The following is a 53,950-nucleotide window of genomic DNA, read 5'->3' as shown; positions in this document are numbered from 1 at the left end:
CACGGCAAGCCGGGTACCCGCGATGATTACCCAGGCAACGAGAGTGCCCATGCCTTGCCCGAACTGGCGGGAGGTGTGGGCGGAGTAGCGTTGCTCGTTGCGGCCGTCCTCGTAGCCTTGCTGGTAGTTAGGCATGGCAGTTAGGGGTACAAAGCGGGGGGTATCGCACTACTTTTAACACACTTACCCCTGCATAATGTCTACTCATTTACGTAGCTGAGAAGGGGAAAGTTGAGCTTGTCAATGCTATTTCAGCCCTCTCTCAAGGAGTCTGATTACAGTTAATATGCCCCTCACCCCTAATCGGCTCCCAACGCTTTAAGGCGCTTCTCCACTTTGCGTTCAAAGTCCTGCAACCCGTCAGCTGATTCACGGAACATGGTGGATTCCTCCCTAATGGTCGCGTGCCAGCGCTTAACTGTGTCGAGGAGAATGGCGTCGCGGACCAAGAAGAATTCAGTAACCGCGCACGCTAGCGTATGCTGGCAATCTAGCGCTAAACCCCCTGTTGGCAACTTGCCTTTGTTGAGAGTACGTTCCATCTCGTTGAAAACAGTCGAAGAATACAGCTTCGGTACATCCAAAAAGGAAGAAAAACGTGCCCCGAGAGCCTTGAGTACGGCATATCTATCGTTCCTGGTACTCTGGCCAGACGCGTAGGCGGCGGTTATTTCTTGCGGAAGAGGCTTCGGTTTAAAGTCGGGGTTTGAAGATTCCAAGGGGTGCACGGTTGCCCATTCCCGAACAACCTGTTCACAGCCAGCAAAACACACCTCCAAATCCTCCCAATAGAGGAAAACCTGATGAATGCACGAGCGAAGCTCGTCTTGGGCATAGCCCTCAATAAATTTGGCTTTATTGTCCTTTAGAAACTTGATGGCCTGTTTATCAACCGTAAAGGTTTCCGCCAACAGGCTTTCCTTAAGTTCGGCTAATTCGTCAAGGCTTTTGCTGTCGTATGCGGCAAAAGCGTCTTGGGACTGTACCGTTACCTGTTGTAATCCTGCCAGTCGTTTTTTTAGTTCAGCAAGCGGATTTCTAAAAATTTCTCCTTGAATGAGTTGGGTGATGATTTTAGGGGCGATGGCGCCCACAAGGCCTTTTGAGCAGTCGTAGTCTTTCAAAGCCGCTAACTGGCCCAACAACGCGACGTAAGTCCGCGCCGATTGCCGTTGCAGCCGATTAAAACGCGATTCATTAATCGTGCCTGGCCAATTGCCATTGATATGGCGGAGTAAATTTTGGACAATGACAAATTCATAGGTCGGCAACATGCGGTGCCCAGCGATAAGCGTATTGAGCGCCCGGGCCAAGTTGTTCCGGTGGTCCAAGTCCTTGGTAAGAAGAGCAATTTCAAGACAGTTGGTGGGACTGGCGTAAACTTCTATGTGACCTTTTTGAGTCTGGTCCAGTAAATACGCCCCCCACTTAGTGGTAGTCCAGTCTTGCTTAGCTGGCGCTATGTCGTTGAGAATGTTGTGGTCGAGGTAAACGCTAATTGGCTCCAAGAAAGTGAGACGGGACGCGATGAGAAAAATGATTACAAAGACCCGCCCCCAGTTTCTATTTGCGAATAGCAACCGTAGCGGTACACTCCTACCCTAGAGGGCCACCATCAGTACTGCCACGTCGAGCACCAGCGCCAGGGCAATCAGGCCCATTGTCAGATACCAGAAAGAGCGCAGCCAGCCTGCATTAAACAGGCGCGACGTGGCCAGCAGCGAAAGCAGCATGACGAGATGCGTAACAAGGCCTGGCACGCGATTACCCCCAAACACCACCGTCGCCCCAGCCACTAGAACCAGCATCGCCACCAAGGCATAATTCGGGCTAGGGTTCTCAAAAAGCGAAGCCAGCAGGGCGGCTAATCGGGGCGATTGAGTGCTTTTCATGGCGCGAGGAAGTGAAATGGTCAAACCGGGGTTATTGGAACGTGCGGGCTGTGAGCAGGTCCGAATTAGACAGGCTGAGCTTCACGTTACGCCCGCCCCCTTTTCGTAGACTTCGATAATGAGCTGCTTTTGCTCCGGGATGGTAAACTTCTTAAACACATATACTTGTTCCAGCTTCCCTTTTACGTCAATCTTCTTTTGGGAGCCATTGTAGACATAGATGGGCGCAATCTCAATGGCTTGCTCGGCCGTCCGCTTGGCAACCTTCTTATCCTGGATGTAGAATTTCACAAAGTCCACGTCGTAAGTCACGTTGGACTTGTTGGCCACGTGCAGGGGAAAAAACAGCGTTTCTTGCTTGTAGCCGACACTGCCGGCTTTTACGCTGAGCTGGTTGGCGCTCTCGCTGGCCGACGAGCCGCCCCGCGCCAGGGCCTGCTTGGAATACGCATCCAGGTTGCCTTGGGGAATGGGCGAGTTCGACAGAATGGCTTCCCCGGATTCACTGGAGGTAACCGACGAGTTGGCCGCGCCCATGTCCAGGCTGAGGACCTTGGGGTCGTGCTGATAGTTCACCGTGAACATATACAGCTTGCCGTTTGAGGTAAGCACCGTAATGTTCGTTTCCGGGAAGGTGGTGCCGGCTGCTTTCACCCGCACGATGTTTTCTGCGCTGGTCGCTTTGGCCGCGATGATACCCGAGTTGCCCAAATCGACATAGGTAACCGGATAAGGGAAAACCAGGTGGGTGGTTTTCTGGTCACTCACATACAGCGGCGTCGTGGGCAGCTTGCCCGTATTGGCCGAGCCACTGGCCATGCCCAGGTCGATACCCACCAGGCGCGGACTACGCTGGTAATTCACCACGAACGAGTAGAGCTTGCCCCCGGATAAGACGGTCATGTTCGTTTCCCCGAAGCCTGCCGCCGCGGCCTTCACGCGCACAATGTTTTCCGAGCCGGTGGCTTTGGCCGCAATCAGGCCCGTACTACCCAAATCGACATACGTAACCGGACTTGGGAAGACCAGGTGCGTGGTTTTCTGGTCACTCACATACAGCGGCAGGCTTGTTAACTTATTGGCTTGCGTCGTGTTGGGTAGCTTTTGCGCCAGTACGGTATTTTGGGCCACGAGGCGCTGCGGCCGGGCCGTAAGCATTACCAGGGCCAGAGCCAGACAGGAGGTAGATTTCATGGGAGGGAGTCGTTAGTCTTTATCTACTTTGAGCATGATATTATAGCCAGCCTTGAGGCGGACCTTCACCAGACGAATCTTGTTTTTGCCGAGGTTCTTGGCGGCCGTTACCGCTACCCCCGCCGCCGCCATTGCCGGGTCGGCGCTCATCGTCATCATATCGGTTGCGTCCATGCTGCTGGCGCCGGCCTGTTTGGCCGCATCCCGCGTGATAGCTCCCGGAATGTGCAGCCCTTCCAGTCCATCCACGTCGTACACTTCCAGCGAGGCGGGAAAGACGTTGTTGCCGGATTTAAGCGTTTCGATGGCAATGCTGAGTCGTTCGCCTTGCAGGCTACACTTGCCATAGATAAAGGTGTTGGCTGGTAACTGGTGCCCATTAATGAGAGCCGGTTCCGTCAGCCGCATTTTCACCAGGGAGCCGCTCACTACTTCCTGCGATTCGTGAATGACGGCCGGCAGCGTGTTGGAATCCCCACCCGATGAGCTGCCATTATCCAGCCCCTGAAAGGAGGCCGTGCGCTTTTTGCCCGTCCCGTTTGACCCCAGGCGGGATACGACCGCGTCCTCGTCAATGGCCCGCACTTTCGTGACCGGCTTTTTCTTCACCGGAGCTGCGGCGACCGTACGAGGGCTGCGGCGCCACTTCCGGCGGCATTCGACTGCGCCATGAGCGCGGCCATCTGCGCTTGCGCCCGTGCTTCGGCCAGGTCGCGCTCATGTTCCGTCCGCATCAGCTCCATTTTCTCTTCCGGGGTGAGGGAGCCAGGTTGCGTCGTGGTCTTTCCTGCCGTCCCTCCATTGAGTGGGCTTGCTGCGCGGCAATTAGTTGCGCTTGGGCAACTGCGACCGACTTATCCACCGAGCCATTCGGGCCGGCCTTCCCGTCGGCTTGAATGCCGTAGGACAGCCCGCTGCCCGAACTGGTATCAATCTTGGCATCGACCAGGCCCCGGTTGCGCATGGAATCCACGGGGTTGGCGTAGGCTTCCAGCTTGCTGGTGGTAATGGTGGCCTTCTCCGCTTTGGGAAGCTCCGTGTTAAACCCGGATTCAACGTCCTGCGCGGCTACGGGGGTGCCCTCCCCTCCCCACCCAGGTAGAACATCACCGCCAGAAAGGGCACTCCTACCACCGGCAGGAACGTAGCCATTTTACGGGTCCGGATGAATTGTGCGTCGTGCGGTTTAGTGGGCGGTGTCATGGGAGTAGAGAATTAGCGAGGAAGGGTATTGAGGTCTTTGTTTTGCACCACCCGCCAGTTCTCCATCAGGAAGCCGTGGGGATTGTTTTCCGAGCGCGTTACGTCGCGTAAGGAGCACTCCGAAATGAAGTTGCGGTTGGTAATCGACGTGGCCCGAATCACGCGCTGATGCCCGTAGCAGCGGGCCGTGAGCGGCCGTGAATTGCCGATGACAACGCTGTCCACGCTCATTTCCAGGCTGATGTTAGCGGCTATCAAGTCGTTGTAAAAGCCCTTTTCTTTGAAGTTCTCGTACTGCTTTTTGGCCGAGTTGTCGGCCAGGTACAAGGCCTTGTTCACGTTTAAGTCGATGGCCTTTTGGTCGGGGTCCAGGGTGAAAAACAACTCATGAAACCGGGTGACGTGGCTACGGGCCTCAACCGGCCGGTTCGCCCGCGCATCCTGCGCGCCGGCCGTGAGCAGTTGGCCCCCTCCAACACGTAAATGCGGTTCGCCGCCGCATTGGTCGTTTGAAAAGCGAAGTAGGCAATGGTGCCGGCCAGCAGCAGCACCGCGATGATGAAAATCAGGGCCAGCGTTTTGACTTGCTGAAAAGCAGAGTCGATGGTTTTGAGGGAAGCAAACATGAAGGATAGAATCTGAGGTTGAGGATAGAGCCGCCCTGGTTAGCCCTTGCGGTTGAGGCGGTCCCGCAGAAAGGAGCCAGCCCGATGACCGAAGGCTTCGCCTCGCGTCATATTTTCCCCGGCACCCGCCCGGCCAAAAGCACCCTGAGCCGCCCCCACTCCGGCCCCGAGCGTATCCGCGCCGGTCCGCAGCCCGGCCCCACCCGTTGCCCCGGCAACGGCCGCCGTAGTGGCCGTGGTATTGGTGATGAACGAAGTAGCCGCGCGCCCTACGCCCGAGCCGTCAATCAACATATCAGCCGCTTTCGGCACCATGATATACCCCACGATAGCCAGCACGAGCATACACAGGTAGGCAATGTCGGCCGATTCTGCCATGCCCCCGCGTTGCAGCTGCTCAATGCTTTTGGCAAGCATAGTAACCTGCACATGGGCCAATACTGCTGCGTAAATGTTGGCTACAGGCACCCACAGGGAAATGGTGATGAAGTACCCGAACCACTTCATTAGTCCGCCACCAAAGCCGGGAATGATGGCAATGCCGAAGGCCAGCGGCCCGGCGACGCTGAGCAATACCAGCAGGAAGGTGGAGATAAGGCTGATGGCCAGCTTCGCGGCCAGGGCGCCCAACTCTAGAATGGATTTCACCCACTCGCGAAACTGCTGACCAACGGAGTATTGCATCTGGTTCATTGCCAGGCTGGCCCTGCGGTCCAAATCCAAAGCGCCAAGGTTAGCTAATTCCGCCTCGTACTCTTTGTTTATTTCTAAGTCCGACTTCTTTTTAGCTGCCAAAGCCAGTTCGTCTCGTTGGGCCGTGAGTCGATTAACTTCCGCTAGCTGGCTCGTTCGGATGGAATCGGTGCCGTGGGCTACGGCCATGGTAATGCCCCGTAGTGCCCCGCATAGCGGCACGAATAGTAGAATAGCCAGTCCGATAGCAAAGGGACGCAGTAAGGGGAATAGGTCGATGGGCTCCGCCCGGGCGATGTTGCCCCACACGCGAGAGCTTATAAACAGCAGCGCACCAATGCCGCCAATTGCGCGACCCAAGTTGATGAACTGAGCGGTAAACGTCAACATTTCCGTGTAAATGGCTTCGAGCTTTTGCTCGTACATAGCCATGTTGAGGTCGATTGAAGTTGGGTCCATTGGAAAGGGAAAATGGATATGCGGGTGATGGTAAAAGCAGCCGGGTAGGGCTTATTTAGGCGCGTAGTGCTCATTATGTATCGTTGTCAAACGCCTTTCGCCACGCGCAAAAACGGCGGCTTGCTTTTCGGCCAGTTCACCTATCAGTGCGACTTGTGCAGGGTCTTTTGAGTTGGCGGGGTCCAATTGGTCCAAGGCCGTAAGGTTGGCTTGGCTCTGCTGGATTATTTCGGCAAATCGTTTGGTAGAGTGCTCAATATGTGCTGGGCTAAGCTTTTCCGCGCCTGTCAGGGTGGGGAGTTGCGCGACGTACTCCTTTTGCTTGGCAATCAACTGCTCGTGCTGTTGGCGAATGATAGCCGCCCGAGGGTCCAGATTAGCATCAGGCTGATGCCTTAGCAGCAGTCGTACCCGTGGTAGCGTCCGTGCCGGTTGCAGTGTCCGAACCGCAACCGGCAAGCAGCAGTCCGAGCGCTAGGATGGAAGTGTTTTTCATGGTTTAGGGGCAGAAGGTGAAAGGATAGCAGGAATAGTAGAGAGGCACTTAGCGGCCACCCATGAGGGCGGTCATAGATTCCCGGTCTTGCACTTGTTGGGCCTGCATCTGCGCGATAGCGCGGCATTTGTTGGTGAAGTAGTTCATCAAGTTGTGCTGCTTCACAATGCGGTCAGCTATGTTGTCGATGAATTCAACCCGTTCCGGGTCCGTCATCTTTGACCGGCCAGTGCTCATCACGCCGGCTAGCTCCCCCAGCAGCGCGATGTTTTCCGTTAGGATGCCTTGATAGATAGTAGATGCCTCGCTGAGTTGCGCGGGCGAGAGCTGTTGGGTCCGCAATTCTGGGATAGCCGCTGAGAACTGGCTAATCATTTCGCTTTGGTGCGTATAAATTTCCTGTACGCGGCGATAGTTGCGGACCCCGGCACTTATTTGCAGCAGGCTGCTATACCATTGGTCGTGCAGGGCTTGCGTCTTGTCGATAACGCCCTTAATCTGGCCGCTTACCTTCGTCATATCGGACGCCAGCACCTTGCCTTGCCCCAGTAGAGTAGCAGAGACGCCTTGATGAACGATTTGCTTGCGAGAGCTTTTCTCCGCAATTGGAGCCGAGATAACGGCCGGCATTTGGGCATGAGCCGGGCCAGCTAGTAAGGCTAGGCCCAGAGCAAGAAATTTGGTGCTTGCGTTCATGGCTGAGGGAGCTGAAAGTGAGAAAAAGACTAGCGGGCACCCATCAGCGCGTTAAGCGCCTGCGCGTCGTTCGCCTTTTGCTCCGCTAGGTTCATTTGCACGATGTTGCGTTGGGTGAAGTAGTTGATTAAGCCCAACTGACCAGAGATTTTCACGTCCAGCTTATCAATGAAGCGCATCCTTTCCGCATCCGTCATTTTGAGCATCGCCGGGCTCACGATGGTTTGCAGGTCCGAAAGCGTGTTTGCGCTTTCCGTCAGCATTTTGGTATAGATGGTCGTCATGTCGGACAGCTGTTCCGGTTTCACGAATGGCGACTGCCGCAGCGTTTCGATAGCCGTTGAGTAAGTCTGGATGATTCTCCCCTGCTTCTCAAAAACCGACTGCACGCGCCGGTACGAGCGCACGGCCGAGCTGACTTGCAGCAGGCCATCGTACCAGTTCTTGGCCAGCATCATATTCTTTTCCGAAAATACTTTGGTCAGTTCCTGTTCTTTTACCCCAGCTTTTACCAGCACGTTTGCCGCTTTGGAAAGGCCCTTCATGGTGTTTTGCAGTCCCGTTTGAACGCCTGACTGCACTTCGAGCACCGGTGCCGTAACCACGAGCCTGCGCGGAGGCTTTGCCGGCGCTGAGGGCGAGGATAGCCAGGCCCAGGATGGTGACTTTCGTTTCCATGATTTTTCCCCTTTTGTTGAAAATTAAGCCCGGCCTTCGCGCAGGTCGGCCGCAAACAGCTTGATGGCCGTGGGCATATCCCCGGTCTGCTTGAACTTCTCAAATAGCCGCACTTTCTCGGTTTCCTCGGTGGTGTAGGTCACGTATTCTTCCTTCGACACCTCGATGGCGTACACCTTGGACACGACCCCGCCCAGGCTGATGAATACCTCCGTGTAGCGGCCCCGGGTGGCTTTGTTGTCGCGGTTGATGCTCAGCACCAGGTCCTTTTCCTTGGGCGTGAGCGAAAGCAGCGCCTGAATCTCCTCGAAGCGGTTGATGAACTTGCGCTGGTCGAGCAGAATCTTGCAGTCCGAGTTGTTGATGATGGCGTCCTTGACAATCTCATTGCCGATGATGTCGTCGATTTCCTGCGTCACCACGATGGCCTCGCCGAAGAACTTGCGTACCGTCTTAAAGAGATACTTGATGTAGGCGGCCATGCCGGGCGTAGTCAGCGCCTTCCAGGCCTCCTCAATCAGAATCATCTTCCGTACGCCCTTGAGCTTGCGCATCTTGGAGATGAAGGTTTCCATGATGATGAGTGTGACCACCGGAAACAGGATGGGGTGGTCCTTGATGTTGTCGAGCTCGAACACGATGAAGGGGGCCTGCACGAGGTCCAGCTCTTTCTCGGAGTTCAGCAGGTAGTCGTACTCGCCGCCCCGGTAGTAGGGCTTGAGCACGTAGATGAAGTTATCAATATCGAAATCCTTCTCCCGGACCTTTTCCTCCTCCAGAATCTTGCGGTACGGCCCTTTAACAAATTCGTAGAACGTGTTGAAGCTCGGCTTGATAAGCGCGTTGGCTTCCAGCATCACGTAATACAAGCTGACGGCCGTGGAGAGCGACACGTACTCCGACTGGCTCACCGTTTCGTCGTCCTTTTTCCACAGCGCCTGCAGCAGCGTTTTGATGGATTCCTTCTTTTCGACGTCCAGCTTGCCCGAAATCAGGAAGGGGTTAAAGGCAATCGGGTCGTCTTCCTCGTAGGTGAAATAGACCCCGCCCACCAGTTCGCAGAGCCCTTTGTAGGAATTGCCGGTGTCCACCAGCAGCACGTGCGCGCCCTGCTCGTAGTACTGGCGCACCATGTGGTTGGTGAAAAACGACTTGCCCGAGCCCGAGGGCCCCAGCACGAACTTGTTGCGGTTGAAGATGATTTGCTTCTTCATCGGCTCATCCGAAATGTCCACCAGCACGGGCTTGCCGGTGAGCCGGTCGGACAGCTTGATGCCCTTGGTGGCCCCGGTGCTGCGGTAGTTGGTTTCGCAGGCCCAGAAGCAGACGGCCTGCTCGATGAAGGTGTAGAAGGTCTCCTCGGCGGGGAAGTCGCCGGCGTTTCCCGGGATGCCGCCCCAGTAGAGCGCGGCGATATCCACGGTGTTTTGCCGCGGCTTGCAGTTCATGGTGTTGAAGGCCGCGTTCACCAGTTTGCGCACCTCGGTCAGCTCCTCCTCGTGCCGGCCCCAGGTGAGCACGTTGCAGTGCACCCGCACCGGCCGGCGCTTGTGGGCAGTAAGCTCGTTGAGAAAGGCGTTGTAGTATTCGAAGTTGATGGCGTTCTGCCGGGAGTAGAGCGAGAGCGAGTTCAGCCGGTCCTTCTTCTGCTCGAAGGTCTTAACCGTCTTGGTGGTGCTATCCAGGAACACGTACTGGTTCAGGATGTGGTTGGCGCCCAGCAGCAAGCCCAGCGGCGCGGCGAAGCTGATGGGGAAGTCCGAGTATTCGGTGCTGTATTGCTCGTAGCGAATATCCGTTTCAACCGAAGTGGGCAAGTCGTCGAGGTTGGCCACCGAGAACATCTGGCAGAACTCCGCCCCCACTTTCAGCCCCTGGGTCAGGTCCAGGTCCACCTGCAGGGCCTGGTCGGACAGGTCCAGCGCCAGGTACTTTTCCAGCAGCCCGGCCTTTTCGGCCGTGCCGGCCAGCTCATCCGAGGTGAGGCGGTGCGAGCGGATGTAGGGCGCGTTGGTAGGCCCCACCCCTTCCAGGGTGCGCACGAACTGGCCCACGTTGTCGAAAAAGCTTTCCAGCACCTTGGTGTCGAGCATGTCCTTGGGCACGATGTTGCGCCGGGCCAGCAGCCCCGAGGTGCTGCCCCAGTTGGGCCGCTCCGACGAGGTTTTGGTGATGTAGAGGTAGCAGAAGTGATTCAGGAAGGGCCGCTCGTTGAAGTGGCGCTCGTAGGCCGACGAGAGCAGGGTGCGCTCGGCCTCGAAGCCGGGGGCGTACTTGTCCTCCACGTACCAGTCCTGCTTGTGCACCACGCAGTGGTCGGGCAGCAGGCGCACGGCTTTCACGAAAGCGGCCTGCAGCTGGGCGTAGTCTTCCCGCGAGAGAGTGAAGATTTCGGGCAAATCCAGCCGAAAGGCCACGGTCACGTCCGCATTCTTCGAGATGAGGCAGTCTTTTTCCACCTTGTAGATGGGCTGCTTGGATTCCAGGGAAACGGAGGGCAGAACCTTATTGCTCATAGGCAGTGAAAGCACCCAAAACCAGCCGCTAGGCGCGGCTGGTCGGGTCCTCGTTGAGGCGTTGGAATAAGCGGCTGTGCCGGTTGGTGATGTACTTGGGCGACGAGCGCCGGGCGGCGGCCTTCATCAGCCCGTGCTCGCCGTAGCGGCGGTTCAGGGCAAACACCCCGGCCCACATGCCGCCCCCGGCCAGAAAGGTGCCCAGCACCGTGAGCAGCAGGGGCACGCCGAGCAGGTAGCAGGTCACGAACAATGCGAACACCAGCCCGATGCCGGCCACTAGGAAGTAAATGTTGCTGCCCACCAGGCCCTTGAATTCGACGGGCTTGTTGATGCCGCGATTGAGGTCGTAGATGGGCACGGCGACGGCTTAGAGGAAGAAGGAGCGTACCACCGTGGCCACGATGACCAGGAAAATCATGGAGCCGAACCACGACACCGCCGTTTTCTGGGTGTCCTGGTCGCCCGAGTTCCACTTGCCGTACACCTTGATGGCCCCGACCAGGCCCAGCACCGCGCCGATGGCGTACATGAGCTTGGTGAGCGGGTCAAAGTAGCTGGTCACCTGCGTGGTGGCATCCTGAATGCCGGCCGTGCCGTTGCCGGCGCCTTGGGCGTACAGAAGCTGGGAGGTGAGTAGCAGGGCACACAGGGTCAGGGAAGTAAAAAGTGCTTCTTGTTCATCACAACAGGGAAAGAATTAGAGGAAAGGGAATGGGTGAAAGGGACAGGGCCTGGATTAGGCCTCGTCCATCTCTAAGAGAGCGTTGAGCTCCGCGTTGAAGTGGTCCAGGTGCTGGGCCATCTGCTCGGCCAGGCAGGAGCCCTGCAGGGCCGCGGGCAGGGGCGGATTCTGGCCCGCCTGCAGCCGGGCGATGTATTCGCTGACCGAATCGGCGGCCACCAACTGCGAGGCCGGCTCGGCGGTGATAATGTCCAGCAGCGACGCCACCGGCTCGTCGAACGTGGCCAGGGGCTCGTAGCCATCCACTGAAGGTTCGGCTGAAATGGTGTCCGGTTCCAGGGCCGCGACAGTGGGCTGCAATTCTTCCTCCTCGGTTTGCGAAGGCACCTGCTGCCGAACCAGGGCCGCCAGCCGCTCATCGGCTTGGTCGGCCTCTTCGGTCCGGGCTTCGTCCTGCACCTGAGCTTCAGGCTGAGTTGATTGCGTAGCGTCCAGGGGAGTCTCCTCGCTACGGCTCTCGTCCTGGCCGGTAGCGGCGGCGGTTGAGTCGGGCAGCTCCCCTCCTACCACACTCTCGGCCGCCGTGGGAAGGTTTTCCGCTGCGCCGCCGGCTGGGCTTTCAGTTTCAGCGTCGGCATCGACAGGTGCGGATTCCGCCGCTGCTGCCGGGGCAAAGGCCGAGGTGGGGCGCACCAGGGCCGGGGAGCCATCGCGCCCGCCCTGGCGAGCTGAGCGCTGGCGGGCTTGTTGCCGGGCCTGAGCAGGGCGGTGAGTTCAGCCCGGTAGTACAGCAGGGCAACCACGAGGTAGTAGCAGAGGACTAGAGCCAGGGTAAACAAACCAAACTGACTCCAGGAATAGGCGCTGAGCATCGAAAGGAATTAGCGTGGCACCCCGGGTCAACCAGGCCGGGCGTGGAACTGCCAAACCGGGGTTTGACGCTGCAAACCTATCGGCCCCCAAAACCCGATTAGTAGAAAGTTGACGAACGGTTGGAATTGGGTGGTGAGGTGCACCCTCTCCACACGAATGGCGTACCTTGTTTTTGCCAAAAGGCCCGCAGCAGGTCCGGCGGCAGCATCCTTTGCTATCCATGAAGCGCTATCAGACCACATGCCATGAGCGGTAGGTACCAACCTAACCGCTCCCATGAAACAACCCAAAAACGCTGGGCCTGGTCGGCCCGGCAGCGCGGCCGCTGCCATCACCGCCGCGACCACCGTATCACGTCCCCCGCGCCGTGGTTTCTGCGTGAGAAGTGGCACCAGCACCGGTCCATAACCCGGCAGGCGCTGCACCAGCTACTTGCTGGCCACGACGAGGGGCACGTCAGCTTTACCTATCAGCCCCGCCACGGCGGCCGCTACGATTGGGCGTAAACACCAGGGGCCCGCTGCTGCAGCGGGCCCCTGGTGTTTACCGTATTTAAAGCGAAAAAAGGCGGCCTAGCCCCGGACCAGAAAATCGGTGAGATTGTCCGGTAGCGGATGTTCTTCCAGGCGCTCGGCAATCTGCTCAACCGGCAGGCCGGAGAGTAGCAGGCTGGTAGGCTCGTAGGATGGATACGTCCGGCGCGTCGGCTGGGGAGATGCCAAACTGCTGGGTGGCATCTAGGTGCGGGTTAAGGTAGCTGAGCACGGCCATCCAGTCAGTGGTTTTCGGGGTGTTGAGCCCGCCCGGGAAAGTGGCTCCCCGCTCCAGCCATTTGCGGCAGGCCAGCTCAGCGTGCCACGCGAAGCTGGACATGCGCAGGAAGGTATCCAGTTCGCGGTAGCTCGCAAAAGGAGCGCGGTCTGATTTCCAGAAAGGCGGCTTTTCGAAGGGTTGTTCCATCCTACAAGATACGCATAAAAAGGCTGTTAATGACACTTTTAAGCCCTTTTTAGGTGAGTTGAGGGAGGCTTTGAAATGTCCGGAAGCGGTTGGTTTTGACCCTAACCCACCAAGTGAATGCGGCTCTTGAGGCTCGTCTTTGCAGGAACGGCTGACAGCAATGTAGTCCTTGCCCAGCAGCACGCTGCTTTCCTCGTAGGCCTGCACGTGGTCGAGGTTGACGATGTAGGAGCGGTGGGTTTTAAAGAATTGGTCGGGCAGCTTCTGCTCCAGCTCCCTGAGCGTGGAGTCAAATACGAAGTTCTCCTTGACCGTGTGCAGGCGCACGTAGTTCTGCAGGGCCTCAAAGTAGAGGATGTCGCGCAGCAGCACCTTGACGTGGCCCGAGCCTTTGCGCACGAACAGGTATTCCTTGAACTTGGGACAGCGCTCGGCGGCGCCAAGAACCTCGTCCCCGGCGGCTCCGGCCAGGTCCGTCACGGGGCCAATAGGCCCGGCCTGGTAAGCATTGTAGAGGGCCAGCTCAATCTGAGCCCGTAGCGAATCATCCGTGAAGGGCTTAACCAGGTAGCCGTAGGGCTGGGCCAGCTTGGCGCGGTTGAGCGTGGCTGAGTCGGAGCGGGCGGTGAGAAACACCACGGGCACGGCAAACTGCCGACGCACGAGCAGGGCCGCGGCAATGCCGTCGCAGTCGCCGGCGATGTTAATGTCCATGAGCACCAGCTCCACGGGTTGCTGCGCCAGCACCTGCAGGGCTTCGTCACTGCTGTCGACGGGTTCGAGCGGGTTATGACCCAGGCGGACCAGGGCCCGCTGGATTTCATCCGCAATCAGTAATTCGTCTTCAACAATGAGAATGGTTGCCATAGGGTAGAGTAGCAATATGGCACCGCCAGGCCCCGGCTTAGTTGCGGGTGACCTCCATGCGGGTGCCGGTGGGTTCGGATGGAGAGGCCGTCACAGTTGCTTTTAACTGCTTAGCGAGCCGGTGCACGAGCTGCAACCCGAGCGAGCGGGACGCGGCCTCCCCTCCTCCCCCACTGGGCAAGCCGACGCCGTTGTCGATGACGCACAGCTGAAAGCCCGTGGGACGAGGAGAAAGGGAAACGTGCAGGTGGCCCGGCCCGGGGCCCCGAAAAGCGTGCTTGTGCGCATTGCTGACTAATTCGTTTACCAACAGACCGAAGGACGTCGCCTCGCGAGCCTCCAAAACCAGCGGGTGGAGGTCAGTGCTGAGCTGCACGGGGCGCTCGTCCGAGTTGTGTGAAAGATGAAGAAAATCAAGCAGTTCGGCCAGATAGGCGTCCAGGCGAACCTGCGCCAGGTCGTCGGCCCGGTACAGGAATTCGTGCACCAGGGCCATGCTTTGAATGCGGGCCTGACTGGCGGCCAGCGCGGCCGTCAGCGCCGGCTCGGGCAGCACGCTGCTCTGCCAGGCCAGCAGGCTGCTGACCAGCTGCAGGTTGTTTTTACCCGGTGGTGTATTTCCTGCAGGAGCACCTCTTTCTCGGCCGCCGATTGGCGATTAACCTCGTTGGCCACGGCCAGCAAGGCTTTCTGCCGCCGCAGTCGCCAATGCAGCCACGCGCCCACGCCCAGGGTGGCCGTCAACCCGCCCAGCAGCAACAGAAGAGATTGCAGCCGGGCCCGCTGGGTGCGCTGCTCGTACTCGGCCGCGCGTTTCTGCTGCGTGAGCAGCTGTACATTGTAGCCCACCTGCAGCTGGGCCAACGCCTGGGCTTTGTCGCGGCTGAAGAGCGAATCCTGCAAGCCTTGGGCCTGTTTATCCAGCTCTATAGAGCGCGCTACGTGGCCCAGGTCGGCCTGCGCCCAGGCCAGAGCCGCTAGGGCCTCGGCCTCGTACTCGGGCATCGGCGTCTCCCGAGCCATACGCAAGGCCAATTCCGCCGCCTGCTGCGACGCTGCCGGGCGGCCAATCTGTCGGTAGGTGCGGGCTAATGCCAGGGCACAGGCCGTCGCGTGGGAAGGGAAGTGGTGCTGTTGCAAGAGCTTCAAGGCCCGCCGTATGTTGGTCACCGCAGAATCCAGCCGGGCCGGGGTATGCGGGCGCAGCAGGGCGTACACCTCCCCTTGGAACTGGTACACCATCCCCTGCCCCCGGGCGTCACCGGCTTGCTGCATTGGGGGCAATGCCCGTTTCGCGTAGTGCAGTACTGAGTCGTACTGCTCCAAAACCATGAAGCTGGTGGCCAGATTTAGCAGCAGGCCGCCCCGCTCCTTGGGGGTTACCCGGGCGGCCCCGGCCTGCTGCCGGTAGGCCAGCCGCATCCACCGCAGCCCCTGGGCCGCGTCCTTGGTGTCCACGGCCAGCATCCCCAGGCACTGCGTAAAGCGCCACAGCTGCGGCAGTGCATGGGCCCGGGCCAACTCCACCCCTGCTGGCTGTATTTAGTGGCGCCCACGTAGTCGCTGCTCCGCTCGCAGAACACCACCAGCTGGAAAAGCGCCTCGGCTGCGCCCTGCCAGTCGCGTCGGCGGGTGGCCAGTGCGACGGCCTGCTCGCCGACTGGCCGGGCATCCGGGTCCGCCTGCGTAAACAGCTCGTCGCGCAGGGCTCCCAGGAGCCGAAAACGTGTTGAGTCGGATAAGTCCCGCTGCTGCAGCAGACCCCGCAAGGAATCGCTGGTCGCTAGGCTACGGGCCGATGGGTTTGGTAGGAGTGGCGTTTCCGCCTTCGCCACGGCACCGGCCAATACCATGGCTAAGGCAACAGCCAACTTGTTACAATTTAGAAGCATATCGGGTAGCGATAAAGCTCCTCCCCTCCCCTACTCGTTCAGCGGAGCAAGGATACCAAGACGGGGAAGACGGGAATAGAAAGGCCCGCGCCGAGGCAGCGGGCCTTAGGATAGATTCGAGTAGCGGCAACGCTACTTTTTGGGGCTCATCATCTGCCGCAGCTGCCGTTGCAGCGCTTTCTGGATTTGCTGCTCGTGCTGCTCCACGAACTGATTCAGGATGTTGTGGATGACGTCCGCCGAGGAGGCGCCCCCGCCCAGCAGCAACCCCATTTGCTGGAAAAGCTGCTGATGCGTCGCCGTAATGCGCACCTGGAAGGTTTTCTTTTCCTCCGAGGGAGCATAAAGGCCCTCAAATGAGAACTGCAGGGTGTTGCCCGTAGCCGATGCCGGCGTGGGTTCCACCCCTGGTCTTCATCCAGGGCGTTTTCTGGCTCCTCTCCTGCCACTGTAACCGGTTGTGCCACTTGGGTCGGGGCTACCCGCTCCTTGGGCTCTTTTTCACCCTTTGGTTCTGCCTTAGGCTCCGGTGCTGTGGGCGTCATCACTGGCGTTGGTGCCTCCACTACGGGTACAGCGGTAGGTACGGCAGCTATTGGCTCAACCGGTGCGGGGGCTACGGGCGGTGCTGCTTGGGTAGTTGCTGCTGCGGTAGCTGGGGCCGGGACTGCAGCCGGTTCGGGAGCTGGAATTGCGAAGGGCTGGCTGGGCCCCATGTGGCTGATGGAAGCGACGGAGCCCGTCAGGCGGGCTAGTTCGGCCATCTGTTCTTCCGGGGTAAGCTTGGGCTTTTTGGTGGTGGCTTTTGCCATGATGGACAAGCGTTAAGGCGTGGGAATGAAATGCGGGAAAACCGGAAGCGCTTACTCGGCCTCCACGGCCGCGGGCGTGGGCTCTACCGGCGGCGGGGTGTAGGCAATGGCTTTCCCCGAGGGTGTAACTTGCCCCTCCCCTACTACCAGGGTGAGGATTTCCATGATGAGCTGGCCCAGGCCCAGGCGATTGAGGTCGCGCTCGGGCAAGGGGAACATGGTCGAGCGGTTTTCCTTGTAGGTCATCAGCAGCTCCACCCGGCTCGTGAGCAGCGGCATTTCCTTCTCCTTGAAAAGGGCCTCGGTCTTCTCGTAAATGGCTTTCTTCTCGGCTTTTACAAACTTGTTCCAGAAGGCGTAATAGCCCTGCAGGTTGGAGTCTGCATCGCGTGACTGCACGAACTGACCCAGAATGGCCATGTAGGACATGGTGGAAGCAATGGAGCCCTTGTCCGGCTCGATGGGCAGAAAGATGTAATCGACCAGTCGCAGCAGCTCCGGCAAGCCCATCACGTTCACGGTGCCGGGGGTATCCACCAAAATGAAGTCGTAGTCCTGCTCCAACAGCCCTTCAATGGAGGCCACCGCCTTTTCGACGCTGGAGATGATAACCGGGTAAGGCGGCACCCCCTGCTTGATTAGCCGGGCCTGAAAAGCCGACTCGGACTGCAGGCGGTGCTGCTCTTCCAGCCGGTAGGCATGCAGGGAGTTCTGCGGGTAGTCACAGTCTACCATGGCGACCTTGTAGCCATAGTAGTAGCACAGGGCGGATGCCATGTGGGTGCCAATCGTGGACTTTCCCGCCCCTCCCTTCTGGGTAGCAAACGCGATAACGTGAGGTTGTGTCATAAGGCAATTCAGGAGTGGTAAAAGGGCTGTGTGGGGCAGAGTTGCTTTGTTGCAACTAGCTCTTGTTGCAAAGTTGCAAAAGATAATTGTTGCAATGCCACAACGTTAGGTTGTTGCAAAGTAAGGATGTGCAAATGAACATTGTTGCAAAGTTGCAAATAAACAAAGTTGCTCTAGTTGTTTGTCACAATGTGGCGAAGGTACATCGTGGCATTGTTGCAAAGCAACTCTGTTGCGATAAATTATTGCAGGTGTTATGAACCGTGTTGCATAGGTGCAAAGTTGTGAAGTGGCTTTGTTGCAAAATTGGCGTAGTGTTTTGAGAAGGCTAAAAATGTAGTAGGAGTGACATTGTGGCAAAGTTGTAGTGTTGCGTTGTGGCAACACGAATGTTGCTCAACGTTTCATCATAAGACGATGAATGCATTTAATACAAGCGAATTTTAGTGGCATAGTTGCAATGTTGCAATGTTGTGTGGTTGCAATTGATATTGCCATCGAAATCTAGCCCTAGCCCCGTTCATTGTCCTCGTTCAGGTGTTGGTTCACCGCTCAGCAAGCCATGTCTTTGTGTACACAAAGACATGGCTTGCTGGTCCTCTGTGCGGGGTTCTGGTTACTGGTGCGAGGATAAAGCAGGTGGTGTGGAATAGCCCTATTAGTGCTTTTAGCCGTAGGAAGCTCCTGTAAAGCCATTCAACGGACGCATGCACGAAGAAACCAGCCCGCACCCAATTGAGCCCAACCGCGACGCTCAGATTCACTTTCGCGTGACCGCCGACGAGAAGAAAGCCATTGCCGCCAAGGCCAAAGCGGCCGGCTTCAAGAAGGTTTCCGATTATCTCCGAGTGGTCGGATTGGGGACCGAAGTAAGGGAAGTGTTACCCGCTGAACTACGAAAGCAGCTCGTTGGTATTGGCACAAATTTAAATCAGATGGCGCGGCTGGCTCAGGCCGGTAAGGCATTCAGTAGCCATGAAGAGCAGCTGGTGCAGGCCTTAACTATTATCAGGGGGTATCTGGTATGATAGCGAAAACCACCACGGGGAGTGACTTTGAAGGGGCCCTTACGTACGGGGCCGGTCAGCGAAAGGGCAAGGGAAAAGAGCCCGGCGAAGCGCCACTTCTGGTCGTTTCCAATGTCATTCCGGGCAGCCCAAAGGAGATGGCGCAGGAGATGAAAAGCATCGCCAGTCAGAGTAAAAAAATACGAAAACCGGTGTGGCATACCATTCTTTCCTGGACCGAGGGGGAGGCCGTTAGCCTGCAGCAAAAAGTGGCGGCGGCCCGCCGGTATTGTGAGTTGATTGGGGCGCCCATCGACCGCCACCAGGTAGTCGTGTACGAGCACCGCGACAAGAAGCACGCCCACGTGCACATCTACCTTAATCGGGTGCCGATTGACGGCGGCCCCGCTCTGCGGACGGACAATAACTTCTACCGGCAGCCGGCCATCACCCGTCAGATAAGCCAGGAGCTGGGCATGCAGCCCTTGCCCGAGCGCCGCCGCAGCATCAAGGACCTCGACCCGAAAAAGGAAGCCGCCCGCGAGCAGGTAGGCCAAGCCTTAAAGCACTTGTTTAGCCTGCCCGATAGGGGAGGGGAGGAGTGGCTGGCGGCCCAGCTGCTGAACCAGCAGATAAGCGTGCGCTACACCCACGACCGAGGTGGCACCTTGCGGGGGTGAGCTTCGAATGGAGCGGAATAAGAGTGAAGGGACAAGAAGCGGGCTACAAGGCGGGGCAACTGCGCGAGGAGTTTGCTAGAGCAAGGACAGAGCAGGCAAAGCAGCAAAGCCCGCTCAAACCCGTAACCGGCTTAATCTCCAAGCTGCCGGTACCAGCAAACCAGGAGCCACCGAAGCGAAACGTAAAATTGAAACCAGGCAAGTAGTTTCCTGAATCACTCAACTCCCTTTATCAACGGCACCGCCGACGGTATAACCTTTTATGAGCGGTGCCATTCGTGTGTTGCAGGTGCGCCTCACCCCTGACTTTCTGCTGCTCGTCAAGAAGTGCCCAGAAAGGCCTTAGCGCCTGGGTAGGTTGCCGGATTAAAACGGAACCTCACCAGTGCTGACTGATGGAAGACGAAAAGGGATTACGGAAAATCATGGAGTTTATGCGCCTGTTTGCCATCGTGCTGCTGGGCCTGAACATCTACTACTACTGCTTTGGCTACTTCAGGGTCATGGGGTGGGCACCGGCCGTGGTGGAACGGCTCTTGGATAGCTTCACCCGTAACACCTTTTTGTTTAAGGCCAGTTGGGTGAGTAAGACCCTGGCCGTGGTGTTCCTGCTGCTGAGCTGCCTGGGCACCCGGGGCCGCAAGGATGAAAAGGTAAAGGGGATTTCCGTGGCCGGCTACGCCGTCATTGGCCTCGCCTTGCTGTACGGGGCCGACCTGCTGCGCAGCCTTTCTATGCCCGCCGGGCTGGCCACGGCCTTATACGCGGGGCTTCTGTCCGCGGGCTTTCTGCTGCTGCTCAGTGCCGGCGCCTGGCTGAGCCGGCTCTTCAATAACGATTTGATGAAGGACATCTTCAACAAAGACAACGAGAGCTTTCCGCAGGAGGAGCGGCTGATGGAAAACGAGTTCTCGGTGAACCTGCGCACCAGCTACCTGCTGCGGGGCAAGCAGCACCACGGCTGGCTGAACGTGGTCAACCCGTTTCGGGCCACCATGGTGCTGGGCACGCCGGGCTCGGGCAAGAGCTTTGCCATCATCAACGAGTTTATCCGCCAGCACCTGGCCAAGGGGTTCTGCATGTACATCTACGACTACAAGTTTGACGACCTCAGCCGCATCTGCTACAACACGCTGCTGCGCCACCAGGACAAGTTTGACCGGCCGGTGGGCTTTTACGTCATCAACTTCGACAACCCCCGCAAAAGCCACCGCTGCAACCCCCTGCTACCCGAGCTCATGTCCGACATCGTGGACGCCTACGAAAGCGCCTCAACCATCATGCTCAACCTCAACAAGAGCTGGATTCAGAAGCAGGGGGACTTTTTCGTGGAGTCGCCCATCAACTTCGTGGCCGCCATCATCTGGTTTCTAAAGCTGTTTGAGAAGGGCAAGTACTGCACCTTTCCCCACGTCATCGAGTTTCTGAGCCGCGACTACGAGGAGATTTTTCCAGTGCTCGCCTCGTACCCCGAAATCGAAAACTTGGTCAAGCCCTTCGTGTCGGCCTTCCAGAAAGACGCCATTGAGCAGCTGGAAGGGCAGATAGCCAGTGCCCGCATCCCGCTGGGCCGCCTGGCGTCGCCGCAACTCTACTGGGTGATGTCGGGCAACGACTTCACGCTCGACATCAACAGCAACGAGGAGCCCAAGGTGTTGTGCGTGGGCAACAACCCCGAGCGCCAGGCTATCTACGGGGCCGCGCTGGGCCTCTACAACGCCCGGCTGGTGAAGCTGGTGAATCAGAAGGGCAAGCGTAAATCGTCCATAATCATTGACGAGCTGCCCACCATCTATTTCAAGGGGCTGGACAACCTCATTGCCACGGCTCGCAGCAACAAGGTGAGCACTTGCCTGGGCTTCCAGGACTTCTCGCAGCTCGAGCGCGACTATGGCCAGAAGGAAGCCGAGGTTATCAAGAATACCGTGGGCAACGTGTTCAGCGGCCAGGTAGCGGGCAACAGCGGCAAGTGGCTGAGTGAGCGGTTTGGCAAAATCCTGCAGCAGCGCCAGAGTCTGAGCATCAACATGCGCGAAACCAGCACCAGCCTCTCCACCCAGATGGACAGCATGATTCCTGCGAGCACCATTGCCAACCTCACCCAGGGCAACTTCGTGGGGGCCGTGGCCGACAACTTCGGGGAGGAAATCGGCCAGAAGGTGTTTCACGCCCGCATTCAGGTGGACGTGAAAACGGTCGCCGCGGAGGCCCAGGCCTATTTGCCCATCCCGGACATTACCAGCTTCATCAACCCGGCCACCGGAGAGGACGAGGCCGAGGAAATGATTAAGGCCAACTTCAACCGCATCAAGACGGACGTGAAAGAGTTGTGCGAGCGTGAGCTCCTCCGCATCAGGCAGGACCCCAACCTGCGGCACCTCATCAAGGAAAAGGTGGAGAAATAAGAGGGATAGGGTGCGTACCTAGGCTCAATGGACAGCCCGTTCGTGTGGCCTGCGCGTTTCTCACCACTCGATTTCAACCGTTCGTCAACTTTCTGCCAATCGGGTTGGGGACCCGGATAGGTTTGCAGCGTCGAATTCCGCTTCGGCCTCACCCCTAACCCCTCCTTTCCATGGCAGAGCTAGATGAAAACCCGACCCCGGCGCCGCTGTACCTGAGCCAGCTGCCCACCGCCAACGGCAACATTGCCGGCGATTGGCTCCAGCCCCAGCAGGCGCACCACAGCCTTTTTCAGTTCCAGCTGAACCCGGCAAATCCCAAGCAAGCGGCGCTACTGCCGGCTCCCGGCGCCGATGGGCCCCTGATGAGCTCCTACAACGACACGCTGGGCAGCGTGTACCAGTTGGGCAAAATTCCCGGGCAGGCTGACCAGTACGTGCGACTGGAACGACCCACGCTGCTGGAGAAGATTGGTGACAACTGGAAGGTGGTGCAGCAGGGGCGCGTCGGCTTTAGCCCCAACGCTCAGGAGCCGCTTAGGTCCGTATTTGGGGAGCCAGCCCCGGCCCCCGTGCCGGAGGTTGACTCGAGGCAGCAGATTACTGAGCCGATAGCTGCTCGCTCCGAGCAAACTACCGCACCTGCACAAGAAAGCCACACGAGTGAAGTACCCGAACCGGGGAGCCCCACCAAAGTGGAAGAAACGCCGCAGCCGGTCAAGCCGGAACCAACGGCGCCGGTAGGGGAGGGGCAAGGGCCCCAGCCAGAAGCTGAGCTGCCGCCCGCAGTTATTGCTGCACCAGCGCACATAGGGGAGCTGCAGATTCAGTGGCGGCAGAAAGGCGACGAGGTGGCCCCGCTGTTGGAAATGCGGGCCTACCTCGACCAGCTTAGGGAGGCGGGGGTGGCCGTGGGTGCCCTGACAATGGAACGTGACCCGGGCGGCAAGCTCAGGGGCCGGTTTGCTGTCAGCTACGACCCCGCTTCCAACAAGCTGGGCCAGCTGGAAGCCACGCTGCAGGGCTTTAAGCAAGTGGGCAACGGCATAGTCGTGGTGGAGAAGCCCGAACAGGCATCTAATCGCCGGCAGGAAGCCGGCTATGACGAGGGGTACGAGCCCGCGCGCAGCCGCCAGGTGAAGGACGCCTTCGGCGTGAAGCAGTGGGACGCCCTGAGCGCCCAGCTGTCGGCTGTGCCCAAGCACGCGCTCACCGCGCCCGAGCAGGTGCAGCAGCACGCCGCCGGCCAGCGCGTGGCGCTGGTCGCTCAGCAGCAGGGCAAGACCACGGAGCAGGTAATCCGGGAAGCCAAAAGCCTGTTCGACATCGACACCAGCGGTAATCCTGCATCGGCGTTCCTGAAAAACTTCTATGCCCATCTGAACGGCGGCCCGAAGACGCGGCAGAGCCTGGAAGTCGACTATGAGAAAACCCGCCAGGAGCTGCAGGCCCGTTTAACCCGGCAGGCGGGGCCGGGGGCACTCCCTGCCTTGGAGCAGCCCGGTGGTGCGCCAGCGCCCGAGCCGAGCGAGGCTACACCCGCGCTGGATGGATTGGGTGCGCAAGCAAGGGTTGCACCTAGAGCAAATCCTTCCCTGTTGTTTGAGGCCCGGGAAACGCCGCTTAAGGTTCTCAGTTCCCTCGGGCTAAAGTTCGAGGAACTGGCCGCCAGCGGCCAATTAAGCAAGCTGCTGCGTGGTGAGAAAACCGACCTGCTGCCGATGGCAGTGGCGGGGCGCGAGGGTAGGGAGCCCGTGCGCTTCGAGGGCAAGATGGTGCTGCACCGCGAAGCCGACGGCTCAGCTACGCTAAAGCTGGAACTGCCCCAGCAGAAGCTGGTCATTCCCAACGAGATTGGCGGGCAGGTATTCACCCCCGAGCAGCGCGAGAAGCTGGAAAAAGAGGGCAACGCGGGCCTCGTTCGGGGACTTCGTGATGAGCAGGGCCGGGAATATAACGGCTACGTAGCCGTGGACCAGACCATGAACAAAGTCGTGGTGCTGCCGGAAAACAAAGTCACCCTGCATGACACCGTGGCCGGCGTTCCACTCAGTCCGGAGCAAAGCAAGGACCTGCGCGAGGGCAAGGTGGTGGCGCTAGCCAACATGGCCAGCGGCACCGGCGGCCCGAAGTTCGACGGCACCGTGCAGGTGAATGCCGCCAAGGCCTGCCTGGAAGTAAAGCCCGCCGCCCACGAACTCCAGCAGCGGCAGGCCCCGCACCAGAAGCAGGCAGCAAAGGCTACCCGGGCAGTCACGACGGCTGCGCCGGCCGTGGAAGCTCCCCAGGTCAAAACCCGTGGGCCCCGGCTCTAAGGACCACATCACCCCTAAACATCTTCTTTTCTGCAGGCCCGGCCCGGACGCTCAGCGCCGGGCCTTGGCTTTGCTATGCCCCCTTCCCAAGCGACTGATATGGAACACGAGCTGACCTTTCAGAATATCAAGGAGCAGGTTGAATTGCCTGAGCTGCTGCATTATTATGGCTATACCCTCAAAAAGGGGGAGAACTTAGGCAAAGGCAAATGGCACGTCTTTGAGGGCGATGACACCCTCGTCGTCTTCAAGGGCCGGGGCGGCGACTGGATGTATTTCAACAGCCAGGACGACCGAGACAAGGGCAGCGTCATCGACTGGATGAAGTGCCGCTTGAACTCAGGACGCATCAGTGGCATCGCCCAGCCGCCGGACCGCACCGTGTGGCAGGCGGTAAACGACCACTTTCGCACCTACCTCAACCTGCCCGAAGCTGAGCGGCCCCGGCTGGACCTGCCACCCATTGCGGAAACCGCGCCGGGTGAGAAGTTCCACAGCATCTACACCAAAAACTGCCGGCCCCTGGAAAACACGGCTTATCTGGAAAGCCGGGGTATTACCAAAAGCACGTTGGCCCGGCCGCAATTCGCCGGCCGTATCCTCAACCAGTTCCATACCGTCCAGCGCCCGGGCCTGCCCGCCAAAACCTTTGTCAACACGGCGTTTCCGGCTTATCACGAAGGGCGCGTGGTGGGCCTGGAGCTCAAAGGGGAGGGGTTCAAGGGCCAGGCGCCCGAAAGTCAGTTTTCCCGCTCGCTCTGGCTCAGCAAGCTCCCGGAGGACGGCCCGGCAACGCACCTGCTGGTCAGCGAGTCGGCGCTCGATGCGCTTTCCTATGCGCAGCTGCATCCCAATGACAAGGCCCTATATGCATCTACGGCGGGCACGCTCACCCAGAATAAGATTTTCGAGTTGAAGCGCCTGCTCACCGAAGCCAGTATTCCCACCATTCGGGCGGCTTTTGACAACGACACCCAGGGGCATCATTTCGACACGCGGCTGCTGGCCGGTTTTGCCGGGGCGGAGAACCCCATGAAAGTTGTGCGGGAGCACGAGCAGCTGCTCACAGTGGAAGTAACCACCAGCAACGTAGCCAGCGCTCAGGCTTTAAGCGACAAACTCAAAATCTACAACGCGGCAGCGACGGTGCACTACTACCAGGAGAGCGGGGCCAAGGAGGCCCGGACGATAAGTCCAACGCTGCGGGACGAACTGATTCATTCCGTTAAGTCGGCGCAGAACACCTTCCAGTTTCACGTGCCTATGAACCGTGACGCTTTGGGCGCCTTTAATCAGGCGGCAAGCCGGTGTCTGGCCTTCACGCACAAAATTGAGATAGTCAAAAGTCAAGGCAAGGATTGGAATCAAGATGTCAAGAAAGACCAGCTGCAGCAGGTAATGCAGCGGGAACTGGGGGCAGTGGATGAGCACCAGTATGGCTTTGGGCAACTGCATTGGGACAACCCCCGCTTCGAGGGGGATGGAAAAATGCCGCCTCTCAGGAGTACTGAACCACGAAACCAACGATTGCCGCGGTAATACTTCAGGAGGTAACACTGTAGCAGCTATGCTGGCCAGGATGCTGAAGAGGCAGTCTCCGTATGCTGTTTTAATTTTAGTGTTTGCTTAAATACGAAAGTAGTATCTTTGGCGAAACGATAATTATGACTGCTTCCTCTTGCATCCGGGTGTTTGCCGACGCGGCGCATATTAAACACAGCAAGCAGCGTTTGGCCTCGGCCGCGCCGGGCATCGAAGCCGTAGCAGCCGTGCTGGCGCTGGCGGGCAACGAAGTGCGCCTGAAGATGCTGTTTTTGCTGCTTGACCAGCAGCAGCTCTGCGTGTGCGACCTGGCCGACGTGCTGCAGATGAACGTCTCGGCCATTTCCCAGCACCTGCGCAAGCTTAAGGACGGCGGTGTGGTGCAGGCGCGCAAAGTCGGGCAGACCGTGTTCTATACTCTAACGCCCGCTTTGCGGCCCTTGTGCAGCCGCTGCTGGCTTCTGCTTCCACTGCTCTCACTACCGCCGCCGTATGAACCAGCCCGCTTCCACTCCCTCCAAGTCCCTGGCCGGCACTGGCCTGCTGGCGGCCCTTGCGGCCTCGCTGTGCTGCCTCACCCCGCTGCTGGCCATTGTTGGCGGGCTGGGCGGCGTGGCCTCCACCTTCTCGTGGCTGGAGCCGCTGCGTCCCTACCTGATAGCGCTGACGGTGGGCGTGCTCGGCTTTGCCTGGTACCACAAACTGCGGCCCGTACCCGTGGCCGCTGATGACTGTGGCTGCCCCGTGCCGGCTAAGCCCTCCCTGATGCAGTCGCGCGGCTTTCTGGCCAGCGTGACGGTGCTGGCCGCGCTGCTGCTCGCTTTCCCCTATTACAGTTCCCGGTTCTACCCAGCAGCGGCGCCCAAACTGGTGGCGGCCACCAGCACCGTCCCGGTGTGGCAAACTAGCTCCTATCGCATCGGGGGCATGACGTGCGAGGCCTGCGCCCGCCACGTGGAGCATGATGTACAGCAGCTGCCGGGCGTGCAGAGCGTGCAGGTGTCCTACGACCAGGGCACCGCCCAGGTACGCTTTGACCCGGCTGTGACGCCTGCTGCCCAGGTCGAGAAAGCCATTAATGGCACCGGCTACCCGGTGCTGAATCCCACCCCTTCCCGCTAATCGTCCCGGCTATGATTCCCTTGACGCCCACTACTCCTACGCCATCCGTCACGCTGACTTCGGTGCTCACCTGCCCCGCCTGTCACAACGCGCAGGCCGAGCAGATGCCCACCGATGCCTGCCAGTGGTTTTACGAGTGCACCCGCTGCCACACCCTGCTCAAGCCCTTGGCCGGCGACTGCTGCGTATTCTGCTCGTACGGCACGGTGCCCTGCCCGCCCATTCAGGAGCAGGGCAAAGGCGCCTGCGGCTGCTGCTAATTCCCCGCGCCGGTTCGTTACGCCCTTTGCCGGTTAATTAAAACACATGAATGGACTTGTGGGCCACTTAGGCTTGGCTCTGCTGACGTTTGCCGTCACCAACGTCGATGACTTGCTTTTGCTGAGTTTGTTGTTCAGCAACCCACGCTATCCAGTTCGGTCGGTCGTTGTCGGCCAGTGTCTGGGTGTGGCTTTTCTGGTGGGGGTCAGCCTGTTTGGTCTGGTGCTCGGTAAACTCGCCCAGCCGCAGTGGGTGGGTTGACTGGGGCTGGTACCCATTTTTATCGGTTTGCGCGGGGCCTGGCGTCTAAGGGACCCTTCGGCCGCGGAGGCGTCTCCGCAGCCGGTGAGCGCCGGCTCCACCGTGCTGCAGGTGGCGGCGATAACGATTGCCAACGGGGCCGATAATGTCAGCGTGTACGTCCCCTTGTTTGCAACGCTGCCGGCGATGGTCGTTGGCTTGTACTGCGGGGTGTTCGCCGCGATGGTGGGCGTGTGGTGCCTGGTGAGCTATTACCTGGTGCAGCACCCGGGGCTTTCGCGGGTGCTGACTCGTTACGGCCACCTCATCCTACCCTACTTTCTCATGGCCCTGGGCTGCTGGATACTTTTTGAGACCAAAGCCTACAAGCTGGTGCTGCCCTAACTGCCCGAAACCAGAAGCTCACTGCCTTATTATATACTTTCCAAACCAAAGCAAACGGAAAAGAGCCAACCCGGGGCAGGTTGGCTCTTTTAGTGTTACGAATTCCAGGGGATTATGCAGCCAGGGCGGCGCGGCAGGCCTCCTCGCAGCGGCGGCAGGCGTCAGCGCACTCCTGACAATGCTGCATGTGGCCGTGCTTGGCGCACGCATCCCCACAGGCTTTGCAAACTTCGGCGCACTCCCGCAACAGGTGCTGGCCGTGGACGGAGCCCCGGGCTACCAAGCGGGCGGTGAGGGCGCAGATGTCGGCACAGTCGCGGTCGAGGCTGATGCAGGATACCATCATTTTCACGTCCTGCTCCTGCAGGCAGGCGGTGGCGCACCACTCGCAGGCGGCGATGCAGGCATTAAGGGCGTCGAGCAGACTCTGATGCTGGTTGTTCATGGGTTAAAAGATTAAGTTAATGAAAGGAGGAATTGAAAAGTGCTTGGTCCGGGGCGTTATTTCTTGACTAGGTCCATGCCGCACTTGGGACACTTGCCGGGCTCGTTGGCAATGACTTCGGGGTGCATGGTGCAGGTATAGGTTTCGGTCGCGATGCCCGGGCCGGGGTTGCCGCCGGGGGTGGCAGTGCTATCCGTTGTGGCACTGGTACCGGCCGCCGTGCTGGTTTCCGCCGTGCCCTTGTTATCGGAGCAGGACGAGAGGGTGGTGGACAGGCTGGTGAGCACCAGGCCGAGGAAAAGAAGCTTTTTCATGAATGTTGGGGAGGGTAATGGAACAAAGTGCTGAACCGCAGCACCACAACGGATTAAAAATGGCGTTTCGGCAGCTTACATGGCCATGCCGTTCATGCTGTCGGTAGCGCCCTGGCGCAGGGAATATTCGCTTTGTAGCAAATAGGCCCCGGACACGACGACCTTGGCCCCGGGCGGCAGACCTGCCGTAACGGGCACGCTGCTGGCAGAGCCTTCGCCCGTGCTGACCCGCACCCGGCGGTACTGCCGCTCACCGGTTTGCGTCCAGAGGTAACTGTTCTCGCCGTCGCGGACAAGGGCCTCCACGGGCACGCGCAACGTGGTTTGAGCGGTAGGGGATGCCGTTGGAGCATCAAGCAACACGTTCGCCTGAGCCCCGGGTAGCAGGCGGCCTCCGGGGTTAGCGAGCTGGATGCGGGCCAGGGTAATCTGACTGCCGCCACTAAGTTCGGGGCTCAGAAAGATGACTTTGCCTTGATGGGAGCCGGACCCCCGGCCACCTGCACCGTGACGTTTTTGCCAATCGGAAGCTTGTCCACGTCCTGCGGATAGAGTTGCGCTTCGACCCACACGGTGGCCAGGTTGGTGAGCGTCACCAGGGGGCTGCCTTCGGTCACGTATTGGCCTTGTACCACGTCCAGCGTCTGCACGGTGCCGGTGGTTGGGCTGTAGTACGTGACCACCGGGTTGGGCCGGCCCCGGGCGGCCAACTGCCGGAGCTGTCCGGAAGTCAGACCAAGGAGGCGGAGCTTCTGGCTCGTGGCCTCAGCAAATTGCCGGTAGGCGCCGCCCTGCTCGCGGCTTTGGGCCAGGGCCAGCAGGTACTCCTGTTGCAGGGACTGCAGCTGCTCGCTGTACACGGAAAACAGGGGCGCGCCTCGGTTTATCAGCTGCCCGGTCTGGCGCACATATAAATGCTCAATGCGCCCTGCTACCCGGCTGCTCACGCTTTCCGTTTGGAGGGCATCGGCGGTGATGGTGCCGGTGAGCACGGTAGGTGCGGACAGTTCCGACGGGCTGGTTCCGATAACCTGCGTGTGAATGTTGCCCAGCGTGACCTGCTGCGCGGTCAGCGTCAGGTCCGCGCCGCTGGTCGCCTCACTTCCCGCCGGAGTCGGATGCCCGGCCTGTTTCACCAGGTCCATGCCGCATATGGGGCAGAGGCCCGGTTTGGATTGATGTACCTGTGGGTGCATCGGGCAGGTGTATACGGCGGGGCTGGCGGCAGGCTTTTTACCACGGGCACCGTTTTCACGGCTATCAAATTCATGCCGCAGATGGGACAGGTGCCGGGGGCGTCCTCGTGAATCTGAGGATGCATGGAGCAGGTGTAGTACACTTTCTCCCCCACCGCCCCTTGGTTAGCGGGCTTGGTTTTCTGACAGGCCGCGCTGCTCAGTGCCACCAGTAGCACCAGCAGCCAACGGCCGGCCAAACGCGAAAAGGGTCGTGGGCTAGTCATGGGATGGGGAAGGTGGAATGGAGGTGGTTTGCAGAAAGCTTTCGCTGTCCACCAGGTACTGGCCGTTGGCAGCCACGTCCTCGGTGCCGCGCAGGCCCTGCCGGATTTGGACCTGCGAGGCGGTGCGCTGGCCTACCTGCACCGTGACCGGCACAAACGTGGGACCACGCCTTACAAAGGCTACCTGCCGGGTACCGAGGTCCACCACGGCCGCACGAGGCAGCCACCAGCCGCTGGCGGCCGCGCTCGTCAGTCGGGCGGTGAGGCGGGTGCCGCGCCGCAGCAGCCCCTTGGGGTTAGGCAGGGAGACGCGCACGGCCGGCGTGCTGGCCCCGGCCCGGTACGTGGGCTCCACCAGCTCCACGCGGGCGGTCAGGGGATGGGTGGGGTCACCGTCCACGAGCACCTGCAGCGTCTGACCGGGACGCCTGCGCCGCATCACCAGGCCCGGGCTGGAACAGCCCCCAGACCTGCGCGGTATTCATCACCTGAAACAAGGTCTGCCCGGCACTCACATAACTGCCTTCCTGTAGCGTGAGCGCCGGGGCTGGGGCGGCAGTTGGGGCCGTTTCAGCGGCTGGTTGAGCTCCTGAGTTCATGGCCGATGCGCCGCCCATGCCACCCGCCGGGGCACTGGCTTCGGCCATGCCGGATGGGGACGGCGGTGCTGGTGCCGCCGCGGCCAGCGTGTTTTCCACCACGTAGCCATCGTAGGGGCTGAACACGGCGACCCGGTAGTCGGGGCGTCGGGTGCGGGTCAGGGCGCGCAACTGGCTTTCGCTCAAGCCCAGCAGGCGCAGCTTTTGCCGGGCTCCGTTGACCAGGACCGCATTGTCGGCATCGTTCTCCAATAAGAAGATGTACTCCTGCTCGGCCGTCACCAGGCTCGGGGCTGTAGAGCTCTAGCAGCGTCTGGCCCTTGCGCACGGGCTGGTAGTTGAAGCGCACCAGCAGCCGCTCGATGCGCCCACCCACGCGGGCGGCCACGGCCCGGCTCCGGCGTGGGTCGTAGTCGACCACGCCGGGCAGGGTGAGCGTGTCGGCCTCCGCGCTTGAGGTGGGGTGCACGGTGGCGATACCCGACACCACGGAGGCGTTGGGCGCGGTAACCAGATGGCTCAGGGTTGAGCCCGCCATGTCCCCAGACGCCGTAGTCGGGGCTCCGCTGGCTTTAGGCACCAGGTCCATGCCGCAGATGGGGCACTTGCCGGGCGCGTCGCGCACGATTTGCGGGTGCATCGGGCAGGTGTAGAGCTGCGCGGCCGGCGTGGCTACGGGTTGCCCGGGCGCCCCGGCGGTGGGACCGTGGGACTTGTCCTTGCAGCTGGCCAGCAGGGTGAGTAGCAGAAGGCCTTGCGCCACCTGCCGCAGCTTATTGCTCCAGTTCCTGGTCATAGCGCACGTGTAAGTTCATGAGTTCAAGCTGCGTGTCGAGATACTGCAGGCGGGTTTGCAGCCAGGTTTCGAGGGCTTCGACCACGGCCGGCAGTTGGGCGGTATTCTGCTGGTAGGCCAGCAGGGTGACCTGGTAGTTCTTGCGCAGGGCGGGCAGGATGCCCTTTTCGTAGTTCTCCACCTGCTGGCGCTTGGTGCGTAAGTCCGACTGCAGGGTGGTGATGCGGCCGGCGGCTTCGGTGAGCAGACTGGCCCGCTGCTGCTGCACGGCCTGCGCCTCGTAGCCGAGCGCAGCGGTGTTGGCCTTGTACTCGCGGGCCGCCCACGGGGCTATGGGGATGGAAACCATGCCCATCACGGTGAACTGATTGGGCGTAACGCCAATGCCGTTCATGTGGTCGTAGCGCACTCCGAAGTCGGGCCGGCGGCGGTTGGCTTCCACGTTCTGGTTGAGGCGCAGTACGGCCAGCGAGCGGTCGAGGCTGCGCACGTCGCTGCGCCGGTGGGCCAGCGCGGCCGTGTCCGGGTAGGGTCCGGCAAAGGAAGTGGGCAGCAGCGTATCCACGGCAAACTCGCCTTCCGGGTCGCGGGCCATGAGCGTGTTCAGGGCAATGGTGTTCTGCCGCAGCTGTCCGTAGAGCTGGGTGTGGTCGTTGCCGTGCATGGCCACCCGCGCCTGGGCCTGGTAGATGCTGCCCAGCGTGCTCTGGTTGTAGGGGTAACGGGCCTTTGCCACCTTGAGCAGAAAGGCCAGCAGCTCCTCGCTCTCGTCGAGCACCTTCAGCTTCTTCTCCAGAACCACCCGGCCGTAGTAGAGGCTGCGGGCCTGGGCCCGCAGGCTGGTTGAACATTGTCGTTTGGTCGGCCTGGTCCACGGCCGACTGACCCGCCAGGTACTCCCGCTTGGCGCGTTGTTTGGCCGGGTTGGGAATCATCTGCTCGACGGACACCATCTGCATGCCCTCGCCCTGGCCGTTGTTCATCTCCTTGATGGGTCGCTGGTTGTAGGGCGTCATCCAGTAGCCGGCGCTCACCTTGGGGGCTTCCCAGCTGCTGGCGCCCGCCACGGCGGCCTGCTTGGCCTGGGCGCGGTAGCCGTACTGGCGCAGGGCCGGGTTGCGGCGCTCCACGGCCCTGAGCACCGAGTCCAGCGGCAGTACCTGTTGCGCCCGCAACGGCCGCCCCGGCCACGTGAGCAGGGCGAGGAGCCAGAAAAGGTTGAATGCTTTCTTCATGACTTTCATGGCTTAATGCTTCACGGCCAGCACGTCGAGCTTACCGAACTTGCGGAGCTCGTACTCCTTGGTCATCAGAAAAATCAGGGGCGTAACCAGCAGAATGTGGGTCGAGGAGGTGAACACCCCGCCAATCATGGGCAGCACGATGGGCAGCATCACGTCCGAGCCCGTGCCCGTGGCCCACAGCACCGGCACCAGTCCGAACAGGGCCACCGACACGGTCATCAGCTTGGGCCGCAGTCGCTTGGCCGCCCCATTAAACACGGCATCCCGCAGGTCCTGCGTGGTAATCGTTTCGCTGGAATTGCCCTTGGCGGCCACCAGGCTGCTGCATGGCATCGTTGAGGTAGATGACCATGATGACGCCCGTTTCCACGGCCAGCCCGAACAGGGCGATGAAGCCCACGGCCACGGCCACGGAGAGGTGTACGCCGTAGAAATACACCATGTAGGCCCCGCCAATGAGGGCAAAAGGAATGGTGACCAGACTCAGCAGGGCCTCCCGCACCGAGTGAAAGGCGAAGTACAGGCAGCCGAATATTACCAAAAGCACGATGGGCAAAATGAAGAGCAGCGTGCGCTGCGAGCTAATGAGGTTCTCGTACTGCCCGCTCCACTCCAGGTAGTAGCCGGCCGGCAGCTTGCCCTGGATGCTCTGCACCCGCTGCATGGCCTCCTTCACGGTGCCGCCCAGGTCCCGGTCGCGCACGTTGAAGAGCACTGCCCCGCGCAGCTGCGCGTTCTCGGAGTTAATCATGGGCGGGCCGTTGACAAAGCGCAGCCGGGCCACGGCCGAGAGCGGGACCGGGCCGTAGGCCGTGGTCTGGATGGGGATGCGGCCCATCGCGGCTACGCTGTTGCGAAAGTCCTCTGCCAGGCGCACGCTGATGCTGAAGCGCCGGCGCCCTTCCACGGTGGTGGCCACGGGCGCCCCGCCAATGGCCGTTTCCACCACTTCGTTGACCTGGTCTACGCTCAGGCCGTAGCGGGCCAGGCTGCGGGCGGTCAAGGTCAATCTGCAGGTACTTGCCGCCGGTAATGGGGTCCACGTAGAGGTCCTGCACCCCGGGCACGCCAGTGAGCGCGGCCCGCACCCGCTGCGATACCTGTTCAATGGTATCGAGCCTGCTGCCCGTAGACTTTTACGCCCACGTCGGTGCGCACGCCGGTGCTCAGCATGTTGATGCGGTTGATGATGGGCTGGGTCCAGCCGTTCACTACCCCGGGAATCTGCAGCTTGTCGTTGAGCTCCGCGATGAGCTTGGCCTTGGTCATGCCCGCCCGCCACTCACTGCGGGGCTTGAGCTGGATGATGGTTTCTATCATGCTCAGCGGGGCGTTGTCGGTGGCCGTGCTGGCCCGGCCGGCTTTGCCGAGCACCCCGGCCACTTCGGGCACCTGCTTGATAATCTTGTCCTGCACCTGCAGGATGCGCTTGACCTCGGTGTTGGACACGTCGGGCTGCGTGATGGGCATGAACAGAATGGAGCCCTCGTCGAGCGGGGGCATAAACTCCGTGCCCAGGCTCAGCAGCAGCGGGATGCTCACGGCCAGCAGCGCCAGGTTGATGGCAATGGTGGTTTTGCGCCAGGTCAGGCACCAGTTGATGAGCGGCGCGTACACCCGCTCCAGGCCCCGGTTGATGGGGTTCTGCTCCTCGGTCTTGAACTTGCCCTTCATGAAAAAGGACAGCAGCACCGGGGCCAGCGTCACGGCCAGCACAGCGTCGATGAGCAGGATGAACGTCTTGGTATAAGCCAGCGGGTGAAACAGCTTGCCCTCCTGCCCAGTGAGCAGAAACACCGGCAGGAAGGAAGCCACGATGATGATGGTGGAGAAGAAGATACCCCGCGAGACCTGCTGGCTGGACTTCTCGATGATGGCGAGGCGCTCGTCGTTAGTCATGGCGGAGGGGTTCAGAAGTGGAAAAAGGAACAGTGGGCACGGGTGGTCCACCGGGCGGCCCGGCGGCCGCGGCCTCTTCAGCGGCCTGGTGCAAAGCCAGGCTGCGGTAGGCGTTTTCGGCCATCACGATGCCGTTGTCGACGATGACGCCGATGGCCAGGGCGATGCCGGTGAGCGACATGATGTTGGAGGAGATGTCGAAGGCGTTGAGCAGAATGAAGCTCGTGGCGATGGTAATCGGGATTTGCAGCAGGATGCTCAGCGCGCTGCGCCAATGGAAGAGGAACACGAGCACCACCAGCGACACCACGGCCATTTCTTCCAGCAGCGTGTGCTTGATGTTGGCCACCGACTCCTCAATCAGCCCGCTGCGGTCGTAGACGATGTTGAAGGATACGCCCGCCGGCAGGCCTTGGCCACTTCCGTCATCTTGGCTTTGACGCGGGTGATGACGTCGTCGGCGTTCTCGCCGTAGCGCATTACTACGATGCCGCCCACGGCCTCGCCCTCGCCGTTGTGGTCGAAGATGCCCAGGCGGCTTTCGCCGGTCATCTGGACCGTGCCGAGGTCCTTGAGGCGCAGCGGCACCCCGCCAGCGCGGGTAAGTACCGGCACGTTTTCGAGCTTGGCCACGTCCTGGATGTAGCCGCTGGTTTTGATGATGTAGCCGATGCCGGCCTGCTCGAACTTGCGGCCGCCGGCCTCGTTGTTGTTGCTGCGCACGGCCGCGAGCACCTGCGGCAGCGTCACGTTGTAGTAGGTGAGTTTGGTGGGGTCCACCGTCACCTGGTACTCGGGCTGGAAGCCGCCGAAGCTAGCCACCTCGCTCACGCCGGCCACGGTTTGCAAACCGAACTTCACGTACCAGTCCTGCAGAGCGCGCTGCTCGCCCAGGTCGAGCTTGGGGGCGTTGAGCGTGTACCAGAGCACGTGGCCCACGCCGGTGCCGTCGGGCCCCAGCGTGGGCGTGATGCCGGCCGGCAGCAGCCGCTGGGCGTAGTTGAGGCGCTCCAGTACCCGCTCGCGGGCCCAGTAAATGTCGGTGTTGTCGGTGAAGATGACGTACACGAAGCTCATGCCGAACATGGAGGCCGCACGCACGGCCTTCACCTGGGCCAGCCCCTGCAGGTTGGTGACCAGCGGGTAGGTCACCTGGTCTTCGATAATCTGCGGGCTGCGGCCCATCCACTCCGTGAAGACAATGACCTGGTTTTCGGACAGGTCGGGGATGGCGTCAATCTTGCTGGCCCGCACCGAAAACGCGCCCCACACGAGGAGGCCGGCGGCGACCAGCAGTACCAGCACCCGATTCCGCAGGGAAAAGGAAATGAGTTGCTCTATCATCGAGAAACAGCAAATGGGAGAAGCGTCAGCCTACCGGAAACCCGTGACGGGACATCGGCAGGCCCCGGGGCAGTAGTGCCCGGACGCGGGGGCGGCCCAACCGCCTGGGCCGGACGCACCAAAGCCCCAGCGCCAACCGGCGTGGGGAACCAAGCAACCCGAAAGGCTAGACTAAAAAGGCATGCCCGCGCACGTAGGCCGGGCATTCGGGCGGCGGGGCCGCGTGGGCCAGCAAGTCAGCGGCCGGCTCATCGGCCGGGTAAGCTACTTGCGCAAGCTGCCACACCAGCCGCAGCACGGCCGGGGCCGGCACCGCGTCGGGGGCCTGCAGCTGGAAGTGGGCGGCCGACAGCTTGATGTCCTTGAGCGCGCTGCTTACCTTCTGGTCATGGCAGCAGCCCGAAGCCGGCTTGCCCGTATCCTGGCAGCAGCAGTTCGTGTCGCCGTCCTGCGCCACCGAAACCGCCGTCAGTTCCTGGCCACAGAAGTGCATGCTGTAGACCAGCCCGGGGCTGGACAGCAGGTAGCTAAAGAGCAGAAACAGACTGGCGAAACGCTTCACGCGGCAAACGAGCCCAGTCGGGCCGAAGGTGGCTGCAAAGTACGGGAACCCTACCCGGAGGTTTTAACAGGATTCCTCTTCAATCGTGCAAAATTCATCGACGGTTGTTTTTTATTCCTGCCTGCCCGCCGGGTCTACCATGGATAGGCCTGGCTGAACAGCACGAGTACCCCGGCCAGCAGGTGAAGGCCAAATCGTTGCAGCTTATGGGCCGGCTTATGGTGTTCACACAGGCGGCCTTAACACGGGCGGCGGCGGTTGCGTTGCATTTGCGCCCACCTGCCGTATACTGCGGCTACCCAAGCCGCTTTCCTATGTCAGTTGAAGAAAACGAAGCTGCCGGCATGACGCAGGCGGTGCGCTACGTGCTCACTATCGATAATATGTGCGCCCCGGACTGCATCGTCTGGGTGCGGGAGCAGTTAGTCGCGATGGGTCTGGTGGTAGACCGGGTGGCCGTGGGCGAAGCCGAAGTAGCCTCAGCCCACGTCAACGGCCCCGACCTGAAAGCCATCCAGGCCGTACTGGAAGCCGGCGGGTATCTGGTGCACGCCGTCACCAAAGTCGGGTAGCCGCCCCGAGCCGGGCTATTTCGGCGGGTGCTGGCGCAGCCAGGCTTGCACCTGGTCGATTTCCCGCTGTTGGTCGATAAGAATCAGAAAAGCGGCTTTTTTGAGGTCTTCGTCCCGCCCCAGTTCCAGTTCGGCCCGGGCCAGGGCGATGGAATTCTCGTGGTGGGGCACGAGCAAAGTGGCATAGTCGCGGTCGATGTCACCCGTGCCGGCGTCTGCTTTAGCACTTTCCTCCCCTGAACCGGGGGAGCTTGTGTGGAGTCCCCGCCGGCGATGATGCGGTGGGCTGCCGGGTGCAGGCCCTTGGTGGCGGCTTCCAGCAGCTGGGCAAACTGATGGGTCTTTGGGGTGTGCTCGGGGTAAGTTGGGGGCAGTGCCTGGATGCGGGCGATGGCGGAGTCCAGACCCGGAATAAGCTGCCGGTGGGCCTGGTAAATGTTGCGGGCGATGGTGCGCAGCACGGGGTCCTTGCCCTGCTGCAGCTCCAGGGCCGACATGGACACCGCCGCCTGGTGGTTTTCCCGCATGAGCAGGGCAAAGTACAGGTCGAGGTTGTCGCCGGGCATCAAGTCCCCGGAATGCTCGGCCATGGTGTGCAGGGTGGCCATCATCGTGACCGGCACCTGGGCAATATGGGAGTCCTGCGTCTCGTCGGAACGACTGCGGCAGCTGCCGAGCAGTAAACCAGTGGCCAGCAGCAGGGTCTGGGCACCCCTCAACGTGGGGATGGTAGCTTGATTCATTGGGGGAAGATAGGCGGTTGGTCGCAAAGCCGGCTGCTGACGGCGGAAGCGCGCCCCACTAGCCGGTTTGGCGCGGGCCGGCTGTTGTTCCAGCACTGTGGCTGTGGGTTAGGGGCGGCAAGCAGCTTCGCTGACGGGTACATCCGCCGGGAGCCGCAGAGACTGCCCGCCGCTGGAAAACGCTTGGGGTGCCGCCTGTTAGCCAGGGCCTAGGAAACGCTCCGCCAAGCCGCACTGGCCACCGCCTCGTTGAGGTAGGGCGACGCGTAGCCGGCCCCGGATTTGTGCATGAACAGGCCGGCTCCCCCTTCAGCGTGTCAATAATGGGCGCGAATAACTCCAGGGGCAGGGCCGGGCAGCCCTGGCTGCGTCCAAGGCGGCCGGTCTGTTTGATAAAGGCTTCGCTGACATAATCGGCGCCGTGCACCACGATGGCGCGGGCCGCGGCCTGGTCGTTGAAGCCGGGGTCCAACCCGTTCAGGCGCAGGGAGCGGCCGTGCTTACCCACGTACTCCGAGCCGGTCACGTAGAAGCCGAGGCTGCTGGCGTTGCTCCCGTTAAGGTTCGAAAACTGCGTGGCCTCCAGCTGGCCGGAGTTGTTGCCGTGGGCCACTAAGGAGCGGTAGAGCACTCGGTTGGCGGCCAGGTCCAGCACCCAGAAGCGCTTTTCCGAGGAAGGCAGGTCAAAGTCAATCACGGCGAGGCGCTGCTGCTCCGCTGGTACCTTGCCCTGCCGGCGCAGGTTCAAAAAGCCGGTCAGGGCCTGCTCGAACACGGCAAAGCGCAGGCCCTGCTGCTCGGCTCCCAAGGCAGCGTACCGGGCCCGGAGCTGCGCGTCAAACCCGGCCACATGCCCGGGAGCCGAGGGGGAGGCACCTTATTGATTAGGAGGCTGGGGCTAGCGGCCGAGGAAGGCAGGAGCCCGCCCAGAGGCGTGGCCAGAAACAGGGCGGCCAGAAAGGGCAGCACCCGGCGGGTAGCCGGCTGGCTCTGGCGGCGCAGGCTGGCGCAGTCGCTGAACAACGCTGGTGTTTTCCATAGCAGGAGTGGTAAGAGGGAAGAGGGTCCCGCGGCTTATAATCCAAAAAGCGCACCAACTTCGTCGTTTACGCCGCGGCGCTGCTTATCTTGGTTTACGCTAATTAGGCAGTTGCGTAGCTTGCTGCCTTCTCGCCACCCCCCGACTTATGCCCACGTCCACCTCTGTAAAAACACCCGTCCACCTGTTTGACCTGCTTATAGAGCTTTTACTGACCAAGGACATGCCGGAAGTGCTGGTAGCCAGCCGCCTCAAGCCCTTTGTGCAGGGTTCGCGCCGGGAGCCGGAACGGCTGGGCCGCACCTTCCTCATCAGCAAGGGGCCCTATTTCACGTTGACCGCCACGTTTGAGAAGCCTTCCTTTAGTCTCTACCAAATTACAGCCCGGCTGACTCCGGCGGCCTACGCCCAGATTAAAACGCACGCCCAGGCGCTGCCGTTGGTCCCTACAACCGGAGCCACCTGGAAAAACAGTTGGCTCGGCTTGTGGCCCAAATTGGTAGTGAACCGGGGCGAAGCCTCCCAGCACGCCGTTACCGCTCGCTTTATGGGTGGGCTGCCCGCGCAGAAATTTATTATTCTGACGCGGAGCTAACGCCACCCCGGGCATTTCAGCGCAGCACGAGCACCGCGGTCAGGCCGGCCGCTCCGGCCTGGTAATAAGGCAGCACCAAAGCCCGGTCCTGCAGGCCCTTAATCAGCACCCGCTGCACCCGCGGGTACACCCAGTAGGCCAGCTCGGTGGAGGCCAGGCCGACCCCCGCGCCGGCTAGCACGTCCGACAGCCAGTGGTTGCCCTTAATCAGGCGAAGCGCGGCCACGCTTGTGGCCACGGAATAGCCCCCACGCGGTACCAGTTGCTGGTTTCTCCGTACTCACGGTCCAGAAACCGGGCCGCGGCAAAGGCGGCGCTGGTATGTTGGCTGGGAAAAGAGCTGAAGTCGCCGTTGTTCCCGGGCCGCTCGACGCGGGTGAGGTTTTTAGATTGCTGGTCAGCGTGTTGTTGATGGTGTAGGTAAGGGCAAACAGCAACGCTTGATTGACGGTGCTGTGCTTGCCTTTCACCCCAGCCAAACTCAGGCCCAGGGCCGCCGCGGCCGGCACGTGGCGCAGCTCATCATCGAGCGTGGTCCGAATAGGGGTCATGTGCTCGCCTTACTCTTCACGCACTTCGTCGTCCGAGCTGACCACCGCCACGCGGCGTGTGGTCAGCACCCCGACCGCAAACAGCCCCGCGGGCACCAGCACCCATTGGCCAGCGGGTTGCCCGGCCCAGTGGGAGGCCCGGCGCAGCACCGAATAGCGAGCCGGGCCGGGCAAGGAGTCGGGCGCCGGAACGTGCGGCGGCAGTTGCGCCGCCGATGCCAGGGGCAGCCCGAGTAGCAGTAGTAGCAGTGTGCCCACCAAGCGCTTCCGGGGCAACAAAGAAAAGTTAGGCATACGGTCACGGCAAGGGGTATCGAAAGATACGTCGCCGGCCCGGTTTTTTGCCAACCTACTGGCCGTACAACTGACCTAAAAGAACCAGCACGCCTACCACCAGGTAGATGCCCATGCGTTGCAGTTTCTGGGCGGGCTTATGGTGTTCACACATGCGGGCTTAACACCAAAGGCCGAGCTTGCGTTTCATGAACCTTACAAGGAATCAACCGGGTGGCCGCGTTCTTGCTGCCCATCGCCCGGGTGTTAATTGTGCTCCTTCTTTATTCTGCCTTGCTAAGCTTTCCCTAAAGCCTTTGGCGGACCTCACCGCTCAACAGATGTTCGCTGTCCCTGAAGGCCCGGAAGCCGCCCCCGGCCGTGATTCCTCCCCAACTCCGCCCGCCTCCACATCGACCGACCACGAGGAAGCAGTTGCGGACCCGGACCCGGAGCCCTCAATGGCGCCCGTGGACCCGGACGGCGACTTGGACCCCAGGGCCAGCAACACCGGCGACGTTCATCCTGTGTAAGCCCCGGCGCCTAGGGGATGGGGTGCGCCATGCCCTGGCGGTGTTCTTTGATGGTTTGCCATTCGCGCCGCAGAATGGCTTGCCACTCCCGAGCCAGGGCTACCTGCGGGGCTTCGCGGCCGTTGCGAATCTGCGTTTCAGCCAGCAGCAGTCCGCTTTGGTAGTAAAGGTCCATGAACGCCACATACTCCTCGTCGAGCGTGCCGGTGGGGACGGGTGTATCGAGCACGCGCTGCCCTCGCTGCAGGGCCTGCAGCATCACGCGGGACCGGGCCGGCGACGTGGAAAGGTAGTCGGAACCCGGACGGTGCAGCCGCTTGTGCACCTTTTCCAGGTCCGTCAGGCTGCGCAGGGTGCGGCGCCGGATGGAATCAGCCAGCTGGCGCAGGTGGGGGTCAAGGCCTCGGCTCCGCTCCTGGTCGGCCATGCTCTGGGCCCGCTCGTGGTAGATTTCCAGCAGGTCGCTGAATATATGGTCGGGGTTTTCCAGCGCGCTCCAGTTCGTGAGGTCGTCGCGCAGGTCGGCCATGATGACGCGCACCGACAGGCCCCCGGGGTTTTCCAGGTGGGTGGCCGGCTCCCGGCTATCGCCGTGGGAATGAGCGTTGGCTGCGGGCTTGGCCGACTTATTGGCGTTCGACTCCTGGTCGCAGGCTGCTTAGCAGCCCGAGTACCAGCGCAAAGCTCGATAAAATACGCAGGCGTAGCATTGAATAAAAAAGCGAATGACGCAAAAGGACTAGAAACTCAGCTTGGCAGGTGACCAAAAAGCCCACTTCTGGGCAAATATGGGCTTTTCTAGGTGAGTTTTCTGTTCGGGCGCTATTAGGGGTGGCCAGCTCCAGTGATTGAAACAAAGAAGAAATAACTAATAATTGCGGAACAGCGGTTGCTTCGTTGGTACGGGTCCCCGCCGCGGGTCGTAGGTGGCCAAGTGAAAAGATGAGGGGCTGGACCGGTGGCCGGAGTGGGTGCCCGCTGCGTCCGGCATACCGCAACAACCGGTGACGGCCCGGGTTAAGTGATTGCTGCTCCGCTCGAAAATGGTGTTGACCAGGGCGAGTCTAAGCGCGGACAAAAACAAATACGCCGTATCCGGGAAGAAGTGGCGTATTTGTCCGGTAGCAGCACAAAGTTTCAGGGTCTTCAAGCAACGTGCCGGCCGGGATTTCCGAGTACCGAATAGCAGTCTAACTACCCACGGGATAAATAAGGGAAGCGCCCGGTCTGCCTTAAATATTTTTACCGGAACGGCCCTTCCAGGGGGCCTGTACCGGGCCAGTTGCTTTCAGTTTATAGTAACAGTAAGAGTATATGAAATCTCTAGCCTCATCTCTCCTAGTGGCCGGTTTCTTTGCCTGGTCGGCTGCCCTCACCAGTTGCGAAAGCAAGCAGGACGGGCCCGCTCCCGCAGGGGCGGGGCCGGTGGACATAGAGTTTGAGAACGTGGTGGGCAGCGCGCCCTTGCAGCTCAACAACTCTACGCCCTACACCACGCCCGCCGGCGACCAGTTCACCGTGGCGACGCTGCGCTATTACATCTCCAACATCAAGCTTAAAAAAGCCGATGGCACGGAGTACGTGCAGCCCGAAAGCTACTACCTGATTGACCAGGAGCGCTTGGCGTCACAAAGATTCACCATTGCCAACGTGCCCGCTGGCACCTATACCGGCCTGACGTTCACTCTTGGCGTGGACGCGGCCCGCAACGTGGCCGGGGCCCAAACCGGGGCGCTGGCGCCCAGCGATATGTTCTGGGACTGGACCTCGGGCTACATCTTCACCAAGCTGGAGGGCCGCTCCCCCAGTCGCCATCCGGCACGCTGACCTACCAAATTATCGGGTTTACGGCCCCGTATGATGCCGTGCGCACCGTGTCACCGGCCATGCCGACCACCGGCACCGCAACCATTGAAGTCGGCAAGGCCTTCGTCCCGAAAGTGCACATCAAAGCCGACGTCCTGAAAATGTTCACCGGACCGACAACCGTCCGGTTTGCCACCATGAACGTCGTAATAAATGGGCCCGACGCCGTACGGATTGCCGATAACCAAGCGGCCGGTATGTTCACCATCGGCCACATTCACGGTGAATAAACCAGGGGTTGACACGGGGGAACGGACGGGCGGTACGGTCGGACGGCGTACTTGCTGGCGGGCGGGCCTACTGGCGCTGGCCTTGGCGAGCTGTCGGCCCGACGCGGACCTGGCGCCGCAGGACGACATACCCGGCGCGACGGTGCCGGCCAACTTCCCGGCTCCGACCTACCGTGCCGACCAGAACCCGCCCACCCGGGCGGCCTTTGAGCCTGGGCCGTCGCTTGTTCTACGACCCGCGGCTTTCGCGCACGGGCACCGTGTCGTGCGCCAGCTGCCACCAGCAATCGGTAGCCTTCGCTGACGCCGGCCGGGCTCTGAGTCAGGGCGTGGACAACCAGCAGGGCGTCCGCAACGCCCCCGCCCTACAGAACCTGCGCTGGAAGTCCACTTTTTGTGGGATGGCGGACCTCAGCATATCGAAACCATGCCCTTGGTGCCCATCCGCAACCCCCTGGAAATGGACCAATCTTTGGATACCCTCATGCGCCAACTCAACGGCGACATGGACTACGCGCGTCGGTTCGAGCAGGTATTCGGCCGCCGGCCCGTCGATTCCTACCAGCTGCTGCGGGCCCTGGCGCAGTTCACGGCGGCGCTCACCTCGGCAAACTCCCGTTACGACCGGTACTCGCGCAACGAGCCCGGCGGCGTACTCGACGCGGCCGAGCTACGTGGGCTGACCGTGGTGCGGCAGCAGTGCAGTCCTTGCCACGCGGGCGAGTTGTTCACCGACGAATCGTTTCGCAACAACGGGCTGGACCGGCAGTTTCCGCGCGACTCCGGCCGGGCCCATATTACCCGCAGCCCCCTCGACGCCGGGCGCTTCAAAGTGCCGAGCCTGCGCAACGTGGCCCGTACGGCGCCCTACATGCACGACGGCCGGTTTACCACCTTGGGTCAGGTGCTGGACCATTACGACCAAGGCGTGAAGGAATCGGCTACCCTAGACCCGGGATTGCGCCGCCCCGGGGCCGCACCCGGCATCCCCTTTCGACGCAGGAGCGTCAGGATGTGCTAGCCTTTTTGCATACGCTCACCGACGAGGAGTTCCTGCGCAATCCGCAATTAGCCAAGCCCTGACTCCCTTTACAAATAGTGATACTACTCTTAGTGATACTACTCTCTGGGTATACCCTGCCGATGAGGGGAAACCGTGAAATACGCCATTCTTAAACCAGAAAAAGCTCATCTTAAATAAAGATGAGCTTTTCCAAAAAAGACCTTTTTAAAGCAGCGTTATTGCTGGCTGCCGCGCTGCTCGTGCGAGTGCAGCGGCTCGTTATGGCCGTGCTCGTGCGAGTGGTGCAGGGCCGCTTCCTCGGCGTGTTTTTTGGCGTGGGCCGCGAAGCCGTAAGCGGTGTAGCCGTGGTGGGCGGCCTTCTCGTGGTCGCCTTTTTTCAGGTGCTCGGCGGCGGCGCGGTGGTTTTGCAGGGCGTGCTCAAAGTAGTGAGCGGCCTTTTCGTGGGCCTCAATGATTTTCTGGTGCTCTTCGGGATGGTCGGCCATGGGGGTAAGGACTAAGTGGAGAAAAATGTAAATGCGCTTACGCACTAGCGGAAGTAGCGTTGAGTCAGGTGGGAATAAGTACCCAAGGGGAGGTCACGGCCCGGGTTTTAAAACGGTTTGATGTCAGCCGTTAGGCCAACACCTTATTCATTCCGCCGGCTCCCCAGCCTTAGTATAGTACGCCGTTACGGGGCTGCATGGGGGCGGGCAGGTCCGTTTCGCTCAGCATCTGGCGCAGGTCGATTTCGATGGTGCGGCACAGCGCCGTCATGGGCACGTCGTTCATCTTGTTTTCAAACGGGTTTTCGCTGATGTGGCCCACCAGGCTCGATGGTGACGAACACCCAGGACACCAGCATGGAAAAGGGTACCGTCAGCCAGTAATGGCCGTGGCCGAGCTTCTCGAACTCGCCCTGCACGCCTAGCGGCAACAGGGCCACCAGGAGCCAGACGAAGACGATGCTGGAAAAGGCGTACTGGCGCGGAAAGGGCGTGTTCTTAATCCGCTCGCAGCCGCCCTGCAGGTTGGTGAGTTCCCGTAGGTCCTCTACCATGGTGTGGTGCTGCAGGGAGTCGAAAAGCCCTTCCGCGTCGCGCAGGGCCTGGCTCTGCAGCAGCAGCAGTTGGGCCGGCGGGTTGGCCATCGTGCGCAGGTAGTCGGATTCGGCCGGGGCCAGGAATGGGGCCACGTCCTCGTCCCAGCGTTGGGGCTGGCGGCGCAGGTGCAGGCGCAGGGCGTTGGTCCAGGCCATCTGCCGGTATACCAACCGGCGTTGGGTGCTAACCTGTTCAGGCGTCAGGGTGCTGCGCGCTGGCTGCGTGTTGGCCAGTACCAGCATGGCCCAGTTGCGGCTGCGGTTGACGATGCCGCCCCACAGCTGCCGGGCCTCGTTGAAACGGTTGTAGGAGCTGCTGTTTTTAAAGCCCACGTAGAACGAAACGGCCACGCCCAGGATGCTCACCAGCTGCCAGGGAACGTCCAGCCAGGTCATCTTGAGGGGCCCGTGCAGGACGGCCAGGCCTAAATCATAGACAAAGAAAATCAGCAGGTCTTTCCAGGAGTAGTCCCAGATAACGCGCCAGTGAATGTGTTTTTGAACGTACATGCAAGCAAAAAAATAGCGGGTAAGGCCGTGGCAGTCGGCCCTAGGCGCCGGCAGGAGCGGAATCGGCAGGAGCGGAATGGGCTAGAGAATGCCGGCCAGCAGGTTGATGGTCAGGGCCACAATGCTGGTGTTGAAGGCAAAGGCCAGCAGGCCGTGCAGCATGACCAGTCGCCGCATGCGCGCGGAAGAAACGGCCACGTCAGCCGTCTGAGCGGTGGTGCCCACCACAAAAGCGAAATAGGCAAAGTCCCAGTACGAGGCCGGGGGCGCGCCCGGAAAGTCCAGCCCGCCCAGGTAGTCCGGTGGGTCCGTGGCCAGGTCCTCGCTGAAGTACACGTGGGCGTAGCGCAGAGCAAACACCGTGTGTACCAGCAACCAGGCCCCTACCACCGCCCCGGCCGACAAGCCCACGTGCACGGCCACTTCCCGCCCCTGCAGGTTGGGTAAATTCGTCATCAGGAAGACCACGGCCAGCAGCGAGGCGGCGCTGCCCACCAGCACCGCCACGAAGGTCCATGTCCGGCCCGGGTCCTGGCGGTTCGCCATGCGGCGGATATGGCTGGCATCGGCCCGGTGGGTGCCGGCCCATAGCAAGGCCAGGATACACAGACAAAACAGGTTCCAGGTGGCCACCAAGCGGGTGGCCGGCAGCAGGGTGCCGGGCAGCAGGGCCCACCCTACGCCCGCGGCACCCGCCGCCAGCAGCAGGCGCTGAGGCGCCGTTAGATTGAGCAGGTGCTGCTGCAGGTGGCGGTGGGCGAAAAACCGGGCAAAAGGCATGGCGAAAGAAACTGCGGGCCCGGAAGCCAGCCAATGGAGGAAAATTAATAGTTGATGTGCACCCCGTAGCTTTCGTCCTGGAGCACGTTTTTCCACTGGGCAATCAGCCGCTGGTAGGCCAGGCCTATAGGCCGCTGCTTGCGGTCGAGGTCGTAGAGGCCCAGCGGGTTCACGCGGCCGTTGTTTTCGCGCAGGGCCGTGTCCCAGTCCACCTGGTCGAGCAGCGAGTACCACGTGAAGCCCACCAGCGGAATGCCGTCCTGCTTGAGGCGGTAGGCGTTGGCCCACTGCCGCCACAGCCAGTTCACCGCGTCGGGCTCCCACAGGTTGGTTTCGGTGTGCATCAGGGGCATGCGGTAGCGGTCGAAGTACTGCTTGGCGATGACGTAGTAGCCGAACACGTCGCCGGCGGGGTAGGTGTGCCCGTCTTCGCGTACCATGCGCTCGTTGGTGCGGTAATAGTCCGTGCCCATGATGCACTTGGCCTTGATGTTCTGGTCGTCAAACCAGTGGTATTCCTCATCCGTCATCCCGTTTTTGAGCAGGAACTCGTACATGACCACGCTCACGGGGTAGCCGTAGGTCAAGTCCAGGCTCAAAAAGCGCTTCTGATTGAGGAAGTTGGCCAGGGGCCGGGCAGCCGGCGTTTCGGGGTGGAAGTACTCGGCCGACTCACTCTGGATGAAGGTGGCCCCGGGCTGCACGGCCAGGATGGCCTGCATGGCCAGCACATTGGCCCGGCACACGTGCTTGAGGGCCGTCACAAAGGCCTGGTCGCTGGCCAGGCACTCGTTCCACCAGCCGTACTGGGCCGAAAACATGGTGGTGACGAAGATTTCATTGATGGGGGTGTAGAACTGCAGGTCCGGGAACCGGGCGGCAAAAGCCCCGGCATAGGCAGCGAAGTACTCGGGGAATTCCGGGTTCTGAAAATTGCCCAGCCAGTCGGGCAGGCCGAAATGTAGCAAGTCCACCAGGGGCGTGATGCCCAGCTCGCGCAGGTGGGCGAAAGTCTCGTCGGTAAAGGCCCAGTCGTACTGGCCCGGCCCGGTGTGCACCCGGTAGTAGGGCGGGCCGTAGCGCAGAAAATCGATGCCCATTTCCTTGACCAGAGCGAAGTCTTCACGCCAGCGCTCGTAATGGCCGGTTTTCCAGCTCGTCCACCCGCTGCATGGTGCCGTCCGGCAGTCGGATGGTGGGGTAGCTGTTTTCGATGCCGGTAGCAAACATGAAGGCGCTCATGGGCTTGGGGGTAAGATTAAAAGGAAATGGAAAAGTGCGTGCGCAGAGGCGGTTACAGGATGCTGAGCCGGCCGCCGTCCACGACCAGGGTAGTGCCGTTGATGTAGTGGGCATCGGCCGAGGCCAGATAGCAGATGGCGCCGGCAATGTCTTCGGGGTGGCCTACCTCACCCTCAATCTTCTCTTTGCCGCTTTTCACGTTCGGGTTGTTCCACAGCATGGGCGTGTCCACGGCGCCGGGCGCCACGCAGTTGGTGCGCACGTGGCTGGAAGGGTACTCCTGGCTCATGCCCCGGGTGAAGGCCTCCAAGGCCCCTTTGCTGGCCGCGTAGGGAATCACGTTGGCCGTGGTTTCCTGCGCGTGCACCGAGCTGATGTTGACGATGGCCCCGCCCTGCATGTGGGGCAGGCACAGTTTGCTGAGCAGAAACACGGCCCGCAGGTTCACGGCCATGACCAGGTCCCACTCCGCTACCGCCAGCTCGGTTATGGGCTTGAAGGTCATCATGGCCGCGTTGTTGACCAGCACGTCCACCCGGCCGTAGGCGGCTACTATTGTGCTCATGGCCGCCTCTACCTCGGCCACCAGGCCCAAATCAACCCGGATGGCCTGGGCCTGACCACCGTCTTTTTCAATTAGGGCCACGGTCTGCTGGGCAGTGGTTTCGTCGCGGTCCAGGACCACGACGGTTCCGCCTTCGGCTGCCAGCTGCAGGCAGGCCGCCCGGCCGATGCCGGAGCCGCCCCCGGTGACGAGGCATATTTTGTTGGTGAAGCGCATGGAGTCAGCGTTTGGTGGGAGTAGGGTGAGCGGACGTCTAGGCCTGCACCTGCCGCAGGTGGTGGAGCTGGTCGTGGTGAAAGCGGTGGGCCAGGGCAATCAGGGGCGGGTCGCTGCCGTGGGCGATGCCTTCCTGCACCAGCAGCAGGCCGGTACGCAGGTGGGCGGAGAGGGCCGCGGCAAAGTCGGCGTCCGGGTTGCCCGTCGGCGGGCGGGAGTACCGGGCCGCCGAATCGCAGGCCGCCTGCACGTCGCGGGAAAACTCCTGGTAGAAGCGGGTGTATTCTTCGGAGGCCTTGTCGTGGGTGCGCCCCGCGAGCCGGCCCAGCGCCAGGCTTTCCTGCTGCCACTCCCGGCGCAGCGTATCGGCCAGCGCCCGCAAGTCCGGGTCCCGCCCCGTGGCCCGTTCCACGGAGGCCGCCTGCTGGGCACCGCGGTAGTGCTCCAGCAGCAGCGAGGTTACATCGTGGTCGATGTTGCCCGAGCGGGCCACCGTGCGCAGGCGCTGCTGCGCCCGGGCGGCCACGGCCGGCGCGGAGTTCAGTTCTGGTTGGGCCGGGTCCGGATGGCGCTGGTGCGTGTCGGCCGTGTGCACCGGCTTTTCCGGCGTCGACTCCCGGCACGCGCCCAGCAGCAGCAACGTGAGCACACCCACAACGAAACGAGGTATCATGCAGCGAGTGAAGTAGCTTAGCACCGCCTGGGCACAAGCCAAGCAGTGACGGGAATATGAAAAAAGCGCGGGCTATAGGGTAGTGCGCACGATGTTGCTATGCCCCTGGTAGGCATCCTGCTGATTGAAGTGCTGCACCTGGTAATCCAAGGTGGTGCCAGCCGGAAAGGCTTCCGTATCGATAAAGGGAGAGCGGGCATTCGTCGCCACTTGCTGCCAGGCGTCCCCCTCTGTACCTACCCGGCGGTAGACGTGCACCTTTTCCAGCATTTCTTTGGAAAAGGCAATGTGCCGGCCAGCCGGCACCAGGGTGAGTTCGATGAGAAACTTATGCGAATCCATAGTAGGTAAGAAAATGCGGCTAGCTACACGAGCATGCCCAGAATAAGAAAGACCAGAAACCCGAGGAAAAACGCGGAGGTCAGCCAGGGCGACTCCGGCTCCTCGTGGGCTTCGGTCAGCAGCTCCTCGGTCACCAGGAACAGCAGCGCGGCCAAGCCGAAGGAGAGCACCAGCTCCATCACGTTGTCGGAGGCACCCTTGAGCACCGTAATGCCCACGCTGGCTCCCACTACCAGCAGGGCCGAAAGCGCGGCCACAATGCCCACGGTCCGGGCTTTGCCCTGCCCTTCCTGGCGCAGCTCCACGGCCGTGGCCAGCCCTAGCGACAGCACCTCGATGGTCAGGGCAATGGCCAGCAGCATGCCTTCTTCAGCCCCGGCGGCAAAGCCGATGCCCAGCAGCAGCCCGTCGATAAGGATGTCAATGCCGACCCCGGTGAGCAGGCCCATGGGCAGCGTGCCGGGACTCGCCGTTTCGCCCGGCGCGGTTTGGGAAGCCCACAGCACCCCGGGCGGCAGGGCCGGGGTGGGCACGGCTTTTTCCTTTTCGGCCGCCTTGCGGGTGAGCGAGCGCAGAGCCAGCATGACCCCGACCCCAATGGCGAAGCCCAAGCCAACTTCCAGCGGCCGGTGGCGGGCCACGATGTCGGGCAGCAACTCGACGGCCACCACGGAAAACACGACGCCGGCGGCAAAGTGCAGAATGGCACTGCGGATGGCCGCGCCCGGGGGCGAATGATGGCCACCACGGCGCCCACCACCATGACGGCGGCGGGTACCAGGGCATAAAGGAGCACCTGCGTCCAGGAGGGGATAATGGCTGGCGCAACGGAGAGAAACAGGGTCATCAGCTGGCTGAATTACATATTAAGTGCCCCGATGCCGGCCGCGTTGAGGCAGGCTTCCTTGAAGGCTTCGGCGTAGGTGGGATGGGCGTGCGACATTAGGCCCACGTCCTCGGCCGCGCCGCGGAAGTGCATGATGCCCACGGCCTCGGCGATGATGTCGGCAATGCGGGCACCAATCATGTGGACCCCCAGAATCTCGTCGGTCTGCGCGTCGGTGAGCACCTTCACCAGCCCTTCGGTATCCGCCCCGGCCACCGCCCGGCCCGAGGCCGAGTAGGGGAACGAGCCCACCTTGTAGGCCTTGCCCTGCTCTTTCAACTGCTCTTCCGTGTAGCCCACGCCGGCCACTTCGGGCCAGGTGTAGACCACGCCCGGAATCAACAGATAGTTGACTTCCGGGTGTTTGCCGGCAATGAGCTCGGCCACGTACACGCCCTCGTCGGAGGCCTTGTGCGCCAGCATGGCCCCGCGCACCACGTCGCCGATGGCCCAGATGCCGGGCACCGTCGTCTGCAGGTCCTCGTTGACCTTCACCCGGCCCTTCTCGTCCAACTCCACGCCGGCCGCGGCCAGGTTGAGCCCCTCGGTGTAGGGCCGGCGGCCCACCGACACCAGGCAGTAGTCGCCTTCGAGTTGCAGCTCGGCCGATGGCCCGCTTTGGGCCGTGAGCTTGACCGTGTCGCCGGCCCGCTCGACGGCCGTCACCTTGTGCGAGAGGTAAAACTCCAGGCCCTGCTTTTTGAGGGAGCGCAGCAGTTCCTTGCCCAGGGTGCGGTCCATGGTGGGGATGATGGCATCGGTGTATTCGACCACCGACACCTTGCTGCCCAGCCGGGCGTACACCGAGCAGGCCAGGCCGATAACGCCGCCGCCCACAATAATCAGGTGCTTGGGCAACTCGCGCAAGGCCAGCGCCTCGGTGCTGGTGATGACACGCTCCTTGTCCAGGGTGATGAACGGCAGGGTGCTGGGCTTGGAGCCGGTGGCAATGATGATGTTCTTGGCCGTGAGCTGCTGCGATTCCCCACTGCCCCCGTCCACGGGCGCCACCTGCACGGTAGTGGCATTCACGAACGAGGCCACGCCGTGGAGGATGTCCACCTTGTTTTTCTTCATCAGAAACACGACCCCGTCGCATACCTTCTTCACCACCTGGTCCTTGCGCTCCATCATGCGGGGCAGGTCGGCGCGCAGGTTGTCAGCATCGATGCCGTGCTCGGCAAACTGGTGGGTGGCTTTCTGGTAGAGCTCGGTGGATTCGAGCACCGCCTTGCTGGGAATGCAGCCCACGTTCAGGCACGTACCGCCCAGGGTGGGATACTTTTCGATGATGGCCGTTTTCAGGCCCAGGCTGGCCGCAGCGCACGGCGGCGATGTAGCCGCCGGGGCCGGAGCCGATGATGAGGACGTCGTAGGAGGTCATGGGAGAGAGTGGGGCTAAGTCAGTTTAGAGGTGGGTTTCGTGCTGGGCGAAGTCGCCGCGCTCCACCTGAATGGTGGCGTGCTGAATGGGGTGCTTGGTGGTGATGTAGTCGTGGGTGCGGGTGAGCACGTCCTCGTGCCGGGCCTCGTCGGTGAGCACCACGTGGGCGCTGAGGGCGTTGACGCCGGAGGTAAGTACCCAGGCGTGCAGGTCGTGCACGGCCACGCCAGGTACCTGCAGCAGCCCCTGCCGCATGGCTTCCAGGTTCACGTCGGCCGGGGTGCCTTCCAGCAGCACGTTCACCGACTCCTTGAGCAGGGCCCAGGTACGGGGCAGAATGAACAGGCCGATGCCGGCCGAGAGCAGCGGGTCGGCATAGTACCACTGGGTGGTAAGCATGATAACGCCCGCAATCAGAACGCCCACGGAGGTGAGCAGGTCGCTGAGCACTTCAAAGTAGGCGCCTTTCATGTTCAGGCTCTCGCCCGAGCTTTTGCGCAGCAGGTACACCCCGTAGAGGTTGACCAGCATGCCGACCCCGGCCACCCACATCATGGTGGTGCTTTCCACCTTGGGCGGATTCAAAAACCGGAAATAGGCTTCGTAAAGGATGTAGAACGAAATCAGAATCAGCACCACCGCATTGGTGAGGGCCGCCAGAATCTCGAAGCGGTAGTAGCCAAAGGTGCGTTGCGGGGTGGCTGGTTTCTCGCCGAAGCGAATGGCCAGCAGGGCCAGGCCCACGCCGGCCACGTCGGTGAGCATGTGGCCCGCATCGGCCAGCAGGGCGAGGCTACCAGTCCACCAGCCGCCAATGACTTCGGCTACCAGGTAAGCCAGCGTGGTGAAGAACACGATGGTCAGCGCGCGCTTGTTGCGTGAAGCGGCGCTGCCGCTCATGCCATGGGCCCCGCTCACGCCGATTGGCCGTTATGGTGGTGCGGTCCTTCGCGCAGTTCGCGGGGCATGGGCTCGACAACCGACAGGTTCGCTTTAAGCGGCAGGACGGCGGGAGCAGCCGGCGGAGTGCCGCCCGTACCCGGCGTGGAATAGTCCATGCGCTGAATGCGTACGGCATTGAGGATGGCCAGTAGGGCTACTCCCACGTCGGCAAATACGGCTTCCCACATCGTAGCCAGACCGCCGGCTCCCAGCGCCAGCACGATGCCCTTCACAATAAAGGCCAGCCAGATGTTCTGCCACACCACGCGGTGGGTGGCGCGGGCAATGCGGCGGGCGGTGGCAATCTTGCTGGGGTGGTCGGTTTGAATGACGACGTCGGCGGTTTCGATGGTGGCATCGGAGCCGAGGCCACCCATGGCAATGCCGACATCGGCCAGGGCCACCACGGGCGCGTCGTTCACGCCGTCGCCGACGAAGGCCAGCTTGCGGCCGGCGTCTTTGTACTCCTGCACGTAGCGGGCCTTGTCTTCGGGCAGCAGTCCCCCGTGCGCCTCGTCAATGCCGAGCTCCTTGGCTACGCGCTGGGTGATGCTGTCCTTGTCGCCGGAGAGCATCACGATTTTGGTGATGCCATCGGCCCGCAGCTCCTGCACGGTGCGGGCCGCGTCTTCCTTGGGCGAGTCGGCTACGGTCAGGTAACCGGCGTATTTGCCATCCACGGCAGCCACCACGATGCTATCGAGGACTTGGTCGACTTCAGTGGGGTAGGCGACGCTGAATTTGGTGAGCAGCTTGGTGTTGCCAGCCAGCACGTCGCGGCCATCCACCTTACCGCGCAGGCCGTGGCCGGCAATCTCCTCCACCTGGTCCACGGTCACTCCACTAGCTGCGGCGCCCGCGTGCAGGACCACCGCTTTGGCAATGGGGTGCGTGGACTTGGTTTCCAGCGCGCCCACCAGCCGCAACAGGCGGGGGGCGTCCAGGCCCGCGGCGGGCTGCACCTGCTGCACGGCAAACACGCCCTGGGTTAGCGTACCGGTCTTGTCCATCACCACCGTGTCCAACTCGCGCATTAAATCCAGGAAGTTGGAGCCCTTGAACAGGATACCGGCTTTTGACGCCGCCCCGATGCCGCCGAAGTAGCCGAGCGGAATGCTGATGACCAGCGCGCAGGGGCAGGAAATGACCAGGAACACCAACGCCCGGTAGAGCCAGTTCCGGAATACGTAATCGTCTACTACAAAGTAGGGCACCACCACTAGCAGCACGGCCAGCAGCACCACAATCGGCGTGTACACCTTGGCGAACTTGGTGATGAACTGCTGGGTCTTGGCCTTGCGGCCCACCGCGTCCTGCACCATGGCCAAAATCTTGGCCAGCTTGGTGTCTTTGTAGTTCGCCGTCACCGCCACCTGAATCAGGCTTTCCAGGTTAACCATGCCGGCCAGCACCACCTCGCCCGTCTGCTTGGTCTGGGGCACCGATTCGCCGGTAAGGGCGGCGGTGTTAAACGAAGCCGGGCCTTTGGCGAGCGTACCGTCCAGCGCCACTTTCTCGCCTGGTTTCACCTCAATGGTATCCCCCACCACCACTTCCTTGGGGTCGAGTACCACGGTTTGCCCGTTGCGGATAACTGTCACCTCAGTGGCCTGAATCTCCAGCAGCGCCCGGATGCTGCGCTTGGCCCGGTTCACGGCCGCGTCCTGAAACAGCTCGCCCACGGTGTAGAACAGCATTACGGCGACGCCCTCCGGGTACTCGCCAATGGCAAAGGCCCCGAGCGTAGCGATGCTCATCAGCAGAAACTCGTTGAAGATGTTGCCCGAGGGAATGCTTTGCACGGCCGAGCGGATAACTTTCCAGCCCACCAGCAGAAACGCCACGCCGTACCAGAGCAGGCGTACGTAGCCGG

General features: G+C 61.3%; 65 protein-coding genes and 7 pseudogenes (1 of these 72 cut by a window edge). 19 read left to right on the top strand and 53 right to left on the bottom strand.

Translation table 11 applies throughout. The features are described from left to right. From ACFQT0_RS26850 to ACFQT0_RS26770, 17 genes are all read right to left on the bottom strand, one after another. Positions 1-135, bottom strand: partial view of a hypothetical protein gene (locus ACFQT0_RS26850; protein WP_380206306.1) — the 5' portion only. Its footprint begins 45 nt before the window's first position; only the first 135 of its 180 coding nucleotides appear in the window; it begins with the start codon at positions 133-135; the stop codon falls past the left edge of the window. Between the two features lie 164 nt (positions 136-299). Continuing rightward, positions 300-1,508, bottom strand: a complete 1,209-nt coding sequence (locus ACFQT0_RS26845; RefSeq protein ID WP_380206305.1) for a hypothetical protein — start codon at positions 1,506-1,508, stop codon at positions 300-302. A gap of 93 nt (positions 1,509-1,601) precedes the next feature. Next, positions 1,602-1,892: a hypothetical protein gene (locus ACFQT0_RS26840; RefSeq protein WP_380206304.1), complete on the bottom strand. Its 291-nt coding sequence runs from the start codon at positions 1,890-1,892 to the stop codon at positions 1,602-1,604. An 81-nt stretch (positions 1,893-1,973) separates the two neighbouring features. Further along, a complete protein-coding gene (traN, locus tag ACFQT0_RS26835; RefSeq protein WP_380206303.1) occupies positions 1,974-3,086 on the bottom strand; it encodes a conjugative transposon protein TraN in 1,113 nt (370 codons plus the stop codon). A 12-nt stretch (positions 3,087-3,098) separates the two neighbouring features. Further along, positions 3,099-3,695: a conjugative transposon protein TraM gene (traM, locus tag ACFQT0_RS26830; RefSeq protein ID WP_380206301.1), complete on the bottom strand. Its 597-nt coding sequence runs from the start codon at positions 3,693-3,695 to the stop codon at positions 3,099-3,101. Next, entirely contained in the window at positions 3,692-3,820 is a 129-nt protein-coding gene (locus ACFQT0_RS26825) for a hypothetical protein (protein ID WP_380206300.1), read from the bottom strand. Before ACFQT0_RS26825 ends, traM begins: the two co-directional genes overlap by 4 nt. After that, entirely contained in the window at positions 3,820-4,059 is a 240-nt protein-coding gene (locus ACFQT0_RS26820) for a hypothetical protein (RefSeq protein WP_380206298.1), read from the bottom strand. The genes ACFQT0_RS26825 and ACFQT0_RS26820 overlap by 1 nt, the downstream gene beginning before the upstream one ends. 95 nt (positions 4,060-4,154) lie before the next feature. Beyond that, positions 4,155-4,289: a hypothetical protein gene (locus ACFQT0_RS26815; protein WP_380206297.1), complete on the bottom strand. Its 135-nt coding sequence runs from the start codon at positions 4,287-4,289 to the stop codon at positions 4,155-4,157. A 12-nt stretch (positions 4,290-4,301) separates the two neighbouring features. Next, positions 4,302-4,751 (bottom strand): conjugative transposon protein TraK, encoded by a 450-nt coding sequence (gene traK, locus ACFQT0_RS26810; RefSeq protein WP_380206431.1) that lies wholly within the window; start codon positions 4,749-4,751, stop codon positions 4,302-4,304. Positions 4,752-4,954: 203 nt separating this feature from the next. Beyond that, positions 4,955-6,067 (bottom strand): hypothetical protein, encoded by a 1,113-nt coding sequence (locus ACFQT0_RS26805; protein WP_380206296.1) that lies wholly within the window; start codon positions 6,065-6,067, stop codon positions 4,955-4,957. A gap of 51 nt (positions 6,068-6,118) precedes the next feature. Next, positions 6,119-6,400, bottom strand: coding sequence for a hypothetical protein (locus ACFQT0_RS26800; protein ID WP_380206295.1), 282 nt, complete (start codon positions 6,398-6,400; stop codon positions 6,119-6,121). Between the two features lie 211 nt (positions 6,401-6,611). Next, complete coding sequence (locus ACFQT0_RS26795) at positions 6,612-7,097, bottom strand: hypothetical protein (protein WP_380206294.1); 486 nt, start codon at positions 7,095-7,097, stop codon at positions 6,612-6,614. Positions 7,098-7,288: 191 nt separating this feature from the next. Continuing rightward, complete coding sequence (locus tag ACFQT0_RS26790; RefSeq protein ID WP_380206293.1) at positions 7,289-7,849, bottom strand: hypothetical protein; 561 nt, start codon at positions 7,847-7,849, stop codon at positions 7,289-7,291. A 111-nt stretch (positions 7,850-7,960) separates the two neighbouring features. Beyond that, positions 7,961-10,453, bottom strand: coding sequence for a TraG family conjugative transposon ATPase (locus tag ACFQT0_RS26785; RefSeq protein WP_380206292.1), 2,493 nt, complete (start codon positions 10,451-10,453; stop codon positions 7,961-7,963). Between the two features lie 28 nt (positions 10,454-10,481). Further along, a complete protein-coding gene (locus ACFQT0_RS26780) occupies positions 10,482-10,814 on the bottom strand; it encodes a DUF4133 domain-containing protein (protein WP_380206291.1) in 333 nt (110 codons plus the stop codon). Between the two features lie 9 nt (positions 10,815-10,823). Then, positions 10,824-11,111, bottom strand: a complete 288-nt coding sequence (locus ACFQT0_RS26775; protein WP_380206430.1) for a DUF4134 domain-containing protein — start codon at positions 11,109-11,111, stop codon at positions 10,824-10,826. An 81-nt stretch (positions 11,112-11,192) separates the two neighbouring features. Continuing rightward, on the bottom strand, positions 11,193-11,831 hold the full coding sequence (locus ACFQT0_RS26770; protein WP_380206290.1) for a hypothetical protein: 639 nt from the start codon (positions 11,829-11,831) through the stop codon (positions 11,193-11,195). A gap of 425 nt (positions 11,832-12,256) precedes the next feature. Between ACFQT0_RS26770 and ACFQT0_RS26765 the strand changes: the two genes are divergently transcribed. Next, on the top strand, positions 12,257-12,517 hold the full coding sequence (locus tag ACFQT0_RS26765; RefSeq protein WP_380206289.1) for a hypothetical protein: 261 nt from the start codon (positions 12,257-12,259) through the stop codon (positions 12,515-12,517). 136 nt (positions 12,518-12,653) lie between these two features. Here ACFQT0_RS26765 and ACFQT0_RS26760 read toward each other — a convergent pair whose 3' ends face one another. From ACFQT0_RS26760 to ACFQT0_RS26740, 5 genes are all read right to left on the bottom strand, one after another. Further along, on the bottom strand, positions 12,654-13,838 hold the full coding sequence (locus ACFQT0_RS26760; protein WP_380206288.1) for a LytR/AlgR family response regulator transcription factor: 1,185 nt from the start codon (positions 13,836-13,838) through the stop codon (positions 12,654-12,656). 37 nt (positions 13,839-13,875) lie between these two features. After that, on the bottom strand, positions 13,876-14,394 hold the full coding sequence (locus tag ACFQT0_RS26755; RefSeq protein WP_380206287.1) for a sensor histidine kinase: 519 nt from the start codon (positions 14,392-14,394) through the stop codon (positions 13,876-13,878). Then, positions 14,373-15,305, bottom strand: coding sequence for a hypothetical protein (locus ACFQT0_RS26750; RefSeq protein WP_380206286.1), 933 nt, complete (start codon positions 15,303-15,305; stop codon positions 14,373-14,375). Before ACFQT0_RS26750 ends, ACFQT0_RS26755 begins: the two co-directional genes overlap by 22 nt. A gap of 557 nt (positions 15,306-15,862) precedes the next feature. Next, the gene (locus ACFQT0_RS26745) at positions 15,863-16,135 is read right to left on the bottom strand and encodes a hypothetical protein (protein ID WP_380206285.1); all 273 of its coding nucleotides are present in this window, start codon (positions 16,133-16,135) and stop codon (positions 15,863-15,865) included. Between the two features lie 458 nt (positions 16,136-16,593). Continuing rightward, a complete protein-coding gene (locus ACFQT0_RS26740; protein ID WP_380206284.1) occupies positions 16,594-17,391 on the bottom strand; it encodes a ParA family protein in 798 nt (265 codons plus the stop codon). A 707-nt stretch (positions 17,392-18,098) separates the two neighbouring features. On the opposite strand from ACFQT0_RS26740, the gene ACFQT0_RS26735 reads away from it, so the two are divergent. From ACFQT0_RS26735 to ACFQT0_RS26690, 10 genes and pseudogenes are all read left to right on the top strand, one after another. Then, a complete protein-coding gene (locus tag ACFQT0_RS26735; protein ID WP_380206283.1) occupies positions 18,099-18,419 on the top strand; it encodes a plasmid mobilization protein in 321 nt (106 codons plus the stop codon). Continuing rightward, complete coding sequence (locus ACFQT0_RS26730; protein WP_380206282.1) at positions 18,416-19,078, top strand: relaxase/mobilization nuclease domain-containing protein; 663 nt, start codon at positions 18,416-18,418, stop codon at positions 19,076-19,078. Before ACFQT0_RS26735 ends, ACFQT0_RS26730 begins: the two co-directional genes overlap by 4 nt. Before the next feature lie 395 nt (positions 19,079-19,473). Next, positions 19,474-21,483, top strand: coding sequence for a conjugal transfer protein MobC (gene mobC / locus ACFQT0_RS26725; protein WP_380206281.1), 2,010 nt, complete (start codon positions 19,474-19,476; stop codon positions 21,481-21,483). A 170-nt stretch (positions 21,484-21,653) separates the two neighbouring features. Further along, entirely contained in the window at positions 21,654-23,795 is a 2,142-nt protein-coding gene (locus tag ACFQT0_RS26720; protein WP_380206280.1) for a DUF3945 domain-containing protein, read from the top strand. Between the two features lie 99 nt (positions 23,796-23,894). Continuing rightward, positions 23,895-25,334, top strand: coding sequence for a toprim domain-containing protein (locus ACFQT0_RS26715; RefSeq protein WP_380206279.1), 1,440 nt, complete (start codon positions 23,895-23,897; stop codon positions 25,332-25,334). Between the two features lie 125 nt (positions 25,335-25,459). Further along, positions 25,460-25,705: pseudogene (locus tag ACFQT0_RS26710) on the top strand (ArsR family transcriptional regulator); the annotation flags it as partial. 124 nt (positions 25,706-25,829) lie between these two features. Further along, positions 25,830-26,459 (top strand): mercuric transport protein MerTP, encoded by a 630-nt coding sequence (gene merTP, locus ACFQT0_RS26705; protein WP_380206278.1) that lies wholly within the window; start codon positions 25,830-25,832, stop codon positions 26,457-26,459. 11 nt (positions 26,460-26,470) lie between these two features. Further along, positions 26,471-26,719, top strand: coding sequence for a GDCCVxC domain-containing (seleno)protein (locus ACFQT0_RS26700; protein WP_380206277.1), 249 nt, complete (start codon positions 26,471-26,473; stop codon positions 26,717-26,719). Positions 26,720-26,792: 73 nt separating this feature from the next. Next, the gene (locus ACFQT0_RS26695; RefSeq protein ID WP_380206276.1) at positions 26,793-26,981 is read left to right on the top strand and encodes a hypothetical protein; all 189 of its coding nucleotides are present in this window, start codon (positions 26,793-26,795) and stop codon (positions 26,979-26,981) included. Further along, positions 26,982-27,365: a cadmium resistance transporter gene (locus ACFQT0_RS26690; RefSeq protein ID WP_380206429.1), complete on the top strand. Its 384-nt coding sequence runs from the start codon at positions 26,982-26,984 to the stop codon at positions 27,363-27,365. A 112-nt stretch (positions 27,366-27,477) separates the two neighbouring features. Here ACFQT0_RS26690 and ACFQT0_RS26685 read toward each other — a convergent pair whose 3' ends face one another. The 12 genes and pseudogenes from ACFQT0_RS26685 to ACFQT0_RS26630 all read right to left on the bottom strand — a co-directional run bounded on the left by ACFQT0_RS26685 (position 27,478) and on the right by ACFQT0_RS26630 (position 36,030). Beyond that, positions 27,478-27,810, bottom strand: a complete 333-nt coding sequence (locus ACFQT0_RS26685; protein ID WP_380206275.1) for a four-helix bundle copper-binding protein — start codon at positions 27,808-27,810, stop codon at positions 27,478-27,480. A 56-nt stretch (positions 27,811-27,866) separates the two neighbouring features. After that, the gene (locus ACFQT0_RS26680; protein ID WP_380206274.1) at positions 27,867-28,124 is read right to left on the bottom strand and encodes a heavy metal-binding domain-containing protein; all 258 of its coding nucleotides are present in this window, start codon (positions 28,122-28,124) and stop codon (positions 27,867-27,869) included. 75 nt (positions 28,125-28,199) lie between these two features. Next, positions 28,200-28,430, bottom strand: coding sequence for a hypothetical protein (locus ACFQT0_RS26675; protein ID WP_380206273.1), 231 nt, complete (start codon positions 28,428-28,430; stop codon positions 28,200-28,202). A 149-nt stretch (positions 28,431-28,579) separates the two neighbouring features. Beyond that, complete coding sequence (locus ACFQT0_RS26670; protein WP_380206272.1) at positions 28,580-29,320, bottom strand: efflux RND transporter periplasmic adaptor subunit; 741 nt, start codon at positions 29,318-29,320, stop codon at positions 28,580-28,582. Next, positions 29,257-29,538 (bottom strand): heavy metal-binding domain-containing protein, encoded by a 282-nt coding sequence (locus ACFQT0_RS26665; RefSeq protein WP_380206271.1) that lies wholly within the window; start codon positions 29,536-29,538, stop codon positions 29,257-29,259. The genes ACFQT0_RS26670 and ACFQT0_RS26665 overlap by 64 nt, the downstream gene beginning before the upstream one ends. Positions 29,539-29,578: 40 nt before the next feature. After that, complete coding sequence (locus tag ACFQT0_RS26660) at positions 29,579-30,025, bottom strand: efflux RND transporter periplasmic adaptor subunit (RefSeq protein WP_380206447.1); 447 nt, start codon at positions 30,023-30,025, stop codon at positions 29,579-29,581. Continuing rightward, on the bottom strand, positions 29,976-30,467 hold the full coding sequence (locus ACFQT0_RS26655; RefSeq protein WP_380206270.1) for an efflux RND transporter periplasmic adaptor subunit: 492 nt from the start codon (positions 30,465-30,467) through the stop codon (positions 29,976-29,978). The genes ACFQT0_RS26660 and ACFQT0_RS26655 overlap by 50 nt, the downstream gene beginning before the upstream one ends. Positions 30,468-30,492: 25 nt before the next feature. Continuing rightward, a pseudogene (locus ACFQT0_RS26650) lies at positions 30,493-30,825 on the bottom strand (heavy metal-binding domain-containing protein); the annotation flags it as partial. Between the two features lie 133 nt (positions 30,826-30,958). Next, the gene (locus tag ACFQT0_RS26645) at positions 30,959-31,783 is read right to left on the bottom strand and encodes a TolC family protein (protein WP_380206269.1); all 825 of its coding nucleotides are present in this window, start codon (positions 31,781-31,783) and stop codon (positions 30,959-30,961) included. A 445-nt stretch (positions 31,784-32,228) separates the two neighbouring features. Continuing rightward, positions 32,229-34,124 (bottom strand): annotated as a pseudogene (locus tag ACFQT0_RS26640) (efflux RND transporter permease subunit). Beyond that, a pseudogene (locus ACFQT0_RS26635) lies at positions 34,117-35,468 on the bottom strand (efflux RND transporter permease subunit). Before ACFQT0_RS26635 ends, ACFQT0_RS26640 begins: the two co-directional pseudogenes overlap by 8 nt. Positions 35,469-35,634: 166 nt before the next feature. After that, on the bottom strand, positions 35,635-36,030 hold the full coding sequence (locus tag ACFQT0_RS26630) for an HYC_CC_PP family protein (RefSeq protein ID WP_380206268.1): 396 nt from the start codon (positions 36,028-36,030) through the stop codon (positions 35,635-35,637). 314 nt (positions 36,031-36,344) lie between these two features. Here ACFQT0_RS26630 and ACFQT0_RS26625 point away from each other — a divergent pair, with 314 nt between their 5' ends. Continuing rightward, positions 36,345-36,602 (top strand): hypothetical protein, encoded by a 258-nt coding sequence (locus ACFQT0_RS26625; RefSeq protein WP_380206267.1) that lies wholly within the window; start codon positions 36,345-36,347, stop codon positions 36,600-36,602. A gap of 15 nt (positions 36,603-36,617) precedes the next feature. Here ACFQT0_RS26625 and ACFQT0_RS26620 read toward each other — a convergent pair whose 3' ends face one another. From ACFQT0_RS26620 to ACFQT0_RS26610, 3 genes and pseudogenes are all read right to left on the bottom strand, one after another. Further along, positions 36,618-36,773, bottom strand: coding sequence for a DUF305 domain-containing protein (locus ACFQT0_RS26620; protein WP_380206266.1), 156 nt, complete (start codon positions 36,771-36,773; stop codon positions 36,618-36,620). 419 nt (positions 36,774-37,192) lie between these two features. After that, positions 37,193-37,345: pseudogene (locus tag ACFQT0_RS26615) on the bottom strand (hypothetical protein); the annotation flags it as partial. A gap of 58 nt (positions 37,346-37,403) precedes the next feature. Continuing rightward, positions 37,404-38,195, bottom strand: coding sequence for a murein L,D-transpeptidase catalytic domain family protein (locus ACFQT0_RS26610; RefSeq protein WP_380206265.1), 792 nt, complete (start codon positions 38,193-38,195; stop codon positions 37,404-37,406). Between the two features lie 337 nt (positions 38,196-38,532). On the opposite strand from ACFQT0_RS26610, the gene ACFQT0_RS26605 reads away from it, so the two are divergent. Continuing rightward, complete coding sequence (locus ACFQT0_RS26605) at positions 38,533-38,979, top strand: hypothetical protein (protein ID WP_380206264.1); 447 nt, start codon at positions 38,533-38,535, stop codon at positions 38,977-38,979. 16 nt (positions 38,980-38,995) lie between these two features. Here the strand turns inward: ACFQT0_RS26605 and ACFQT0_RS26600 are convergent, their stop codons facing one another. The 3 genes from ACFQT0_RS26600 to ACFQT0_RS26590 are packed head-to-tail and all read right to left on the bottom strand — an operon-like array spanning position 38,996 to position 39,788. Further along, positions 38,996-39,205, bottom strand: a complete 210-nt coding sequence (locus tag ACFQT0_RS26600) for a hypothetical protein (protein ID WP_380206263.1) — start codon at positions 39,203-39,205, stop codon at positions 38,996-38,998. Further along, positions 39,183-39,530 carry a hypothetical protein gene (locus tag ACFQT0_RS26595; RefSeq protein WP_380206262.1) on the bottom strand — a complete coding sequence of 116 codons (348 nt, stop codon included), beginning with the start codon at positions 39,528-39,530 and terminating at the stop codon, positions 39,183-39,185. Before ACFQT0_RS26595 ends, ACFQT0_RS26600 begins: the two co-directional genes overlap by 23 nt. 9 nt (positions 39,531-39,539) lie before the next feature. Continuing rightward, positions 39,540-39,788 (bottom strand): hypothetical protein, encoded by a 249-nt coding sequence (locus ACFQT0_RS26590; RefSeq protein WP_380206261.1) that lies wholly within the window; start codon positions 39,786-39,788, stop codon positions 39,540-39,542. Positions 39,789-40,144: 356 nt separating this feature from the next. Here ACFQT0_RS26590 and ACFQT0_RS26585 point away from each other — a divergent pair, with 356 nt between their 5' ends. Next, entirely contained in the window at positions 40,145-40,336 is a 192-nt protein-coding gene (locus ACFQT0_RS26585) for a hypothetical protein (protein ID WP_380206260.1), read from the top strand. Between the two features lie 10 nt (positions 40,337-40,346). Here the strand turns inward: ACFQT0_RS26585 and ACFQT0_RS26580 are convergent, their stop codons facing one another. Beyond that, positions 40,347-40,877: a hypothetical protein gene (locus ACFQT0_RS26580; RefSeq protein ID WP_380206259.1), complete on the bottom strand. Its 531-nt coding sequence runs from the start codon at positions 40,875-40,877 to the stop codon at positions 40,347-40,349. An 800-nt stretch (positions 40,878-41,677) separates the two neighbouring features. Here ACFQT0_RS26580 and ACFQT0_RS26575 point away from each other — a divergent pair. From ACFQT0_RS26575 to ACFQT0_RS26560, 4 genes and pseudogenes are all read left to right on the top strand, one after another. Further along, entirely contained in the window at positions 41,678-42,163 is a 486-nt protein-coding gene (locus ACFQT0_RS26575) for an MbnP family protein (protein WP_380206258.1), read from the top strand. Between the two features lie 38 nt (positions 42,164-42,201). Beyond that, positions 42,202-42,432 (top strand): hypothetical protein, encoded by a 231-nt coding sequence (locus ACFQT0_RS26570; protein WP_380206257.1) that lies wholly within the window; start codon positions 42,202-42,204, stop codon positions 42,430-42,432. Between the two features lie 82 nt (positions 42,433-42,514). Continuing rightward, on the top strand, positions 42,515-42,736 hold the full coding sequence (locus ACFQT0_RS26565) for a hypothetical protein (protein WP_380206445.1): 222 nt from the start codon (positions 42,515-42,517) through the stop codon (positions 42,734-42,736). After that, positions 42,693-43,453: pseudogene (locus tag ACFQT0_RS26560) on the top strand (cytochrome-c peroxidase). The gene ACFQT0_RS26565 and the pseudogene ACFQT0_RS26560 overlap by 44 nt, the downstream one beginning before the upstream one ends. Before the next feature lie 218 nt (positions 43,454-43,671). Here ACFQT0_RS26560 and ACFQT0_RS26555 read toward each other — a convergent pair. The 9 genes from ACFQT0_RS26555 to ACFQT0_RS26515 form a co-directional block, all read right to left on the bottom strand. Beyond that, entirely contained in the window at positions 43,672-43,941 is a 270-nt protein-coding gene (locus tag ACFQT0_RS26555; RefSeq protein WP_380206256.1) for a hypothetical protein, read from the bottom strand. Between the two features lie 169 nt (positions 43,942-44,110). Then, a complete protein-coding gene (locus tag ACFQT0_RS26550; protein ID WP_380206255.1) occupies positions 44,111-44,263 on the bottom strand; it encodes a hypothetical protein in 153 nt (50 codons plus the stop codon). Further along, positions 44,235-45,047 carry a bestrophin family protein gene (locus ACFQT0_RS26545; protein ID WP_380206254.1) on the bottom strand — a complete coding sequence of 271 codons (813 nt, stop codon included), beginning with the start codon at positions 45,045-45,047 and terminating at the stop codon, positions 44,235-44,237. The genes ACFQT0_RS26550 and ACFQT0_RS26545 overlap by 29 nt, the downstream gene beginning before the upstream one ends. 81 nt (positions 45,048-45,128) lie before the next feature. Continuing rightward, positions 45,129-45,827 (bottom strand): DUF1345 domain-containing protein, encoded by a 699-nt coding sequence (locus ACFQT0_RS26540; RefSeq protein ID WP_380206253.1) that lies wholly within the window; start codon positions 45,825-45,827, stop codon positions 45,129-45,131. Between the two features lie 44 nt (positions 45,828-45,871). Next, positions 45,872-46,927, bottom strand: coding sequence for a family 1 glycosylhydrolase (locus ACFQT0_RS26535; RefSeq protein ID WP_380206252.1), 1,056 nt, complete (start codon positions 46,925-46,927; stop codon positions 45,872-45,874). A 194-nt stretch (positions 46,928-47,121) separates the two neighbouring features. Further along, positions 47,122-47,850, bottom strand: a complete 729-nt coding sequence (locus ACFQT0_RS26530) for an SDR family NAD(P)-dependent oxidoreductase (protein ID WP_380206250.1) — start codon at positions 47,848-47,850, stop codon at positions 47,122-47,124. Positions 47,851-47,887: 37 nt separating this feature from the next. Then, entirely contained in the window at positions 47,888-48,523 is a 636-nt protein-coding gene (locus ACFQT0_RS26525) for a hypothetical protein (RefSeq protein WP_380206249.1), read from the bottom strand. 72 nt (positions 48,524-48,595) lie between these two features. After that, positions 48,596-48,865 (bottom strand): hypothetical protein, encoded by a 270-nt coding sequence (locus ACFQT0_RS26520; RefSeq protein WP_380206248.1) that lies wholly within the window; start codon positions 48,863-48,865, stop codon positions 48,596-48,598. Positions 48,866-48,888: 23 nt separating this feature from the next. Continuing rightward, positions 48,889-49,506, bottom strand: a complete 618-nt coding sequence (locus tag ACFQT0_RS26515; protein ID WP_380206247.1) for a ZIP family metal transporter — start codon at positions 49,504-49,506, stop codon at positions 48,889-48,891. On the opposite strand from ACFQT0_RS26515, the gene ACFQT0_RS26510 reads away from it, so the two are divergent. Beyond that, the gene (locus tag ACFQT0_RS26510) at positions 49,495-49,653 is read left to right on the top strand and encodes a hypothetical protein (protein ID WP_380206246.1); all 159 of its coding nucleotides are present in this window, start codon (positions 49,495-49,497) and stop codon (positions 49,651-49,653) included. The two genes, ACFQT0_RS26515 and ACFQT0_RS26510, sit on opposite strands and share 12 nt — an antisense overlap. 71 nt (positions 49,654-49,724) lie before the next feature. On the opposite strand, the pseudogene lpdA reads toward ACFQT0_RS26510, so the two are convergent. The 3 genes and pseudogenes from lpdA to ACFQT0_RS26495 all read right to left on the bottom strand — a co-directional run. Further along, positions 49,725-51,135: pseudogene (gene lpdA, locus ACFQT0_RS26505) on the bottom strand (dihydrolipoyl dehydrogenase). A 24-nt stretch (positions 51,136-51,159) separates the two neighbouring features. Next, positions 51,160-52,053: a cation diffusion facilitator family transporter gene (locus ACFQT0_RS26500; RefSeq protein WP_380206245.1), complete on the bottom strand. Its 894-nt coding sequence runs from the start codon at positions 52,051-52,053 to the stop codon at positions 51,160-51,162. Then, the coding region (locus ACFQT0_RS26495; protein WP_380206244.1) for a heavy metal translocating P-type ATPase at positions 52,050-53,950 on the bottom strand (1,901 nt) is incomplete at its 5' end. The genes ACFQT0_RS26500 and ACFQT0_RS26495, both read right to left, overlap by 4 nt.

Origin of the sequence: Hymenobacter humi (assembly GCF_042665855.1) — a bacterium.
Classification (GTDB): Bacteria; Bacteroidota; Bacteroidia; order Cytophagales; family Hymenobacteraceae; genus Hymenobacter; species Hymenobacter humi.
This window is presented reverse-complemented; position numbering and strand designations above follow the sequence as displayed.

Coding starts and splice junctions, on each gene's coding strand:
- ACFQT0_RS26840 (WP_380206304.1), bottom strand. CDS start 1,892: ATGAAAAGCACTCAATCGCCCCGATTAGCCGCCCTGCTGGCTTCGCTT.
- traN (WP_380206303.1), bottom strand. CDS start 3,086: ATGAAATCTACCTCCTGTCTGGCTCTGGCCCTGGTAATGCTTACGGCC.
- ACFQT0_RS26825 (WP_380206300.1), bottom strand. CDS start 3,820: ATGCGGACGGAACATGAGCGCGACCTGGCCGAAGCACGGGCGCAAGCG.
- ACFQT0_RS26815 (WP_380206297.1), bottom strand. CDS start 4,289: ATGACACCGCCCACTAAACCGCACGACGCACAATTCATCCGGACCCGT.
- ACFQT0_RS26805 (WP_380206296.1), bottom strand. CDS start 6,067: ATGGACCCAACTTCAATCGACCTCAACATGGCTATGTACGAGCAAAAG.
- ACFQT0_RS26785 (WP_380206292.1), bottom strand. CDS start 10,453: ATGAGCAATAAGGTTCTGCCCTCCGTTTCCCTGGAATCCAAGCAGCCC.
- ACFQT0_RS26765 (WP_380206289.1), top strand. CDS start 12,257: ATGAGCGGTAGGTACCAACCTAACCGCTCCCATGAAACAACCCAAAAA.
- ACFQT0_RS26760 (WP_380206288.1), bottom strand. CDS start 13,838: ATGGCAACCATTCTCATTGTTGAAGACGAATTACTGATTGCGGATGAA.
- ACFQT0_RS26750 (WP_380206286.1), bottom strand. CDS start 15,305: ATGCTGGCCGTGGACACCAAGGACGCGGCCCAGGGGCTGCGGTGGATG.
- ACFQT0_RS26740 (WP_380206284.1), bottom strand. CDS start 17,391: ATGACACAACCTCACGTTATCGCGTTTGCTACCCAGAAGGGAGGGGCG.
- ACFQT0_RS26735 (WP_380206283.1), top strand. CDS start 18,099: ATGCACGAAGAAACCAGCCCGCACCCAATTGAGCCCAACCGCGACGCT.
- ACFQT0_RS26730 (WP_380206282.1), top strand. CDS start 18,416: ATGATAGCGAAAACCACCACGGGGAGTGACTTTGAAGGGGCCCTTACG.
- mobC (WP_380206281.1), top strand. CDS start 19,474: ATGGAAGACGAAAAGGGATTACGGAAAATCATGGAGTTTATGCGCCTG.
- ACFQT0_RS26720 (WP_380206280.1), top strand. CDS start 21,654: ATGGCAGAGCTAGATGAAAACCCGACCCCGGCGCCGCTGTACCTGAGC.
- ACFQT0_RS26715 (WP_380206279.1), top strand. CDS start 23,895: ATGGAACACGAGCTGACCTTTCAGAATATCAAGGAGCAGGTTGAATTG.
- merTP (WP_380206278.1), top strand. CDS start 25,830: ATGAACCAGCCCGCTTCCACTCCCTCCAAGTCCCTGGCCGGCACTGGC.
- ACFQT0_RS26700 (WP_380206277.1), top strand. CDS start 26,471: ATGATTCCCTTGACGCCCACTACTCCTACGCCATCCGTCACGCTGACT.
- ACFQT0_RS26685 (WP_380206275.1), bottom strand. CDS start 27,810: ATGAACAACCAGCATCAGAGTCTGCTCGACGCCCTTAATGCCTGCATC.
- ACFQT0_RS26680 (WP_380206274.1), bottom strand. CDS start 28,124: ATGAAAAAGCTTCTTTTCCTCGGCCTGGTGCTCACCAGCCTGTCCACC.
- ACFQT0_RS26670 (WP_380206272.1), bottom strand. CDS start 29,320: ATGCACCCACAGGTACATCAATCCAAACCGGGCCTCTGCCCCATATGC.
- ACFQT0_RS26660 (WP_380206447.1), bottom strand. CDS start 30,025: ATGCGGCGCAGGCGTCCCGGTCAGACGCTGCAGGTGCTCGTGGACGGT.
- ACFQT0_RS26625 (WP_380206267.1), top strand. CDS start 36,345: ATGTCAGTTGAAGAAAACGAAGCTGCCGGCATGACGCAGGCGGTGCGC.
- ACFQT0_RS26605 (WP_380206264.1), top strand. CDS start 38,533: ATGCCCACGTCCACCTCTGTAAAAACACCCGTCCACCTGTTTGACCTG.
- ACFQT0_RS26595 (WP_380206262.1), bottom strand. CDS start 39,530: ATGACCCCTATTCGGACCACGCTCGATGATGAGCTGCGCCACGTGCCG.
- ACFQT0_RS26585 (WP_380206260.1), top strand. CDS start 40,145: ATGTTCGCTGTCCCTGAAGGCCCGGAAGCCGCCCCCGGCCGTGATTCC.
- ACFQT0_RS26555 (WP_380206256.1), bottom strand. CDS start 43,941: ATGGCCGACCATCCCGAAGAGCACCAGAAAATCATTGAGGCCCACGAA.
- ACFQT0_RS26545 (WP_380206254.1), bottom strand. CDS start 45,047: ATGTACGTTCAAAAACACATTCACTGGCGCGTTATCTGGGACTACTCC.
- ACFQT0_RS26540 (WP_380206253.1), bottom strand. CDS start 45,827: ATGCCTTTTGCCCGGTTTTTCGCCCACCGCCACCTGCAGCAGCACCTG.
- ACFQT0_RS26535 (WP_380206252.1), bottom strand. CDS start 46,927: ATGGGCATCGATTTTCTGCGCTACGGCCCGCCCTACTACCGGGTGCAC.
- ACFQT0_RS26530 (WP_380206250.1), bottom strand. CDS start 47,850: ATGCGCTTCACCAACAAAATATGCCTCGTCACCGGGGGCGGCTCCGGC.
- ACFQT0_RS26525 (WP_380206249.1), bottom strand. CDS start 48,523: ATGATACCTCGTTTCGTTGTGGGTGTGCTCACGTTGCTGCTGCTGGGC.
- ACFQT0_RS26520 (WP_380206248.1), bottom strand. CDS start 48,865: ATGGATTCGCATAAGTTTCTCATCGAACTCACCCTGGTGCCGGCTGGC.